Here is a 48,510-nt window from a genome sequence, read left to right on the forward strand (position 1 = left end):
GAATGGGCCGAAGGACGGCGCTACCTCGGCCTCGACGTCCTGGCCCGCTGCCGCATCACCATCGTCACCGACATCAACCCCGAGATCGGAGACCACACCCTGCCAGCACTGACCACCTAACCCCTAGCCAAGGAGAACACGCCGCTACACCACCACCCGGGACTTGACCTGAGCACACATTCGACCACCGTAAAAGTGGTGTGAAATGTCGTCTTGGTCTGGGCCGAGACGTCGTGGTCAGGACGTTAATCACGGGGGTTTTTGGGCTTCCTCGTGGCCTTTATTCGGGATAGAATAATCCTAGAAGCCAGGGGGGGAATGGCTTCGTCACCCATCTTTTTGAGAGGCTCTTCATGAGTTCTATCTGGTTTGTCGATTTCAACCTCGATGAGGGATTCCACGTCACCAAGGAAGATGCTCTCCGGCGTGCCGGCGAGCTGGAGTCCCAGGCAGGGGAGGCGCGGAGCCGGCCCGCCTCGATCGTCGAGGTCGAGGACGTGAAGTACGAGATCCATCGGGATGGGAGTGTCCCGGACAGCGTGTGGCTCCTGCTCGAGGACGGCAGCATCGTCGACGACTGGGGCTACAGCGTGACGCGCGCCAGCGCGCGCGGCGACCTCGAGGACCGGGACACTGCAGGCTTCGAGGCTTGGGAGTGCTCCGACGAGCGGGAGCAGGGAATGCGCCTGGCGGACTATCTGCACAACGTATGGGGGACATGCGAGATCGTGAGAGTCCGGCGTCACGACACCACGGGGGAGCAGGGGCAGCCCAGCGGCGCAGCTGTCCGGGCGAAGGACCTCATCCGGCACGACACCGACTTGCCTGAACCGATGACGAGCGTTCGAGGTGACCTGACGACATACACGTGGGTGCCCAGTGATGACACCGTCGTCGAGGTCCGCGTCAACGGTGGGACCTGGGACTCGTTGGTCGTGCACAAGCCCGACGCCCGGCCCATGGTGTGGACTCACTCAGAGGACATCATTCACGCCGCGCGAGAGCAGCTGGGTGTGAACTCGCGAGTGGACCTGCGCCTCTACGCGGGTCCCGAATGGACTTCCTTCTAACCTCGATCAAGACCTCTGAACGACGCCACGACGGCGATGGTGCAAGTGCCATTTGCATGATTTGAAGTCCTTTTAGCTATGCATGTTTTCTACCATTCGACAAGGCAGGGGTTGCTTTGTAGAATTCAGAAGGTCTTGGTCAGGGCGTCCAAGGAATCGACGCTGACTTCGTCAAGTTGATTGTGCGGTTCACCGACGAGGTGCCGGTGGGCTCGGAATCCCTGTGGGCCAAGCCTGCCGGCGAGGGCGAGGACACCTTCGTCCTGCACAACGTCTCGATGTTCTGTGCTCTCGCTCCGGACGACGTCGTGCGAGTGACTCGCGGCGGCGACTCGCGGTTGCAGATCACCGAGGTGGTCAAGGTGGCTAACCGTTGTGTCGCGGGTCTTGACCTGAGCGGTGTCGGCGGTCGGTCGTTGAGCAAGCCTCAGCAGGTGGCTCCATCGCGCGAGGTGTTGGACCACGCCAGCGTGGCCTTCGCCCGTCGACTGGAGGCGCGCGGTGCGCACGTCGAAGGCCCAGCCGGAAGCCTCACCACGTCGTGGCCGCTCAACATGTCCGTGCCGCAGGTCCGCCAGCGCATCGCTGAGGCGATGCAGGGACACGAGGACTGGATGGTGGCGGGTGTGTGGTCACCCGACGAGCGGGCCGACGGGTTCGCCGACTTCATCGACTTCGGTCCCCGTCAGGGCTGATCGGGCGCGAAGCACGTCCAGCCACCCTGGCGAGGAGTGTTCGGCGGGCAGGTCTGGGCCGGCTCGCGCCCACCCGCCACCACGTGTGCCATGTTGGTCAGGTGACCTCCTGTCGATGTTTCCGCTGGGGGCAGCCCTGCTCCCCGGGAGCCCGCTGCTCCTGCAGGTCTTCGAGCCCCGGTACCTGGCGATGATGCGGGACGTCGTGGGCGGCGACAGGCAGTTCGGTGTGGTCCTCATCGAGCGCGGCGTCGAGGTCGGCGGGGGAGACCAGCGCTTCTCCATCGGCACCGTCGCCACCATCGACCAGCTGCGCCCTATGCCCGGCGGTCGGATGGGCCTGCTGGCACGCGGCGGCGACCGACTCGAGGTCGTCCAGTGGCTCCCCGACGACCCCTATCCGCGGGCCGAGGTACGCCTCGTGCCGGCTCTGGAGTGGAGCAGCGAGCACGCCCCGCGTCTGACAGACACCGAGCACCTCGTCCGGCGGGCCCTGGCGGTGATGAGCGAGTACCACGAGCACCTCTGGCCGTCCGACGTCGAGCTGTCCGACGACCCCGTCAGCCGCAGCTGGCAGCTGGCGGGGATCGCCCCTCTCGGGGCCCTGGACCATCAGACGCTCCTGCGCTCGGCCACCGTCGACGAGCTGCTCGAGAGCACCGCGCGGTTGACCACCGAGGCGCTGGACCTGCTGCCGATGCAGTTCCCCGATGACCCGGTGTGAGGCCGTAGCTCGGGGACCCTTCGAGACGGTCGCTGCGCAACCTCCTCAGGGATCGTTGGGGGCATCATGACCCCATGACGACGCTGCCGGACACCCCCTTCGCCCGTGTGGACCGAGCCAAGGTGGCGCGCAACGTCGCTCGCCTGCGCGCCCACCTCGACGACCTGGGTGTGACCTGGCGCCCGCACGTCAAGACGAGCAAGGCGCTCGAGCCGACGGCGATGATCTTCGACGGCGGGACCGGGCCGATCACGGTCTCGACGTTGGCCGAGGCGGAGTTCTTCGCCGACGCGGGCTACACCGACATCCTCTACGCCGTCGGTATCGCGCCCGGCAAGCTCGAGCGGGTCGCGCGGCTGCGCCGGCGCGGAGTCGACATGGTGATCCTCCTCGACACGGTGGCGCAGGCGGGGGCGGTCGCGGACTTCGTCGCCGGGCACGGGGAGGCGCTGCCGGCCCTCATAGAGATCGACACCGACGGGCACCGCGGCGGGGTACGCCCCGACGACCCGCACCTCCTCGAGATCCCGCGCGTCCTCGCCGACGGCGGGGCCGAGGTGCGCGGGGTCATGGCCCACGCGGGTGGGTCGTACTTCGCGACCACGCCCCAGGCCCAGCGTGACGCGGCAGAAGAGGAGCGGCGGGCCACCGTCGAGGCCGCGGAGCGGTTGCGGGCTGCCGGCCACGCCGCCCCCGTCGTGAGCGTCGGCTCGACCCCGACCGCCCACGCCGCGACCGACCTCGCCGGGGTGACCGAGGTGCGCGCGGGCAATGTCGTCTTCTTCGACCTCGTCATGGCCGGCATCGGCGTCTGCACGCTCGACGACCTCGCCCTGTCGGTCGTCGCGACCGTCATCGGCCGCGGGCCGGACGACGCGTCGATCCTCACCGACGCCGGGTGGATGGCCACCTCGAGCGACCGCGGCACCGCCGCGCAGGCCGTCGACCAGCACCTCGGTCTCGTCACCACGGACGAAGGGGAGGTCCTGCCCGACCTGCTCATGGTCGGCGCGAGCCAGGAGCACGGCGTGCTCGCGATCCGACCCGGCGTCGAGCGCGAGCTGCCCGACCTGCCCGTCGGCACGCGCGTGCGGATCCTGCCGATCCACGCCTGTGCCACCGCCTCCCAGCACGACCACTACGAGGTCGTCGCCGGCGAAGGGGAACCCTGCAGCGAGCGGTGGGAGCGGTGCCGCGGGTGGTGACGTCCGTTCGCTGAGGAGGTTGCGTCCCTTCGAGACGGTTGCTGCGCAACCTCCTCAGGGAGCGTGGGGGCGGGCCGCCTGCGCGCTCCTCAAGCGGGGCCGGGTCAGGAGCCGTCCGCGAGCGGGAGCCGGCGGGACGCCTCGCCGGAGGCGAGCAGGTCGCCCATCGTGCGCGTGGGGTCGGCGTCCGCGAGGGCGGCCATCTTCGCGTCGTCGACGAGGTGGGCGTCGACGAGCTCACCGACGGCGAACCGCAGCATCGTGCCGTGGGGCAGGCAGTAGTACTTCGCGAAGGTCGGGTCGCTGGCCTGCAGCTCACCGGCGTCGATGTTGCGGATCGCCACCTCCTCCTCGCTACGCGCCCGGGGCGCCGTGATCCACCAGCCCGAGCGGCGGGTGCCGTCGGCCAGCACCTCGCGGCCCGCAGAGTGGCCCACCCGCTCCATGACGAGCGGGGAGGCGACGCCGAGCACGATGTCCTCGAGCGCCGCGGCCTGGATGGCGACCGACTCGTCCGCGCGCGTCATCTCGCCGGGCACCCCGGACTCCTTGACCGTGAAGGCCTGCAGCACCTGCGTCGCCAGCGGGACGGACAAGTCCGCGGTCGTGCCGCTGCGGTAGTCCTCCGGCGAGGAGAAGTCCGCGCACACGACACGGAGGGTGCCCCCTTCGCCCTGCTCCACGACGAAGGGGGTGTACCCGGACTCGACGCGCGAGCCCACGGCCACCGTCCCCTGCGCGGCGAACTCGTCGAGGACACCCTGCACGAGCGGGGCGAGGTGGGCTGCGGCCTGTGCGGTGAGCGTCACGCCGCCGAGCGCGGTCGTCAGCGTCTGCAGCGGCTCGGCCGCGCCCGGCACCTCCATCGCGAGGTGACGACCGTCGGCCACCCGCACGACCGAGCCGGTGGGGAGTGCGAGGTAGGGCAGCAGGTGGGGCGCGGTGCCGGCCACGACGCCGGCGATGATCTCGACCTCCTTGTTGCGCAGGAAGGAGCGCTCGGCCGTGCGCACGAGCCAGCCCGAGTCCGTGTCGTCCGCCGGCGTGCGGCGCTCGAGGACGAGCTCGTCGGCGCGGCCCTTGTCGACCACCGTCAGCGCGGCCTTGGTGAACATGACCCGGGAGCTGAGGTCGAGGTCATCACCCCGCACACCCGCACGCTCGGTGGTGTCGGTCTGCGCTGCCTCGATCCACAGCGCGAAGGTCAGGTCATCGGTCGCGACGTCGACGATGTCGTCGCTGGCGTAGTCGGCCGCGGTGAGCCAGTACTCGTTCGGAGCCGATTGCCGCAGTCGCCACATCGTGAAGCCGACCATCGTGCGCAACCCGTCGAGCGGTTCGCCGGCCGCGTGGTACTGCCGGTAGCGCTCGATGACCGGGCGGGCGAAGGGAGCGACGTCGTCGGCGCACCGGTACCGCAGGACCGCCCCGCCGAGGTCGGCCGCGGGTTGCTCCCCGCGGATGGCGTCGGTCGCGGGCAGCGGCAGGGGGGCGCTCGTCATGGGGAGAGTCAAGCGGGGCGAAGGGGGCAGCGCCATGGGGAGCGCTGCCCCTTCGCCGTGTCCGGCGGTCGGCTCAGCCGATGGTGACCCGGCCGACGCCCGCCGTCGTGTATCACGCGTGATACGCTGATCGCATGGAAGGGGTCAGCGTGAGGGATCTGCGCAACCGCGGCGGCGATGTCCTGCGTCGCGTGGAGCGGGGTGAGTCGCTCACGGTCACGCGGGACGGCGAGCCAGTTGCTCGGGTCGTCCCGCTACCTCGACGCGCCTCGCGGGTCGAGGAGCTGATCGAGAGACGACGGCACCTGCCGGCCGTGGATGCGCAGCGGCTGCGTGCCGACATCGATGAGCTGCTGGACCCCTCCCTGTGAGCCACCCCAGCGACTACGGAGTCCTCGACACCTCCGCGCTCATCGATCTCGCGGTGTGTGATCCCTCGTCCCTGCCCGCGGAGCCGAGCATCACCTCCATCACGCTCGCCGAGCTCTCCGTGGGCCCGCACGTCGCGACGTCCGACCACGACCGAGCCGCCCGCCAGGCGCACCTGCAGCAGGCGGAGGCAGACTTCGAGCCCCTTCCCTTCGACGCGGCTGCGGCACGCGCCTTCGGCCGGGTGGCCGCATCGCTGCGATCGGCTGGGCGCAAGCCGGCGGCTCGAGCCTATGACGCACTGATCGCCGCCACCGCACTGGCCAACGACCTGCCGCTGTACACCGGCAATCCCCGGGACTTCACCGGGATCGACGAGCTCGTCGTGCACGAGGTGCGACGCCACTGACAGCGGGTCTGCAAGCGCTGTCGGGTCCGGCTGTCAGGATGGCCAACGTGACCACGACCTCCACGGCGCTCGCCCTGCAGCGCACGGTTGCCGACAACGCGGCCCTGCGGATGCTCAGGGCCGACCACGTCGCGGTGATCGCCGGCCTCCTGTCCACGCACCTCGGGCGGGCCGGCACGCGGGTGGCCACCGACGACCTGTACGAGGTCATGGACGCCGACCTCGAGCTCCTGCGTGACCACTTCGACCTGCCGAAGACGGCCCGGGCCTACTGCGACGACTGGCGTGGGGCCGGCTACCTCGTGCGACGTCCCGCGGTCGGCGCCAGGGGCGAGACCCTGGAGCTTTCCCCCGACGCCTTCCAGGCACTGCGCGTGCTCGAGCAGCTGGACGAACCCCGGTCCACGGTGACGCAGTCGCGGCTCATCAGCCTGGCGCAGTCCATCCGGCAGCTCGCCATCGACACCGATCCCGACGTGCACCGGCGTCTCGAGGCGCTCCAGGACGAGCGAGACCGGATCGACGCCGAGATCACGCGTGTCCGCACGGGTGAGGTGACCGTCCTCGACGAGCGCACCGCGCTCGAGCGGGCCACCGACATCCTCCTGCAGGCGCAGGACCTCCCCGCCGACTTCGCGGGCGTGCGCGCGCGCTTCGAGACCCTCAACCACGACCTGCGTGAGCGCATCCTCAAGGCCGACGAGAGCGACCGGCGGGTGCTCGACGACGTCTTCCGCGGTGTCGACCTCATCGAGGCCTCCGACGAGGGCCAGACCTTCTCCGGCTTCGCCGCTCTCGTCCGCGACCCCGAGCGCTCGTCGGCGCTGGAGGGCGACCTCGCCGCGGTGCTCGAGCGCGGCTTCGCCGACACCCTCCCGGTCGCTGACCGACGCACCCTGCGTTCCCTCGTCCGCGACCTCAAGACGAGCAGCCGCGACGTGCACCTCGTCCTCACCGAGTTCGCTCGCGGCCTGCGCCGGTACGTCTACTCGCAGGACTTCCAGCGCGACCGGGTGCTGCGTGACTCCTTGCAGGCCACGCTCGCCGCTGCCGGGCCGGCCGCTCGCGAGGTGCGCCCCACGACCTCGCTCGGACGAGATCTGGAGCTGTCCTCCCTTCGTCTCTCGACGGTCGGGGAGCTCGCCCTGCACGACCCGAGCGACTTCGACACCGGCGAGGTGCTGGTGGACGCCGCGGGCGCGCCCCTCGACCTCGAGGCCCTCAAGTCCGTCGCCAGGGAGAGCGAGATCGACTTCGCCGAGCTCATCGACAACGTCAACGCGGAGCTCGCCGCCACCTCACCCGTGACGGTGGGGGAGATCCTCCGACGACGACCCGCCACCCAGGGCCTCGGCAGCGTCATCGGGCTGCTGTCCCTCGCGGCCACCCAGGGCGAGGTCGACCCCGACGCGCGCGAGCGTCTGTGCTGGCGTGGGGTCGACGACGTCCACCGAGCCGCCGAGGTCGGCCGGCACCTCTTCCGGGAGCCCATCGCATGAACGACGACGACCTGGCCCCCGACGACGCCCCCACCACAGCCCGGCTGTGGGACGGCGACCTCGGCGGGCTCCGCGACGCCTCCCGCCGCGCCCTGCTCGAGGTCCTCAAGGGCCCCTACCTCTCCGGGCGGCGACGTCCCCAGCTGTGGGCGGCGCTCGTCGCCGACGAGCGGCAGATCCGATCGCGCCTGCACGACCTCTTCCTCGACCTGGTCATCGATCGCGAGGACGAATTCGCCTTCACCCGCAAGGTCCGCGTTGCGGAGATCGATGCACCCAGCGCCTTGCGCGCCGAGAGCCTGACCCTCGTCGACTCGATCATGCTGCTCACCCTGCGCCAGCTGCTGCTCGCCGCCGTGGGCGAGCCACGCGTGATCGTGGGCAAGGACGAGGTCTTCGAGCGCCTGCTCGTCTATCGCACCGGCGACGCCCAGACCTACCAACGCACCCTCAACGCGGCATGGGGTCGGATGATGAACCGCTTCCGCGTCATCCACCCGGTCGACGAGGACCGCGCCGAGATCTCCCCGGTCGTGAAGTTCATCGTCGACCACGACCTCGCCGTGACGCTGCAGGAGGAGTACCGCAAGCTGGCGACGGCGGACCCGGCTCCGTCCGCGGAGCCGGCACACGACGAAGGGAGCGCCCGTGACGGCTCCTGAGGGGACCGGAACCCTCTTCGCGGGGCAGTGGCGTCTCGCCGAGGTGCAGCTGGCGAACTGGGGCACCTTCGACGGTGCGATCTACCGTGTCCCGATCGCCCGACGAGGGCACCTCATCACCGGCCCCTCCGGGTCCGGCAAGTCCTCGCTGCTCGACGCCATCGCGGCAGTCCTCACCCCGGACAAGTGGCTCCGACTCAACCAGGCAGCCCAGGGCGCCGGACGGCGAGCCGACCAGCGGACCATGCTCACCTACGTGCGCGGCGCCTGGTCGCGCACGATCGACGAGACCGAGGACCGGGTGGTCAGCTCCTACCTGCGCCGCACGGCGACATGGAGCGGCATCGTGCTGCACTTCGACGATGGCCAGGGCAACCTGCTGTCGCTCGCGCGGCTGTTCTTCGTGAGGGCGTCCGGCACGACCGCGTCGGACCTCAGCGACATCTGCCTCATCGAGCGCTCCGAGGTCGACCTCGCCGACCTGCAGGAGCACGCGGCCAGCGGCCTCGAGGCGCGCAAGCTGCAGCAGCGCTGGCCCGATGCCCTCATCACGAGCAATCACGCCCACGGCCGGTTCTACGCTCGGCTGCGATCGATCTTCGGCATGGGTGACGAGACCGCGCTCCAGCTGCTGCACAAGACCCAGGCCGCCAAGAACCTCGACAGCCTCGACCAGCTCTTCCGCGACTACATGCTGGAGCGACCCACGACCTTCGACCTCGCGGAGACAGCCGTCACGCAGTTCGCCGAGCTGCGGGCGGCGCACGAGCGGATCGTCCAGCTGCGCGAGCAGCGTGACCACCTGCTGCAGCTGCGCGCTCAGGCGGAGATCTACGAGGCCGCGGACGCGGCCGCCCGGCAGGCCCACGCGCTCATCGAGGCCGAGGAGCCCTACCGTCGTCGTCGCACGCTGCGCCTCGCCGCCGAGGAGAGCACGCAGCTGCGTGCCGAGCTCATCGGACTCGAGACCGACGAGCAGGAGGCGCGTGACCGTGCCGCACGGGCTGACGAGAGCGTCCGTGCCGCCGAGTTGCGCGCCAACGAGCTCGGCGGCGGGCAGGCCGAGGTGCTCCAGGACCGGCGACGAGCGGCCGAGCAGCGAGAGAGCGCCGTCCACGATAGGTGGCAGCAGCTCGACGCGGACCTGCGGAGGGTGGGGGTCCGGGGCGCACCGACGTCCCGGGAGGACCATGCGGAGCTGATGGCGTCGATCGAGCAGCTGCTCGCACAAGCGTCCACTGCCTCAGGTCCGAGCCATGACCAGCTGGCGGAGCTGGCTGCCGCACGTGGTGACCTCCGCGCGGCGGACGAGGCGATCGCGGCCGCTCGCAGCTCTCGCAGCGGCGTGCCCGGCGACCTGCTCGGCATCCGGCGTCAGCTCGCGGAGCAGCTGTCCGTCCCGGAGTCCTCCCTGCCCTTCGCCGCGGAGCTGGTCGACGTGCGGCCAGAGCACGAGGACTGGCGAGGCGCGATCGAGCGGGTGCTGCGACCCTTCGCGCTCACCCTGCTCGTGCGCTCGCCGCACCTGCCCGCCGCGCGCAGGTGGATCGACGCGACGCGCCTGGGCACGCGGGTCGTCTTCGAGGAGGTGGCCGCCGACGGCGCGAGCCCGCGCCCCGCCGGCAGTCCGCTGTCACTGGTCAACCGGGTGACCGTGCGCGAGGGTGCCTTCCGGACGTGGGTGCTCAGCCGGCTGTCGGAGCGGTACGACTACGCCTGCGTCGAGCGTCCCGACGACATGGACGACCACGCTCGGGCGGTGACGATCAACGGTCAGGTACGGGCCTCGCAGACCCGGTACGAGAAGGACGACCGCTGGGCGATCGACGACCGTCGACGGTGGGTCCTCGGCGACCCGGCGCACCTCCTCGACGCGCTCCTCGAGCACCGTGCGGCGGCCCAGGAACGCGTGGACGGGATCCAGGAGATCATCGAGCGGCTCGAGGCCGGCCGCAATGCCGAGTCGGAGCGTCGCGGGGTCCTCGGCGTCGTCCGCAACCAGTCATGGGCCGACGTCGACCGGGACGGCGCGACTGCCGCCGTACGTGCCTTCGACGAGCAGCTCGCCGAGCTCACCTCCCGCGACGCCGGTCTCGACGCCGCCCTCGCCGCGGTCCGGCGTGCCGACCAGGAGCGCGTCGCTGCCCGGCAGCGGGCGCTCGACGTGGGGGTGCGGCTCAAGAGCGCGCGGGTGGCCGCCGACGAGGTCGCGCACGTGGTCACCGAGACCCGAGCAGCGATCGACGCCGGGCGGATCGCCGAGGTGGACGACGCGACGGCGGCCGAGCTCGACCAACGCTTCCGCATCCGTCGCAACATCACCCGTCAGCAGCTGCCCGAGGTGGGCCTCGCCGTGCTCCGCACGCTCCAGGGCGAGCGGGACCAGGCGCAGGACACGGCACGGCAGGCATCCGAGGGACTCATCAGGTCAGCGGTGAGGTTCAACGGCCGGTGGCCGGAGGCCTCGACCGAGCTGACCCCGACCGTGGCCGACCGGTCCGGCTACCTCACGCTCCTGGACTCGATCGTCGCGCGAGGACTGCCCGAGCACGAAGCAGACTTCCTACGACTCCTGCGCGAGCGCTCGCGTGACCTCATCGGCGAGCTGGTCAGCGACATCCTCGGTGCGCCGCACGAGATCGACGAGCGGGTCACCCCCATCAACGCCAGCCTGCGGCGGTCTCCCTTCGACGTCGGGGTGTACCTGCGGCTACGGGTGAAGACGCGGCGTTCCGAGACGGTCAACCGCTTCCTGCAGATCTCCGCTCGATCTCCGAGGGCAGCTGGACCGACGACGAGCTGACGACCGCCGAGGAGCGCTTCGCGACGCTCGCCGAGATCATGCGACGGCTCGAGTCGAGCGACCACGTCGACCGCACGTGGCGGCAGGCGTGCCTGGACACGCGGCAGCACGTCACCTTCCTCGCGGAGGAGATCGACGAAGGGGGGCGCGTCCTGGCGACCTACGACTCCGGAGCCGCGATGTCCGGGGGGCAACAGCAAAAGCTCGTCATCTTCTGCCTCGCTGCCGCGCTGCGGTACCAGCTCGCGGACACCGACGACCCCTTCCCGCGGTACGGCACCATCGTGCTCGACGAGGCCTTCGACAAGGCGGACACCCGATACACGCGGATGGCGCTCGACATCTTCGTGGAGTTCGGGTTCCAGATGGTCCTCGCCACCCCGCAGAAGCTGCTCCAGACGATCGAGCCGTACGTCGACGGCGCGACGTCCATCGAGAACCCGAGCCGCCGGCGGTCAGACGTGGCCCAGGTGCAGTGGGACAGGGAAGCATCAGGGGCGACATGATCACGCTGCGGGAAGCTCGGGAGCTGGCGGGGCAGAGGTTGCACCGCCGTCTCTCGGCCTGGGCCACCGAGGCCGTGGACGTCCCGGCGATGAGCATCGCCCTGCGACCGCCGACCGAGCGCGAGGTGCGATCCGACGAGCTCGCTGCCGAGTCGTGGGTGCGGGAATGGGATGCGGCCCGGCTGCCGCCCGGTGCCGAGCTCGACTGGGAGACGCGCAGCTGGCGCAGCATCGGCCGGCAAGCGGTGCCGGTGCGGTTGCGTCTGCGCGACCCGGACGCCGTGGCCGCTCTGGCGAAGGGGGAACCGGCCCGGCGCTGGCGGACGTTGAGCGAGCGCCTGGCCCGCATCCACGACGTGGTCGGTGACTCGGAAGGGGTCCGGGCGGCTGCGCGTCGCCACTCGGCGACCCTGGTCGAGCTGACGCCGGAGCGCTTCGACCAGATCGTCGCCGCAGCCGACTGGTTGTGCCACAACGATGTCGACGGCATGCGTCCGCGGCAGCTGCCCATCCGGGGGGTGGACAGCAAGTGGTTCGGCGCCCATCGCGGCGTCCTCAGTGCGTTGGTGCTGGCGGCCAGCGGCCGTGCAGACCTGGGCATCGTCGCCGCAGACCCGCTCGTGCGGGTGCGCGTGCTCGACCGGGAGCTGGCACGCGGGGGCGTCGATGACTTCGCGGCGAGCCGCGCACAGCTGCGGTCGCTGGAGCTCGATCAGCGGGTGACCTTCGTCTTCGAGAATCTCGAGTCCGTGCTTGCCATGCCACCCTGGCCGGGTGCCGTCGTCGTGCACGGCTCGGGCTACGCCGTCGACGTCATCGCGGAGCTGCCGTGGGTGCGGCGTGCGCCCGTCGTCTACTGGGGGGACCTCGACTCGCACGGCTTCGCCATCCTCCACCGGCTGCGGACGCACCTGCCCGAGGTGGTCTCGGTGCTCATGGATGTCGAGACCCTGCTCGCCCACCGAGACCTGTGGGTACCCGACCCACAGCCCGTCACGGCTCGGCTGCCCTCGTTGACGGATGTCGAGCAGGTGGCACGTGCGCGGCTCGCCGAAGAGGGGCATGTGCGGTTGGAGCAGGAGCGGATCCCGTGGGCGACGGCGATCACGAAGCTGGGGCGGGCGACGCAGGTCTGAGTATCACCCGGTCCGGCGAAGGGAGCACCGCCATGGAGAGCGCTGCCCCCTTCGCCATGTCCCGCCTCGGCTCAGCCGCGCCGACGACCACGGGCCGGAAGGGAGAACCGGTCCAGGTCCCAGCCGACGGTCACCTGACCGCTGTAACCACGCTGCGCGTCACGGCGCCACTTGCGGATGTCGACCTTGGCGGCGCCGAGGTCGGCGTAGTGCGAGACGACGAGGTGCTTGGCCTCGGCCTCCTGGGCGATCGGGCCGAGCTTGGTGATCTCGACGTGCGACTGGAGCATGTGGTCGAGCGAGGCCTCGCCGATCCCGGCGCCCTCGACGCCGATGGCCTCGTGCACGAGCAGGTCGGTGCCGTGGGCCATCTCGATGAGGTTGTCCGAGTGGCGGGTGTCGCCGCTGAAGGTGACCGAGCCGTACTCGGTGTCGAAGCGGTACGCGTACGCCGGGAAGACCGGGCCGTGGGGCACGAGCGTCGCGTACACCTCGACCTTGTCGTCCGCGAAGATCCGGAAGGGACGCATCCGCGGCGCGGTGTCCTCGTACGTCGCGCCCGTCCCTGCCGGCAGGCCGATCTCGTGCACGTCCATGAGCGTGCGGATGTCCGCGACGTTCATGTCCCGCAGGAAGACGTTCATGCTGTACGCGTACGCGTCGTGCAGCGACTGGGTCATCGCCGCGGTGCCCGGGGTCGGGTTCGCCGGGTTGAGGGTCGGGGCCTCGCCGCCACCGAACTTCGGCTGCAGGCCGCCGGCCGGGCCGGGACCGTAGATCGGGACGGGGCGCTCGATGTGGTCACCCGCCTGGTTCTTGATGTGCCCGCCGAGCATGAAGAAGTTGTAGTAGTCGGCGACGTGGTCCGCGTGCAGGTGGGTGAGGAAGACCCCGGCGATCGAGTGGAACTTCAGGCCGGCGGCGGCGAACTGCGTGACCGACGCGCGGCCGCAGTCGACGACGTAGGTGCGGCCGTCGACGACGAGGGCGCTGGAGGCGCCGACCTGGTGCAGGTCGACCGGGGGACCGGCGCGGGTGCCGAGGAGGACGAGCTCGACGCCCTTCCCGCGGGGCGGGCGTCCCCCCTTCGCCGTCGTGGCGGGTGCGGCCGCGGCGAGACCGGGGGTGAGGGCGAGCCCGGAGGCCGCCCCGATGCCGGCCATGATCGAGCGGCGCGAGATCCCGAGACCGCGGCGGGCCTCGTCGACGGCTTCCTCGCGCTCGGAGGTGACCGGCTCATGGGGGAGGTGGTCGCACAGGCAGTGGGGACCGTGCTCGGGCAGGTGGGACATGTGGAACTCCTTTGTTCGACGACGTCGCGCGTCAATTAGGGAGGGCGCGGCGGGCCTGCCGGGGCGTTCGTGAGTGGGGAACGGTTGGGAGGGCTCCGCCGCCGCCGGCACGGGGGCCACCGGCTCCCAGTCGGTCCTGACAGACTCGACGGGATGAGGACCGCACCCGAGCCCGAAGACCTGATGAGCGCCATCCGACAGGGACGTGTCCGGGTGACCGCACGCACCCGGGCGCTCGCGCTGATCCTCCACGGGGGCCGCGCCGTGACGCCCCAGCCGCAGCGGCGGCGCGACGTCTCCTACCTGCGGATGCTGCCCTTCGCGCCGACGGTCTGGCGCGTCTCCCGGGGGCGGGTGGCTCCGGTGCTCGTCCACAACAGCGACGGCGGGTGGATCGCGGCGTCCGGCAGCGGCGTGGAGCAGACCCGCCTGCTCGCGCGTCGGCTGGCCGAGCGGTACGACCGCCCCGTCGTCCTGCTCGGGCACTCCAGCGGCGGCTGGGCGGCGCTGCGCGCCGGGGGAGAGGACGCGGTCATCGGCAGCGTCGCCCTCGCGCCCTGGGTGGGCGAGCGCGAGCCCGTCGAGCACCTGCGCGACAAGGTCGTGCGCGTCATCCACGGCGAGGCCGATGCCGTCTGCTCCCCGCAGCGGTCGCGCCAGCTCGTCGAGAGCCTGCACGCCCTCGGCGGTGACGCGACCTACCTCGGGATCGAAGGGGGCGGGCACGCGCTGCTGGACCGGCCGTGGCGGTGGCACCAGCTCGCTGCCGGTGCCGTGCTGGAGGTCGTCGAGCGGGCGGAGGGGCTCGGCTGAGCCGGTCGCGCACCGGCACCGGGCCGTGCTCCAGCGTCTGAGCTCGTTGACCGGGTGCCGGAGCAGGAGGACGCTGGTCGGGTGGGCACCATCACGGCCGACTACGTCGTCGTCGGCGCGGGGGCGATCGGCATGGCCTTCACCGACGCGCTCATCGCCGACGCCGACGTCTCGGTGGCCCTGGTCGACCGGCGCCACGCGCCCGGCGGGCACTGGTTGGAGGCCTACCCCTTCGTGCGGCTGCACCAGGCCTCGGCCTTCTACGGGGTGGCCTCCACGCTCCTCGGCGGGGGGCGGGTGCAGCTGCACGGTCCCGAGCGCGGGCTGCACGAGCGGGCAACCGCCGCCGAGATCCTGGCCTACTACGAGACCGTCCTCACCGAGCGCCTGCTCGCCAGCGGACGGGTCACCTACCTGCCGGGGTGCGAGTGGACGGGTGAGGGGCGGTGCGTCTCCCGCATCTCGGGGGAGTGGCACGAGGTGAGTGGCCTCGCCCGCATCGTCGACGCCCACTACCTCTCGCCCCGGATCCCGGCCGAGTCGATGCCCCCCTTCGCCGTGGACGTGGGCGCCAGGGTCATCCCCGTGGGTGAGCTCGTGCGGGTGGCGGATGCGCCGTCCGAGTACGTCGTCGTCGGATCGGGCAAGACCGCGACCGATGCGTGCATCTGGCTGCTCCAGCGCGGCGTCGATCCGGACCGGATCTGCTGGGTGCGGCCCCGTGACCCGTGGATGCTCGACCGCGCCAGGATCCAGCCCGATCCGCAGGTCTTCATCGGGGCCGCCGCCGACGTCATGGAGGTCGCGGCCACCGCGGAGACCGTCGACGACGTCTTCCTCGGACTCGAGGAGCGCGGGGTCCTGCTGCGGATCGACACCAGGGTGATGCCGACGATGGCCAAGACACCGACCCTGGCCCGGTGGGAGCTGGAGCTGCTGCGCTCCGTCGAGCACGTGGTCCGGCTCGGGCACGTCCTCGCCGTCGAGCGGGGCCGCCTGGTGTGCACGGAGGGGAAGGTGCCCATCGCCCCCGACGCGGTGGTCGTGCACTGCGCCGGAGCGGGACTCCCGCAGCGGCCGCTGGTACCCATATGGCGGCCCGAGGTGATCACCCTGCAGCCGATCCGCACCGGCTTCCCGTGCTTCGGTGCCGCGCTCGCAGGTCACGCCGAGGCGACGATCACCGGGGATGCGGACAAGAACCGGCTGTGCCCCCCTTCGCCGTACTCCGACGACCCGACCGACTGGTTGGCGATGCAGGTCATCGGCGCACGGGCCGGGGCCGCCTTCACCAGCGACCCCGACCTGAAGGCGTGGGCGGACACCGTCGCGCTCAACCCGGCCCGCTCTCCCGCGGACCTGGCCGGCACCCCGGCGATGCAGGAGGTGCTGGGGCGGCTCCGCGCGCACGTCGGACCGGCCCTGACCCGGATGGCCGCGCTCTCCGGGGTGACCTGACGGGACCCTCGGGCCAGCGACGGCTGGTGGATCGCGTCGTCGTGCTGCTCAGCTGTAGCGCCACACCCCGTCGACCGCGCTCTCCCGCACGCGCCCCTGGGCCGCCAGCACCTGCAGGTGCGCGAGGGTCTCGGTCGTCGCGAGCATCTGGTTGAAGGGGTCGAGGTCGTCCAGGTGCCGCTCGTGGCGGGTCCAGCGCAGCGCCCGGGCCGCGTCGAAGCCGGTCGAGGCGCCGGCACGCACGACGGCCTCGGTCTGCGCCAGCCGCGTCTCGTGGTGGGACAGCAGCTCCTCGACCCGGCGGTGCAGGCTCCCGCCGGCGGGGCCGTGGGCGGGCAGGAGGACCCGGTCCGGCTCGGCGAGCATCGCTGCGAGCGAGTCGAGGTAGTCCGCGAGCGGCGTGGCCGCCGGCTTGGCCTGGAAGCCGATCGACGGCGTGATGTGGGGCAGCACGTGGTCGCCGGCGAAGACGAGGCCGGCGTCGTCGTCGAAGAAGACGACGTGCCCGCTCGTGTGCCCGGGGGTCGCCTTGACGCGCAGCGAGCGGCCCGCTGCAGCAACGGACTCGTCGTCGACGAGCCACCGATCGGGGTCGGTCCACAGGTCGAGGTCCACGGGCTCGTGCGGGGCCCGCTCGATCTCCTCGAGCACCGAGTCCGCGCCGGCGGCGACCAGCAGCGTGCGAGCCCCCTCCAGGCCGGGGGCCTGGCGGATCGCCTCCAGCTGCGGGGCCTCCCCTTCGCCCAGCGCGACGAGGACGCCCGCGCGCTGGCGCAGGCCCATCGCCATCGTCAGGTGGTCGCGGTGGTGGTGCGTCACGAGGCACTGCTCGACGTCCTGGGTGCTCAGACCCAGGGCGCCCAGGGCCTCGTCCAGCGCACGCTGCGCCACCTCGATCTCCCAGCCGCCGTCGACGAGGGTGGGCCGGTCGTCCCCGATGACCGCGTAGACGTTGACGGCCTTGAGCCCGTCCATGGGGAGGGGAAGGGGGATCCGGTGCACCCCGGGGGCGACCTCCTCGGGTCCCGCGATGGTCCAGTCCTGCTGCGTGGCGCGCTGACTCATGTGCCCCAGTCAAGCACGTCGACCTGAGTCCAGATTCACCTATGGTGGAGGCATGATCAACGTCATCGCCCGCATCCGCGTCCGGCCCGAGTCCACCGACGAGTTCGAGACGGCCGTCGCGACAGCCCGTGCCTCCTTCCTCGCCGACGAGGGGTGCCTGCGCTACGACCTCCAGCGCGTCGCCCGCAGCGAGGGGGACTACGTGCTCCTCGAGGCGTACGACTCCAAGGACGCCCTGCGCCGGCACGGCGCGATGGACGAGTTCGCCGCCTTCGGCGAGGCCATCGGCACCCTCGTCCAGAGCCCGCCCGAGGTCACCGTGCTCTCGCCCGTGGGCGACCAGGTGGGCCTGGCGCTCTGAGCGCGCCCCACAGTGGACTCCGGCGGGCACGCCTTCGGCCCTGACTCGTACTGCGAGTCAGGGCCGAAGGGACCAGCAGAGCTGTGTCAGCTGGTGCGCAGGAAGTGCAGCACCTGGTCGGTGAACTCCTGGGCGTGCTCGGTCTGCAGCCAGTGGCCGCAGCCGTTGATGAGGTAGAGCCGGGAGTTGGGCACGAGCGAGGTCAGGCGCAGCGAGTGCTCGAAGTGCACGACGCGGTCGTCGCGGCCGTGGAAGAGCAGGGTCGGCACGCTGATCTCGCGCAGGCGGGCGTGGTCGAGCTCGACGACGGCCTTCTTGCCGGTGCCGTCGATGAAGTTCTGCGCGTGCTCAGGGTGCGCGAGCACGGTGTCGGCGCGGCCCTGGATGAGCTCGTCGGTCGCGTTGGCCGAGTCGAAGGTCATGACCTGCACGAGCTCCTTCATCGTCTCGAAGGAGGGCTGGCGGTAACCCTTCTGCAGGACCTTCAGCCCCTCGGTCAGGCCGGCCGCCCCCATGAGCGTCGGGGCGCCGGAGGAGGAGCCCATGGTGATGAGGCGGTGGACCCGCTCGGGGTGCTCGTAGCCGAAGCGCAGCGTCGTGCCGCCACCCATCGAGTTGCCGATGATCGTCGCCCGCTCGATCTCCAGGGCGTCCATGAGGTCGAGCAGCGCGGTCGAGTGGTCGCGCTCCTGCCAGGTCACGGGGTCCGACTCGCCCCAGCCGGGCATGTCGACGGCGATGACCCGGTAGTGCTCGGCGAGCGCGGGGATGTTCTGCGAGAAGTTGCTCCAGCCGGTCGCGCCCGGGCCGGAGCCGTGCAGCAGGAAGATCGCCTCGTCGTGCTGCGTGCCGGCCTCGTTGATGTGGATCGTCCAGCGGCGGGTGCTGACCATGCGGCTGGTCGACTCGTAGGTCAGCTCGGTGGTCTCGGTGGTGGCGGTCATGCGGTGATCTCCTTGGTGCGTGCGGTCATGACGCCGAAGCCGGCGATGAACTCGCGGATCGGTCGGTAGTACTCGAGCTCGACGGCGTAGTCGCCGACGGCGGACAGGGCGCTGAAGGCGGTGACCCAGGAGCGCACCTCGTGCGAGGAGTTGCCCGCGGTCGCGGCCATCTCGTCGGTGTCGTAGTCGTCGAAGGCGGCGACCTCCCCTTCGCGGCAGACTCGCAGGAACTGCGCGTCCCACTCCGGGTTGAGGTCGAGGATCGTCGCGGTCCCCGCGGCGAAGGCATGCGCCGTGTCGACGACGCGCTGCTCCCGGGCGGCGCGCGCCTGCGGGGTCGGGTTGCGCCCGTCGAGCAGGCCCGCGCGCACCTCGGGGGTGGCCGTGGCCCACTGCGGCACCGGCGGGTCGTGGCTCAGGCCGCCGGAGGCGATGACGAGGATCCGCTCGGGACGACCCGCGGCCCAGCGGCCGATCGACTCGCCGAGCGCGCGGATCCGGCGCATCGGGACGAAGGGGGCGGCCACGCCGTTGACGAAGACGGGGATCGTCGGGACGGTGTCGATCTGCCCGAAGATCACCTCGAGCGGCTGCACCGCACCGTGGTCGACGCCCATGGCGCGCGAGATCGTCAGGTCGATGTCCTCGCCCTGGACGTGCCGGGCGAGGTCCTCGGCGATGTCGGTCGGCACGTCGAGCGCGCCCGACGCAGTGCCGTAGTCACCCAGGCCGTACGCGCCGAGCCCCAGGCAGAAGGGCGGCATCGTGTCGTAGAAGAAGCCGTTGTAGTGGTCCGGCCCGATCGTGATGACCAGCTCCGGGTCGACCTCGGCGACGAAGGCGCGCACGGCCTCGAAGGCACCGTCGACCTCGGCCCGCACCTGCGGGTCCACCTCGACCCGGTGCAGCAGGGGTGTGTGCGACATCGCGACGAGGGAGAGGCTCATGCCGCGACCTCCGCCAGCTGCACCGCCGGGACCGCCGTCGCGCTCATCGCCGTGCGCAGCGCAGCGAGCGCCCGACCCGACTCCTGCGCCAGGCAGGTCGCGCCGACGAAGCGGTCGGGCCGCAGGAAGACGACACCGACGGCGTGCTTGTCGAACCAGCCCTTGAGCGCGCCGTCGACGTCACCGACGACGAGCGTGCCGGACCCCGCGTACTCGGCCTCGGCCCACGGCCGCTGCGTCTCGGACATGAAGGAGACGAAGCGGGCGCCCATGTGCCGCAGCTGTGCCCGCTCCTCGTCGGTGAACAGGCGCGCCGGGTCGTTGCCCCACGCGGCGACCGTCCACCACGTGCCGGTGACGTCGTCGAGACGGGCGCCGGTGTGCTCGGCCGTGTTGACCCGCGGCTGGGGGAACTGCTTGCCGACGGGCGTGGACTTCTCGACCGCGTTCTTCACGGTCATGAAGCCGGAGGTGCGCTTGCGGGGCTGCTCGCCCGCGACCAGCGTGTCCGGGGCGACGACGACCCCCTTCGCGTAGAACGGCATGGGCTTGAAGCGCATGTCGGCGAAGTAGTCCTTGACCCGCGGGCTGAGGTTGAGCGCACGGGACGCGAGGTCACGCGCCCCGCAGACCACGCGGTTGGTCGGCTTGATGATGTTGCCGAAGGTCATCGACAGGTCGATCATCGCCTTGGCGTGGTCGTGCCGCTCGGTCTCGAAGGTGTCGAGGAGCGAGTCCTGCGCCTGGCCGGCGAGGACGGTCGCGAGCTTCCACGAGAGGTTGGTGGCGTCGCGCATGCCGGAGTTCCACCCCTGGCCCATCCACACGGGCATGAGGTGGGCGGCGTCGCCGGCGATGAGGACGCGGCCCTGGCGGAACCGGCTCGCGATCCGGCCGTGGTGGGTGAAGACGCGGCGGCGGATGACGTCGAGCGTCGAGGAGTCCGGGACGTGGTCCTCGAGCAGCGCGGCGACGAACTCGTCGTCCTCGACGCGCTCGCTCGGCTCGTCGTCGAAGAGCATGAACTCCCACCGGCGGATGCCGTGCGGCAGGCCGATCGAGACGTACGGCCGGGCCGGGTCGGCGCCGAGGTAGACGTTGGGCAGGCCGAGCGGGTCGTTGCGCACGTCGATGACGACCCAGCGGGTCGACGGGGAGTGGCCGACGAACTCGACGTCCATGCGCTTGCGGGTCGGCGAGGAACCGCCCTCGCACCCGACGACGTACTGCGCGGTGATCGTCTCCTCGCGCGTCGTGCCGTCGGCGTCGGTGACGGTCGCGACGACCTCGACGTGGTCGCCGAGGTCGCGGGTGTCGGTGACCTGGTGACCGAAGCGCACGTCGATGTCGTCGAAGCGGGCCAGGCCCTCGAAGAGCTGGCGGTCGACGAGCGGCTGGATGAAGCCGAACTTGCGCGGCCAGCCGAAGGGCTCACCCTGCGGCGCGTTGGTGATCATCGTCTCGCCCTTGCCGTTGACGAGGCGCATCACGTGGTGCGGGATCGTGTACGGGCGGACGCTCTCGACGAGGTCCATCGTCTGGATCGAACGCATCGACTCGTCGTCCAGGCCCACGCCGCGCGGGTAGTCGATGAGGTCGCTGCGGGTCTCCAGCACGATCGCGCTGCGGCCGTAGCGGCCCAGCAGGTTGGCCAGGGCCAGGCCGGTCGGGCCGGCCCCGACGATCACTACTTCGGTCTGCATGTCACCACTCCTTCGGGGTCAATCGGCACACCGTCGCAGCGCGACGCGACCCGCCCCACCCGATGTGCCACCGAGTGGCACGTGCCCGCGGCTACCGACGCATGGCGGCGCTCGCCCGGGCGCAGACGTCGAGCAGCAGCGGCTCGTAGCCGGCGCGGGCCACGCTCGTGGGCCCGGTGAGGGCGAGGGACGCGACGGCCCGACCGTCCGCGTCGGTGACGACGGAGGCGACGCTGCTCACCCCTTCGACGTACTCGTTGTCGTCCACGCCGATCCGTGAGTGGGCCACGCGGGCGAGCTCCACCCGCAGCTCGTCGCCGTCGGTGATCGTGCGGTCGGTGAAGGCGGTGAGCTCCGAAGCGCACACCAGGTCCGCCGCCTCGCGGTCGAAGGCCAGCAGGACTTTGCCGAGCGAGGTCGCGTGCGCGGGGGCGCGCCCGCCGATCCGCGAGGGGGAGTGGGCGCGGTGCACGCCGTGCAGCTTGTTGAGGAAGACCAGCTCGCCGTCCCGCAGCACGCCGAGCTGGCAGGTCTCGCGCGTCTGCTCGTAGAGGACGGAGAGGAAAGGGGTGAGCCGCTCCTGGACCTTGGCGACCAGGGGTTCGTCCGGGAGGACCAGGTGAGAGCCGAAGAGCGGTCCGGTGCGGTAGTGCTCCCCGCGCCGCTCGATCGCGCCGCTCGCCTCGAGGGTGTGGAGCAGGCGGAAGACCGTCGACTTCGGGATGCCGGTGCGGCGCGCCAGCTCGCTGACGCCGAGCCCCTCGGCGCCGAAGTGGTCGACCATCGCCAGGAGTTGGACCGCGCGCTCCACCGAGCTGACCTGCTTGGGCATGCCCCCCATCGTGCCACCACGTGGCACGGCTGTTCGCCGGCGGCCGGCGCCGTCCCGCCAATGTACCGAGTACCCCTGACTTGGAGGCTCCCTCGTGATCAACGATGATCTGACCGCACCCGCGACGCCCGCGGCCCTCGTGACGACGACCCCGCGCGAGCGGCGCCGCGCGCAGGGTTCGAGCTTCATCGGCTCGGCCGTCGAGTACTACGACTTCCTGCTCTACGCGGCCGCGGCCGGTCTCGTCTTCCCGGAGCTCTTCTTCTCCGACCTGGACCACGGCACCGGGGTCCTGCTCAGCTACCTGACGCTCTTCACGGGCTACGTCTCCCGGCCCATCGGTGGCCTGCTGTTCGGCCACTTCGGCGACAAGATCGGCCGCAAGCGGATGCTCGTCATCACGCTGCTCGTCATGGGCATCGTCTCGATGGCCATCGGTGTCATGCCGACCGCCGCGAGCATCGGCCTGGCCGCCCCGATCCTCCTCGCCGTGCTGCGCCTCGTGCAGGGCCTGGCCGTCGGTGGTGAGTGGGCCGGCGCGATGCTCATGTCCGGCGAGCACAGCTCCTCGAGCACCAAGGGCTTCGGTGCCTCGCTCGCGATGGCCGGCGCCCCCTTCGGCGCCGTCATGGCCACCCTTGTCCTCGCGGTGACCTCCGGGGTGGCCGGCCCGGCCTTCACCGAGTGGGCTTGGCGCATCCCCTTCCTCCTGTCCGCCGTCGTCGTCGCGGTCGGCCTCTACATGCGCACCCGCGTCTCGGAGAGCCCGGAGTTCGAGGCGGCGCGCAAGCGCGGCGAGGTCCACACCGGCCTGCCGATGGCCGTGCTCTTCACGCAGTACCGCTCGACGATCGTGCTCGGCAGCCTCGCGGTCATGGCGCCGCTCTTCATGCAGGGTCTGCTCGCGGTCTTCATGGTCCCTTACGTCGTCGAGGGCGGCGCGATCTCGCGCGAGGCCGCGCTCTACATGCTGACGCTGAGCAACTTCGTGCACATCTTCACCATCCCGGCCTTCGCCGCGCTGAGCGACCGCCTCGGCCGCAAGCAGGTCATGGTCGGCGGTGCCGTCTTCTCCGCGGTCGCCGTGTGGCCGATGTTCATGCTCTTCAGCAGCGGCGACGCCACGCTCATCACCATCGCCTTCCTCGTCGGCAACCCGTTGATCCAGGCCACGATGTACGGCCCGGTCGGCGCGTACCTCTCCGAGCTCTTCGAGCCCACCGCCCGGTACTCCGGTGTGTCGCTGACCTACCAGCTCGGCTCGCTCCTCGGCGCCGGCCTCGCGCCGCTCGTGGCGCAGCGCCTCGTGGGCGGGCACGGTGACACGGCCGGCCTGGCGTGGTACATCGGCGCGGCCTACGTCATCAGCGGGATCGCGGTCGTCCTGTCGCGCTCTGCGGCCCGACGCAGCGGGCGAAGGGTGGAGGTCCGGGAGGACGCGCTCGTCGGCTGATCCGCTCAGCCGAGCACGACGACCAGGCACAACGAGGTCCCGGCCGCGAGGAGCGTCGAGATCGTCGCGAGGACCAGCGCCTGCGCCGGCAACGGCCACAGCTCGCGCACCCGGATGCCCAGGCCCAGGCCGTACATCCCACCAGCGAGCAGCAGGGTCGTCACGAGGCTGCCGGCACCGAGCACCGGTGCCGGCAGCCAGCCCGTGGAGCGCACCGCCACGGCCGCGGCGAAGGCCAGGACGAACCACGGGACGAGCGGGGCGGGGGTGCCCGTCGCCCCCTTCGCCAGCAGCGCGGAGATCGGTGCGAGGAGCGCGACGCGACCGAGCTTGACGGTCGTCGCGAGGGCCACGGCGGGCGCCCCGATGAGCGACCCGGCGGCCACCACCTGCGCCACCTCGTGGATGCTGGCGCCGGCCCAGATCGCGGCCTGGTGATCGGTCAGGCCGATGACCCCGGACGCCCACGGGACGAGGACGATCATGCCGGAGCCGAAGATCGTCACGAGGGCCACGGCCAGCGCGACGTAGCGCTCCCGGGCGCGCACGGTGTCCTCGATCGCGGCGATGGCGGCCGCGCCGCAGATCGAGAACCCCGCCGAGAGCAGCACGACGAACCCCTCGTCGAGACCCAGCCGGCGGCCCGCGGCGAGCGTCCCGCGGAAGGTCACCGCGACCGTGACCGCGATGACCGTCAGCCCGGCCGGCCCGATCGCGAGGACCTCGCCGACGGGCAGCCCCAGCCCGAGCCCGGCCACGCCCAGCCGGAGGAGCAGCCGCGTCGCCCGCGCGTGCTGGGCGACGACGGGCACCTCGGCGAGGCGGGAGTTGGCGACGAGCATCCCCGCCGCGAGCGCGAGCAGCAGCGGGCTGAGCAGGGGTACGAAGGGGGAGACCAGCATCGCCAGCGCAGCCGCCACGAGGGGCGGGATGGTGGTCGGGGTCGTCGTCACCCTCGCAGCGTGCCGCGCGACGGCGCCTGCCGGTAGACCCCGATCCGGTCCCGGGTCATAGGCTGGGTCTATGACTGATCCTCCCGACGTCGACATCGAGACCCTTCGGCTCGTCGTGGCCGTCGACGACACCGGCAGCCTGAGCGCGGCGGCCCGCCGGCGAGCTCTCAGCCAGCCGTCGGCGAGCGCGCGCGTGCGGGCCTTCGAGGCGCGGTGGCAGCTGACCCTCCTCGAGCGCACGCCGCGCGGCTCGACCCTGACCACGGACGGCCGGGCCGTCGTCGCCTGGGCGCGGCAGGTGCTCCACGAGGTGGACACGATGCGCGCGGGCCTGGCCTCGCTCACCGGCAGCAGGCGCGGCGAGGTGCGGGTCGCGGCGAGCCTCACGGTCGCCGAGCACGTCCTGCCGCGGTGGCTCGGCGAGCTGCGGGAGCGCATGGAGGTCCACCCGCAGCTGCACGTCGTCAACAGCGACCGGGTCGTCGACATGGTCCGCACCCGGCTCGCCGACATCGGGTTCATCGAGACCGCCGACCGCGCCCCGGGCCTCGACCACCTGGTCGTCGGTGCCGACCGGCTCGTCGTCGTGGTCCACCCCGACCACCCGTGGGCCCGGCGGCGGACCCCCCTTCGTCCGGAGGTGCTTGCGCGGGCGGAGTGGGTCCTGCGGGAGGAGGGGAGCGGGAGCCGCAGCACCTTCGAGCGGGCCCTCGGGGTGACGCCGACGATCGCCCTCCAGGCCGGCTCGACCGCCGCACTCCTCGGGGCGGTCCGTGCCGATCTCGGTCCCGCGGTCGTCTCGGAGCGGGCGGTCGCCACCGAGGTGGACGCCGGCCACCTCGTCATCGTCCCGACGACCCTCGATCTGGCGCGACCGCTGACCGCGGTGTGGCGCAAGGGCGCCCGGATGAGCGCGGCGACGTCCGCGCTGCTCCAGGTGGCGCAGGTCAGCCCCGCCGGGCCCGCTCCGCGAAGGAGTCGAGCGCAGCCGTGACCTCCGTGGCCGCCCAGGTCACGTAGCGCTGACGGCCCGTGGCCCGGGTGACGATCCCGGCCTCGCGCAGCCGCACGATGACCTGGTCGGCAGCGGGTTGCGAAAGGCCGAGCTCGTGCTGGAGGAGCGCGGACGTGATGACGGGGTGCCCCAGCAGAAGAGGAAGTGCCCGCCAGATGGCGGCGTCGCGTCGCGCGCGGATGCGCTCGGTCCACCCGACGTGGATCTCGAGGAGCTCGCGCACGAGCGCGCGACCGTTGCCGATCGCGGCGAACGTCGCCTCGGTGAAGCGGTCGATGATCGGGTCCACGTCGCCCTCCCGGTAGGAGGAGAGCGCGTCGAAGTAGGCCCGCGTGTCGGCGAGCAGGCCGGCGGAGACGGGCACGGTCGCCCGCGTCGTGGCCCCCCCGCGCTGCAGCATCGCGTGCACCAGGGCGCGACCCACGCGGCCGTTGCCGTCGTTGAAGGGGTGGATGGTCTCGAACTGCGCGTGGGCGATCGCGCACTGGGGCAGCAAGGGGATGTCCGGACGGACGACGAAGTCGCACAGGTCCTCGAGCGCCTGCTCGACCCGGGTGTGGGCGGGCGCGACGAAGGAGGCGCCGTGGGGAGAGGCGCTGGATCCGCCGATCCACACCTGCTCGGTGCGCCAACGACCGGGAGCGGCATGGGGCTGGTCGTGCATCAGGGCATCGTGGATGGTCAGCAGGGACTGCGGTGTGATGTCCTCGGCGAGCCGGACCGCGCGCCTCATCGCCTTGACGTTGGCGGCCACGAGCTGGGCATTGCTCCCGGCGGGCGCCAGGTCGAGCTCGGCCATGGCCAGTGCGCGCGCGCCCGCGGTCACGTGCTCGATCTGCGACGACGAGGCCGACTCGGTGCGCAGCAGGACGGCGGGCAGCGCCGCCAGCTCCGTGCCCGGCAGCATGGACGAGAGCTCGGCGTCGAAGCGAGAGATCTCCCCACGGGCGTCGTCAGCGGCCGCGAGGGTCGCTGGGGAGATGGTCGGCTCGAGCCGGGCGATGCGGGCCGGGACGGCAGCCTCGTAGGTGGAGGAGATCCGGGCGCGCTGACCGCGGGAGAGGGGCCGCCCGGTGTCACGCTCCCACGGCAGTGTCTCCCACGAGACCTGTGTCGTCGCGCGCTGATCCATGCTGCATCCTTACATAAGTCAACGTAGCTGAGCCTATGTCAGATGGGGCGCCGCAACATCCTCAGGGGTCGTGGTGGACGTCCACGCTATGGTGCACCTACTCAACAAGTTGACCAACGGAGTTCGTGATGACCCAGCCCTACCCGCACCTCCTCGAGCCGATCACGATCGGCTCCACGACCCTGCGCAACCGCGTCATCATGGGCTCGATGCACGTCGGTCTCGAGGAGGCGCCGGACGGCTTCGAGCGGATGGCCGCCTTCTACGCCGAGCGGGCGAAGGGGGGCGCCGGCCTCATCGTCACCGGCGGCATCGCCCCCAACGAGGAGGGCCGGCCGGCGAAGGGGGGCGCGGTCATGACGAGCGCGCGGGACGTCGCCGACCACCGGGTCGTCACCGACGCCGTCCACGCCGAGGGTGGTCGGATCGCCATGCAGATCCTGCACTTCGGGCGCTACGCGTACCACGCCGACCTCGTCGCGCCCTCGCCGCTCCAGGCGCCGATCAGCCCCCACGTGCCGCACGAGCTCACCGACGCCGAGGTCGAGCAGACGATCGAGGACTACGTCCGCTGCGCGCTCCTCGCGCAGGAGGCTGGCTACGACGGCGTCGAGATCATGGGCTCCGAGGGGTACCTCATCAACGAGTTCATCGTGACGCGCACCAACCAGCGCACCGATCGCTGGGGCGGCCCGTACGAGCAGCGGATCCGCTTCCCCCTCGAGATCGTCCGGCGCGTCCGCGCGGCCGTGGGCGAGGACTTCCTCCTGGTCTACCGGCTGTCGATGCTCGACCTCGTGCCGGACGGCTCGACGCTCGAGGAAGTCGTCCACCTCGCCAGGGAGGTGGAGGCGGCCGGCGCCGACGTCATCAACACCGGCATCGGGTGGCACGAGGCGCGCGTCCCCACGATCGCCACGCAGGTGCCGCGTGCTGCGTGGGCCGGGGTGACCCGGCGGGTCATGGGCGAGGTCTCGATCCCGCTCGTCGCCACCAACCGGATCAACACCCCCGAGGTCGCCGAGCAGCTCCTCGCCGACGGCTTCGCCGACATGGTCTCCATGGCGCGCCCCTTCCTCGCGGACCCCGACTTCGTCACCAAGGCGGCGAAGGGGGAGCCGGAGTCGATCAACACGTGCATCGGCTGCAACCAGGCCTGCCTCGACCACACCTTCAGCGGCAGGATCACCTCCTGCCTGGTCAACCCGCGCGCCTGCCACGAGACCGAGCTCGTCATCGGCCCCACGCGACTGGCCAAGCGCCTCGCCGTCGTCGGTGCCGGGCCGGCGGGGCTGGCCTTCGCGACGACCGCGGCCGAGCGCGGACACCACGTCACCCTCTTCGACGCCGCCGACGACATCGGCGGCCAGCTCGACGTCGCCCGGCGCGTCCCGGGCAAGGAGGAGTTCGAGGAGACCCTGCGCTACTTCCGCCACCGCCTCGCCGAGACCGGCGTCGACGTCAAGCTCGGGGCCCGCGTCGAGGCCGACGACCTCACCGGGTACGACGAGGTCGCCATCGCCACCGGCGTCACCCCGCGCATTCCCGAGCTGCCGGGCGTGGACCACCCGAGCGTCGTCGGCTACCTCGACGTGCTGCGCGGCGTGGCCCCGGTGGGGGAGCGGGTCGCGATCCTCGGCGCCGGTGGCATCGGATTCGACGTCGCGGCCTTCGTCACCGACCCGGGTGACGACGCGAGCCTCGACATCGCGGCCTTCCAGCGGACCTGGGGCATCGACGGTGACCTCGCCGCTCGAGGTGGGCTCGTGCCCCCTTCGCACCGGGCGGCGCCTCGTGAGGTGACGCTGCTGCAGCGCAAGGCGAGCAAGGTCGGCGCCGGGCTCGGCAAGACCACCGGCTGGATCCACCGGGCCGAGCTCGCGCAGCGCGGCGTGACGATGCTGCCCGGCGTGGGTTACGAGCGCATCGACGACGACGGTCTGCACATCACGGTCGACGGACGGGCGCAGGTCCTCGCCGTCGACACGGTCGTCCTGTGCACCGGGCAGGAGCCCAACCGCGGCCTGCACGACGATCTGAGCGCGCGAGGGGTCAGCGTCCACCTCATCGGCGGTGCCGACGTCGCCGCCGAGCTCGACGCCAAGCGCGCCATCGACCAGGGCACCCGGTTGGCGTCGGTGGTGTGATGCTGCGCTACGTCGCGATCGGCGACAGCCTCTCCGAGGGGGTCGGCGACGACCCGTGGCCCGACGGCGCCCTCCGCGGGTGGGCCGACCGCCTCGCGGAGCTGCTCGTCGACCACCACGGCGAGGTGGGCTACGCCAACCTCGCCGTGCGCGGGCTGCGGGCCCAGGAGGTGCTCGACACACAGGTCGAGGCGGCGCTGGCGATGGAACCGGACGTGCTGACGCTCACCGCCGGCATGAACGACCTGCTGCGCCCCCGTCTCGACGTCCCGGGCCTGCGGCGCGCCCTGGTGGGGATCGTGGCGCCCTTCACCGCGAAGGGGGTCCGGGTCACCGTCGTCCCCATCCCCGACATCCGCGCGGTGAGCCCCGCCGGTCGGCTGATCGCTCGGCGGCGGGTGCAGCTCAACGCGATCTACCAGCACCTCGCCGACGAGCACGGGATGCAGCCGCCGGCGAGGACGGCGGGCACGATCTTCGAGGACCGGCGGGCGTGGGCCGACGACCGGCTGCACCTGTCGGCGCTCGGTCACGAGCGGCTCGCCCTGGGCGCCGCCCACGCGCTCGGGCTGCCGGTGGGGGAGACCTGGAGCCAGGTGCCCGACGGGGCACCACCGCGACGGAGCCTGCGCACCGAGACCGACTGGGCTCGGCGGCACGTCGGCCCGTGGCTCGGTCGGCGGCTCACCGGTCGCTCCTCGGGGGACGGGCGGCTGGCCAAGCGGCCGACGCTCACTCCCTTCGAGACGGTCGCTGAGCGACCTCCTCAGGGAGCGGAGCAGCTCGCCGAGCGACCTCCTCAGGGAGCGGAGTAGCTCGCTGCCGCCTGCTGGATCTGCGGGAACCGCTCGGCCATCCGCGCCGCGAGAGCCTGCGAGGCCTTGAGCGGGCGGGTCATGACCATGAACTCCACGACCTTGCCCTCCTCGTCGAAGGTGAGGAAGTCGCAGCCGGTGATCTCCAGGCCGTCGACCTTCGCCTCGAAGAGGTAGGCCTCCTCGCGACCGTCCTGCAGCTGGCGCACGTAGCGGAAGTCCTCGAAGACCTCGACGACCGAGCGCAGGATGGCGCTGGTGATCGCCTTGCCCGGGTACGGGGTGTGCGCCACGGGGCTGCGGAAGACGACGTCGTCGGCGAGCAGCGCCTCGACGGCGTCCATGTCATGGGCTTCGATCGCGGTACGGAACATGGGTCGAACCTACTCAACTAGATGAGTATTCACCAGAGGCGAACTACGATCGGTGCATGGCCCTCCAGGACGCGATCCTCACCGCCCTCGCCCACGACGAGTCGTCCGGGTACGACCTGGCCAAGGCCTTCGACGTCTCGGTGGCCAACTACTGGACCGCCAGCCCGCAGCAGCTCTACCGGGAGCTGGACAAGCTCGAGCAGGCCGGTCTCGTCCGCGCGCGGACGGTCGCCCAGTCCAAGCGCCCGGACAAGCGGGTCTTCCGCCTGACCGCCGCCGGACGCGAGGCGTTGCGGGCCCACACCGTGCGCTCACCCAAGCCACTCGCCGTGCGCGACGAGCTGCTCGTCCAGGTCGCGGCCCTGGAGTCCGGCGACCCGGCGGCGATCCGCGAGCACGTGCTCGAGCGGCTGGCGGCCTTCGAGGCCAAGCTCGCCACCTATCGGCTCGTGCAGCAGCGCACGCTCGCTGGCCGGAGCGAGGAGGACTACCTCGCGACGAGCGAGCGGGTGGGGCAGTACCTGACGCTGCTGCGGGGGATCAGCTTCGAGGAGGAGAACATCGCCTGGGCCCGACGGGTCCTGCGAGTGCTCGACGCACGGGCCACCGACGGGTCGTGACGGGATCGGTCAGCGGTGTCGGTCAGCCCTGCGTCTGCTCCCGCAGCGCCCGGGCGGCGCGCTCGGCGACCTCGTCGAGCTGGGCGGGCTGGGACGCCCGGCGCGACCCGCGGCGCGGGGCGGTGTCACCGGACTGGATCTGCGGCAGCAGCTGCGCCATGAGCAGCGTCGACAGCGCGGAGGAGTCGCCGGCGCCGGCGTCGGTGTGCACGATGACCGGCCGCGGGGCGTCCTCGGCAAGGGTCGCGCCCACGTCGAGACGGCGCCGTGCGAGCTCGTAGCCGAGCACCGCACGGTTGTCGCGGTAGGCCGTGGCCAGCTGCTCCTGCGCCTTGGCCTCACCCTGCGCGGCGACGAGGTTGGTGCGGGCACGGGTCTCGATCTCGTAGCGGATCTTCTGCGCCTCGGTCTCGCGCTCCTCGAGCATCTGGGCGACGTCCTTGCGCGCCTCGTTGAGCGAGGCCTGGACCTCGACGACCTTGGCGTCACGCACCTTCTTCGACCGCTCGATCTCGAGCAGGAGGGTGTCGATGCGACGCTTGCGCGTCAACTCCCACTCCTTCTCGTACGCGACGAGCTCCTTGGCGACCCGCTCGCGGGTGGCGAGGTGCTCGCGGTACTGGTCGGGCAGCTGCACGTCGGGGATGTTGCAGCCCATGATCTGCACGCCGTAGCGGGTCAGCTGACGGTTGAGCAGGTCCTGCATGTCCTTGACGTCGCTGCCGCGCAGGTCGTACGCCTGCTCGGTGCGCACCTGGCGGCTGCGCTGACGGATGGCGTCCTGCACCGAGTTGGACAGCACGAGGTCGAAGTTGCCCGCGCCGATCGTCTGCACGAAGCGGATGGCGTCGACGATGCGGAAGCGCAGGAAGAACTCGATCGACTTCAGCGGCACGTTCTCGTGCGTCGGCGAGCTGAGCACCGGCGCGGTGTAGGGGATCTCGGTGGTCACGTCGACGACGTAGGCGACCCGCGCCCACGGGTGCCAGAGATAGTGCCGGCCGGGTGAGAGGCCGGGGCCGGAGATGGCGCCGAACTTCGTCAGCACCCCGACCGTGCCCTCCTCGATCTCGACGATCGAGCTGCGCCACCACCACAGCGCCGAGAGCAGGAAGGAGATGATCGCGACGAAGATCGCCAGCCCGCCGAGTGCCCCGTGGTCGGAGGCGGCGAGGAAGACCCCGCTGAGGAGCGCCCACAGGCCGAACCAGATGAGCGCGGTCCAGCGCATGCCGCGCCTGTCCTTGGGGATGACGACGGGGACGAGCGAGCCGGAGTCGCCGCCACGCAGGTAGCGCGCGACATCGCCCCACCCGGAGACGACCTCCTTGATCGAGCTCATGCCCTGACCGCGCGCGGCACGGACCGCCTGCTCCATCATCTGGTCACTCATCGCTGCTCACCCTCGGTCACGTCGGTCTGGATCATCGTCTCGGTCACCGGTGGCGGCGGGGTGGAGGGGCGGATGCCGGCGCTGCTCACCTCGCCGAGCGTCTCGGTGACGCTCTCGTCGGTGACGGACTGGCGGATCTCGTCGAGCCGTTGCTCGCCCTCGGGATCGGTCTCCGCCTCCGCGGCCGGCAGGATCTCGACGTCCGTCTTCTCGGGGGCCTGCAGCAGGTCGACGATGTCGGCCTCGCGTGCGCTGATGCGGGCGGCGATGTCGCCCTGCCGCGCCCGGATGTCCTCCATGTCCTGGGCGGAGAAGAGCTGCGCGTCCTGGCCGCCCACGAGCTGGCGGGCGATCTGCAGGTAGTCCACGCCCTCGGACTCCTCGCCGATGCGCACGAGCTGCGGGAGGGAGCCGGAGACGCCCTCCATCTTGTCGAGCATGTCCTGCTGGTAGCGGTAGTCGAGGATCTCCGGCGCCAGCGCCGCGCTCAGCGCACGGATGTCGAGGGCCTGGGCCTCGAGCAGGGCCGCGTTGGCGTTGGCATCGGACTCCGACTCGACGAAGCGCTGGCGGGCGACCGCCTCGGCGCGGTTGGTCTCCCGCTCCAGCGCCGTGTCCATCTGCGCCTGGTAGCGGGCGATGTCGGCCTGGATGCCGGAGAGGTTCTCCTTGAGCGAGGCGAGGTCCTTGTTGAGGTCGCCCTCGTTCTGCTCCTTCTTCAGCCCCAGCTCGTAGTCGTACGTGTAGGCCTCCTTGGCGACGCGGATCATCTCCGGGGCCGCGAGGTCCATCCGGTACTCCTGCGCGGACGGCTCGGCGTGCGTGATGTTGGCCGTCGTCAGCTCGACCGCCGGGGCGAACTGCGCGTTGAGCTGGTCGAGCAGCCGCGCGGTGCTCTCACCGACGAGGTCGTAGATGCCGGAGGCCTCCTGCTCGTAGATGAGCGAGCGCGTCGTCTCGGAGATCGCGTTGTTGAGCTTGTCCTGGAAGCCCTGCACCGCGCCGAGGACGAAGACGAACTCGCGGGCGCTGACGATGCGGAACTGGAGGAAGAGGTCGACCGACGCCTGCACGCCGGACTTCGTCGGTGCCGAGCGGATCGGCGCGTTGAAGGGGTACTCGCGCGTGGTGTTGACGATGTAGGAGACGCGCTTCCACGGGTTCCACAGCGTCACCCGGCCGGGGCCGACCTCGGCCTCGACCTTGCCGAAGCGGCTGATGAGGGCGGTGCAGCCCTCCGGGACCATGACCATGCCCTGCCGCCACCACATGAAGGCGGCGACGGCGACCACGAGGACCCAGTAGTGCGGCCCGAAGACCGCCAGGCTCATCCCGTCGAAGGGCAGCAGGAAGATCGATCCGACGACGCCGACGATGACGAGCAGGATGACCGGCAGCATCGCCCGCAGGCGGCGGCCCTTGGGCATGACCATCGGGGTGATGACGTGCACGGGGCCGCTCACGCCCATCTCGTAGCGGCTGCGGCTGAGGGCCTCCGCAGCGTCGTCGAGCGGGACGTGGTCGGCGTTGATCCGCGTGCCGGCGGACCCCCCTTCGCCCCGGGCTGCGGGGAAGTCCCGCGCGTTGAGGTCGAAGCCGGCCCCCTGCGCCTGCTGCATCACCTGGTCGACCGCCCCGCCCATGCCGGTCGCGTCCGCGACCTGCCTGGCCCTGTCCATGAACTGCTGCGCTGGGTTGCTCACCCGTGCCCCTTCGTTCGTTCCCTGAGTTGGCCGCAGTCTCCCACAGGGGAGTTCGGCCGGACACGGGGAGAACTCCCCGTCAGCGCTGCACTCTCGTCCACCGCTGGCTGAGGAGGTCGCTCAGCGACCGTCTCGACGCCGCACCCGCACCAGGGCCAGCGGCAGGGTCAGCACGGCGAAGGCGGCGGTCACGAGGAGGGCCGCCGGGAAGCCGTACCCGACCGCGATCGCGCCGACGACGACGGACCCGAGGGCCGAGCCGAGGTCGAAGCCGACATTCCAGATCGAGCTGGCGAGGCCGATGTGCCGGCGCGTCACGGCGGCGAAGGAGATGACGAGCGTGAGGTTCTGCAGGGCCCCGTAGGCGCTGCCGAGCAGGAGGGCACCGACGAGCAGCAAGGGCACGGACTGGTCGTGGACCGCCCAGGCGATGCCGCCCATGCCGAGCACGGTCAGGAGGACGAAGGGGGCGAGGAACCGCTCGGCGCCGTGACGGTCGGCGAGGTCGCCGATGCGCCACCGGAAGATCGCGGCCATGAGCTCCATGAGGGCGAGCGCAGGGATGACGACCGCGGGATCGCGGACCATCTGCGGGCCGAAGGTGAGCACCGCGCCGCCGGCGATGGTCACGCCGATGAGCAGGATCATCGGCCGCAGCAGGGTGAGCGCCACCCGCGGCGTGCTGGGGCCGGCCTCGCTGCCGGCCGGCGCCTCGTGCGCGGGGAAGGCCTCGAGCACCCGCCCCAGGGCCAGCGCGGCGGGCACGCCGAGCAGCGGCACGGCCCCGACGGCGAAGACGACGCCGAAGTCGAGCGTCTCGGCCACCCAGGAGCCCAGGGGGAGGAGCACCACCTGGGGACCGGCGATGGACAGGCCGTACGCGCCGACCGCCTTTCCGCGGGTCTCGGGCGTGGAGAGCTCGGCGACGGCCGCGCTCCCGGCGACGGTGAGGATGCCGAACCCGACGCCGCGCACCGCGGACAGCGCGAGGACGGCGGCGAGCGCGTCACTGGCGATGAACCCCAGCGACGGCGCGCCGAGCAGCACGAGTCCGGCGGCGAGCGCGGGACCCCAGCCGAAGCGCCGCAGCAGCGCGGGGACGGTGAACTGGGTGAGGACGGTGACGGTGAGGAGGACCCCGTTGACGAGACCGGCGCCCCCTTCGTCCGCGCCACCGTGCACGGCCCAGAGCGGGGCGACCGGCATGAGGACCGCGAAGCCGCTGAAGCCCAGGAAGGTCGCCATCAGCAGCGCGGGCATCCCCCGCGCGGTCCACACACTGCTCACTGGCAGCAGTGTCTCACCGCTCACATGCTCCCTGTCTCCAGGTACCGCTCGTGCCAGCTGAGCGCCTCACCGAGGAGGTGCGGGGTGTGGACGGCATCGGGCCGGGCCGCCTGGGCCCGCTCGAAGTAGTCGAGCAGCGCGGGCCGGAAGGCCGGGTCGGCGCAGTTGTTGATGATCCGCCCCGCCCGGTGCCGGGGGGAGAGCCCACGCAGGTCGGCCAGCCCGTGCTCGCTGACGATGACCTGGACGTCGTGCTCGGTGTGGTCGACGTGGCTGGCCATCGGGACGAACGCCGAGACCGTGCCCCCCTTCGCCGTGGACGGGGTGAGGAAGAAGTTGAGGAAGGCGTTGCGGGTGAAGTCGCCGCTGCCGCCGATGCCGTTCATGATCTTGCTGCCGGCGATGTGGGTGGAGTTGACGTTGCCGTAGATGTCGGCCTCGATCATCCCGTTCATCGCGATGACGCCGAGCCGCCGGACCAGCTCGGGGTGGTTGGAGATCTCCTCGCTGCGCAGCAGGATCCGCCCCTTGTAGCTGCTGATGTTGTCGAGGAACCGCTCCACCCCGACGTCCGAGAGCCCGAAGGACGTCGCCGACGCCGCGCGCACCGTGCCGCTGTCGAGCAGGTCGAGCAGCCCGTCCTGGAGCACCTCGGTGAAGGCGACGAGGTCGGTGAACTCGCTGCCGTCCAGCCCCGCGAGGACGGCGTTGGCGACATTGCCGACCCCCGACTGCAGCGGCAGGAGCGAAGGGGGCATCCGCCCGGCCTTCACCTCGGCACGCAGGAAGTCCACGACGTGGCCGGCGATGGCCTGCGAGGTCGCGTCCGGGGGGCTGAAGGGGGAGTTGCGGTCCGGACGGTCGGTCTCGACGACGGCGACGACCTTCGCCGGGTCGACCCGCAGGTAGGGGTCGCCGATGCGCTGCATCGGGTCGGTGAGCTGGATCGGGCGGCGGTCCGGCGGCAGGGCGGCCCCGTAGTAGACGTCGTGGAAGCCCTCGAACTCGCGCGGCTGCCAGTGGTTGACCTCGAGGATGACCCGGTCGGCCTGCTCCAGCCAGGTCTTGTTGTTGCCCACGGAGCTGCCCGGCACGAGCAGGCCGTTGGGCAGGATCGCGGTGACCTCGACGATGGCCACGTCGAGGTTGCCGTAGAACCCGAACCACATGTGCGGCGCGGAGTGGCTCAGGTGGGCATCGACGTAGTCGACCTCGCCGGAGTTGATCAGCTGGCGCATCGTCGGGTCGGAGTTGTACGGCAGCCGGCTCGCCACGCCCCGCGCCTCCGCGAGCACGCCGTCCGCGTCGGGTGCCGTCGAGGCCCCGGTCCACAGACCGACGCGGAAGTCCTCCCCGCGGGCGTGCGCCGCGACCATCCGGTCGTGCAGGGCCGTGGGCAGCGCCTTGGGGTACCCGGCCCCGGTGAAGCCGCTCATCCCGATGTTGTCCCCGGGGCGGACGTGCTCCGCCGCGGCCTCGGCGGTGGTGACGCGGGTGCTCAGGACGGGGCAGGTGATGCGGCTCATGCGCTCATGATCTCAGCCGCGCTCACGACCCCTTCGGCCAGTCGTCGGCGACCGTCTGCCCGCCCTCGACCACCGGTTCGTCGGCAGGTGCCTCGTCGGACCACGAGTCCTGCGGTCGGTAGCCCAGGTCGAGCATCGTGTTGGTCATCGACCAGCGGCGGTTGGGGTTGTCCGAGATGGCGTAGTAGACACCGTGCTCGACCTTCGCCTCGATCGCGCAGCGCACGACCTGCGCGGCGTCGTCCTCGCTGAGCCACATGGCGTGCAGGACGTCCTCGTCGACGAGGGTCGGGTCACCGGAGACCCAGCCGATGCGCAGCGCGATGAAGGACAGGCCGTGCTCGTCGAAGTAGTACCGGCCGAGCGTCTCGCCGAAGATCTTGGACACGCCGTACAGCGAGTCGGCGCGGGGGAGCGTGTCGGGGTAGACCGGCCACTGCTCCAGGCGGTCGTACATGCCCATCGCGTGGTTGGACGAGGCGAAGACGACCCGCCGCACCCCGGCGACGCGGGCGGCTTCCAGGACATTGCGGGTGCCGATGATGTTGGCCTCGAGCACCGCGTCCCACGCGGAGTCGGGCGAGGCGGCGCCGGCCAGGTGGACGACCGTGTCGATCCCGTCCATGAGGGCGAGGACGGCGTCGTAGTCGGCGAGGTCACCGCCGAGGACGACCGGGTCCGCCGACGGGTCGGCCTCATGCCCGTGCCCGATGATCTCGAACCCGTCGCCGAGGCGCTGCGTGAGGACGGTGCCCACGTTGCCCGTCGAGCCGGTGATGAGGATCCTTCGCTTCGTCATGCTCCCCACTCTGCCTCTCGCGCGCGGTCGTGTCAGGTCCGGTGGGGGGCATGCCCGGCGCACAACGCCTCCTGCCACGCGCCTCGTACCACCGCGAATGCATCCAGGTCGGGGGGGTAGTGCCTACCTGAGGCGACGTGGCACCGAGAGACGCTGCCCGTGCGCTCCCTGCGTCGCACGAGGAGGACTGAGTCCCATGGCACACACGCAGATGCTCGAGGCCTACCCGAAGGACCTGGGCGGCATCGACAAGGACACGTGGGCGGACTGCATCGCCGCGTGCTTCGAGTGCGCACAGGTCTGCACGGCGTGCGCCGACGCCTGCCTGGGCGAGGACATGGTCGCGGACCTGACGAAGTGCATCCGCACCGATCTCGACTGCGCGGATGTATGCGCCGCCACCGGCAATGTGCTGTCGCGCCATACGGGGTACGACGCGAACCTCACCCGCGCCGTCCTCGAGGCGTGTGCAGCCGCGTGCAAGGCCTGCGGCGACGAGTGCGCTCAGCACGCGCAGATGCACGAGCACTGCAGGATCTGCGCTGAGGCGTGCCGTCGGTGCGAAGCAGCCTGCCGTGCTGTGATCGCCTCTCTCTGACCTGTACTGCCCGTCTCGTGCAGTGGCCGAGCAGGCACGTCGAACCACCGTGCAACGAGGAGGAAGGAAGATCCATGGCGCCGCACATCGATCGGATCGCACAGCCCTGGGGCACAAGGACACCGTACGGACCGGGCACGCACTGGCCGGTCCGCGTCGACAGCCATCTGGAGGGGGGACTCGACCCGGCAGGGGTGGACCGATGGGTCCAGTCCGCCTCGATCCTGCACTCCAACGGGGACGCGCTGGACATCGCAATGAAGGACGACCGCATCGTCGGCGTGCGAGGTCGCGCCGTCGACCGCGTCAACCACGGCCGTCTCGGCCCCAAGGACCTCTACGGCTGGCAGGCCAACCACTCCCCGGACCGGCTCACCACGCCCCTCATCCGCCGTGATGGCGAGCTCGTGGAGACCGACTGGGACACGGCCATGGCTGCGGTGGCTGACCGCACGAAGGAGCTCTTGGCCGAGCGCGGCCCGAGCTCCATCGCCTTCTACACCTCGGGCCAGCTCTTCCTGGAGGAGTACTACACCCTCGGGCTGATCGCCCACGGTGGCATCGGGACCAGCCACGTCGACGGCAACACCCGGCTGTGCACGGCAACCGCCGCGGCGGCGCTCAAGGAGTCCTTCGCCTGCGACGGCCAGCCGGGCTCCTACACGGACATCGACCACGCCGACGTCATCGCCCTCTACGGGCACAACATGGCCGAGACCCAGACCGTCCTGTGGACCCGGGTGCTGGACCGGCTGGCCGGCCCCAACCCCCCGGCTGTCATCTGCGTCGACCCACGTCCCACACCGGTCGCGCAGCATGCGACGGTGCACCTCGCCCCCAGGCCGGGCACCAACGTGATGCTCATGAATGCCCTACTGCACGAGATGCTCGAGCACGACTGGGTCGACCACGAGTACGTCGACGCCCATGCCGTCGGCTTCGCGGAGCTGACGAAGATGCTCGACGGCTACTCGGTCGAGCGGGCCGCGCACGTGTGCGACGAACCCGTCGAGGACCTGCGCGAGGCGGCGCGGCTGATCGGCACCTCCGAGCGCCTGATGTCGACGGTGCTGCAGGGCTTCTACCAGTCCCACCAGGCGACTGCGGCGGCGGTGCAGGTCAACAACATCCACATCCTGCGTGGCATGCTCGGCAAGCCGGGCTGCGGGATCCTGCAGATGAACGGCCAGCCCACGGCCCAGAACACCCGGGAGGCGGGCGCGGACGGCGACCTGCCGGCGTTCCGCAACTGGTCCAACGACGCCCACATCGAGGACCTGGCGAAGGTGTGGAACATCGATCCGATGGACATCCCGCACTACACCGCGCCCACGCACGCGATGCAGATCATGCGCTACATCGAGGACGGCTCGATCCGCTTCCTCTACGTCACGGCGACCAACCCGGCGGTGTCGCTGCCGGAGCTGGGCCGGATGCGCAGCATCCTGTCGCAGGAGCCGCTCTTCCTCGTGGTGCAGGACATCTTCCTGTCCGAGACCGCCCAGCTGGCCGACGTCGTGCTGCCGGCCGCGACCTGGGGTGAGAAGACCGGCACCTTCACCAATGTCGATCGGACGGTGCACCTCTCCGACAAGGCGGTGGCCCCGCCCGGCGACGCCCGCAGCGACCTCGACATCCTCTTGGACTACGCCCGCCGGCTCGACCTGCGCGACAAGGACGGGGCGCCGCTGGTCAAGTGGACCACCCCGGAGGAGGCCTTCGAGGGGTGGAAGGAGTGCACCCGTGGTCGTCCATGCGACTACACCGGCCTCACCTACGACAAGCTCCGCGGCGGGAGCGGCATCCAGTGGCCGTGCAACGACGAGCACCCGGACGGCGTCGAGCGCATCTACGCCGACGGGCAGTTCTGGTCCGACCCGTCGTACTGCGAGAGCTATGGACGTGACCTGGTGACAGGCGCGCCGGTCTCGCCGACGGAGTACAAGGCCCTCAACCCCGAGGGCAAGGCGGTGATCAAGGCAGCCGAGTACCTCCCACCCCGCGAGCTGCCCTCCGAGGACTTCCCCTTCCAGCTGATCACCGGGCGCACCCTGTACCACTTCCACACCCGGACCAAGACTGCTCGCGCGCCACAGCTGCAGGCCGCAGCACCCGAGGTGTGGGTGGAGGCCTCCGCCGGCGACGCGCGGGCGCAGGGCTGGGCCGAGGGCGACGTCCTGGAGATCACGACGCCGCGGGGCGGGGTGACCGCTCGGCTGCGGATCACCGGCATCCGGGCTGGCGTGCTGTTCCTGCCCTTCCACTACGGCTACTGGGACACCCCCGGTGGCGACCACCCCGACGGCCACGGCCGCGCAGCCAACGAGCTGACGCTCACCGACTGGGACCCGGCCTCGAAGCAGCCGATCTTCAAGACCGCCGCTGCGGCCGCCAACCGTGTCCGGGCCGCCGACGGCAGGCGAGCGCCCGCCCCGACGACGACGGCGTCCCGTCCGGTCGACTCGTCGTCGATCTCGCCGACGACTGGCGGTGCCGACGCCCTCGCCGACGAAGGGCTGCTGGACGAGGAGGTCGGACGATGAACATCACCGCCACGCTCCGCTCCCTGAACGGCAACAAGGTCGCCGCGGCCATCCAGGAGCTGCACCGGTCCGAGAACCATGTGGCGGCCGCGCTGCTGGGGCTGTCCGACCAGCAAAGGGTCGACCACGAGGTGTTCTACGTCGCGCGCGACATCGCTCGATGGTCCCAGGAGCACGTTCGCCGGCTGGCCGAGGTCGGGCGGGACTACGGCATCGACCTCGATCCGGAGCCCGAGGACGAGGCCACGCTCACCGCCCGGCTGAAGCAGAAGACCTCAGAGCTGACCGGTCGCTTCCACGAGCCGGGACTCCTCCTCCTGGCCGACCTGCGCCGCCTGCACCAGATGGCGGCGGGCGTCTCCCTGGACTGGGAGGTCCTCGCGCAGACCGCGCAGGCGATGCGTGATCGCGAGCTGCTGTCGCTGGCGCAGGACTGCCACCCCGAGACCCTCCGCCAGCTGCGGTGGGCCAATGCAAAGGTCAAGGAGGCTGCGGCCCAGATCATGGTGACGGGGTGAGCCAGCCCCACGCTGCGTGACGCGTGCACAACAGGTCGTCTCGGTGCGCCACATGGCGGATTCCGCCACGAGATGCACCAGGACGACCTTGTGTGTACACACCGACGAAGGGCGGGACCCCCGTGATCGGGGGTCCCGCCCTTCATGTGCCGATTGCCTTCGAGACGGTTGCTGCGCAACCTCCTCAGCCGGCGTGGGCTCTAGATGTCACTGAGTTCATGGTTCGACATCTGACCCGGACCTCGCTGACGCTCGGTTGGGCTCAGATGTCGAAGTACATCTCGAACACCGTAGGGCGTGTTGGCCGGTGATGGTCACCTCCCGAAAATGCCGTTTGACCTGCAGAAACGCCGATCCGGCGCGATGGTCACCGTTGGCTGATTTCGGCCTCGAACGGATCTCCTGCGGAATCCCTGCGGAATTTGACGGAGTCGCGACGAACGCAGTACGCCGCCCTACGCCTGGTTGCCGCCTCCGTACTTCCTCCCCAGGCCGACTGCGGTTGCTGCCAAGGCGGCTGTGCCCACGACGGCCGGCCCCTTGTCCTTACTCTGCTGGAGCGCCTTCGACCCGAACTCCACAACGGGCGCCAAGGGGCGCGGCTCCCATGCTCGGCGGTCCGCATCGACCCCCAGCAGCCCGAGGAATTCGTGGACATCGGCGCCGACGCTGTTCCCGGCGTTGATGATGAACAGCGACTTGTCGCGGGTCAACGGCAGCCGCTTGTTGGCACGGCCGACGGCTGTATCCATCCGCCCCAGCAGTTCGGCGGTGTGCCCAGTGATGAGCTCGAGACGATCGGCTCGATCGGCTTCGAGGCCCTGCCGCCGCGCGTTGAGCACCTCCGACGACTCGTCCATCGCCTTGTCGAGTGCCAGCACGTCGAAAGCCTCCTGGAGTTGGAAGGTGTCAGCCAGGACCGCCAACCACTTCAGGACCTCAGGCTTGACGTCCTCGGCGGCCGCGGCGATCCCGTGAACGTTCTTGCTGCTCTCCATCTTTGTGGCGATGGCTTCAAGCTGGAGGAGTGCGTAGCCCTGCACATCTGCCAGCTTCCCCGACGCGTTCTGCACCTCTGACCAGGCGTCGGCCGTGACGCGCCCCTCCCGGTCACGCATCGTCATCGCCCGCCTGATCTGAAGGCGTGCGCCACGCATGTCCTTCAGGACAGTGTCGTCAACCTTGCCGAGGACCTCATCGACCTTGGTATCGATCCTGTCGAGGTAGGCCACGATCTCGGCCATCGTCTGCTGGCCAGCGACCTGTGCCATGACCCCCGCCACGCCAGAGAGCGCCGCGGGATTGGTGAGCAGCGACCCCATGTTTTGCTCAGTCTGGAGCCAGCTCTTCACTCTGCCGGACACCCCGATCATGAGGTGACTGACGCCGTCCGTGTCAGTCTCCATGAGACCGTGCTCCTTGACGAGTCGGGCGGACTCCTCCGTCAGCTTGATCCAGCGCCCGGAAATGGCGGAAAACTCAGATGCTGCCTGTGCGATATCGGCGCCGAGACCCAAGAGAGCCTTGACCCGCCGCAGGTCAAAGCTCTGGGACATGGCCCAGACACCTTCGTCGCGCAAGAACTTCTCGACAGCCTTCGGCTCGCCGATGACCGCAAGGCCATCGCCATCGCTGACGAGCTGAATCTCGTTGTCCATCGCCACTTCCTCGGGCTTCTCGGGTCAGGCCAACGGTAGTGGGCACATCCGACGAATCAGGTTGTTTGGCTGCGCTGGTCAGGAGTTGGCGTGCTTGATGACGTCGAACGCCGTGCGCCTGGTGTCCTCGTCGCGACGGACCAGCTCGTGCTCAGCTGGGATCGGCGCATGAACCGTGGCCTCGACGACCGCGGCCCAGTGGGTACGCATCGGCTCAGGCACCTCCATCTCGTTCCACAGGTCGATGAGCAGCGCGCCGTCGAGGTAGTGGATCAGGCTGGGCTCGTCCCCGTAGGTGAGGAGCCGTTCGTACACGAGCTTGCGGTCCGCGCGGTCGGAGAGGTCCCACCAGAACTTGTCGTCGTCGTCGATGAGGTCGAAGAACTTGATCGTGCGGAAGCATGCGGGGGCCTCCAGGCGCCACAGCCGGTCGGGGACGGTGAACGGGAATCGGAATCCGGGCGGCGCTGGGTGCTCGGTGAAGCTCACCCGCGGCTGGAGCGCGATTTTCCAGCCGGCGGCGTTCACGATTCGCTCCGCGACGGCGAGCCCCGGGCTCTTCTTGCCCCGCTCGTAGGCCGACAGCGTTGGTTGCGAGGTGCCAGCGAGGGCCGCGAGCTCGGACTGGCCAAGCCCGCTTGCGAGACGCGCTTCCTCGATCACCGTCCCCGGCTGAGGTCTCCAGTTCGTCACACCGGCATCATACATATCCAGCCAGATCTTTATTCGGCGATCTGGGGACGCCTGCACACCTACCTGTTGCCCAACCCCGGGCTGACAGGAAGGAGCAGCGTGATGAGCGTTGCCAAGCGCCTGGGCGTCGACGACCTCGACGCTCCGAACATGCGAGAACTACGAGCCCAGTGGTCGCGGTGGCGGCAGATGTCATCTGATCTGCCGGACGTGGATGACCTGAAGGACCTGCTGCGCTGGATGCAGGACGCCGAGCCGACCCAACGCGACCAAGTGCTAACGGCTCTCCGGAGGATTGCCGCGGGCGACCGACGGGCGTACGTCGCGCTCGCGTGGCTCCTGATGCCAGGTGCCGCGCGAGTCGCCGGCCGCATCAGCCGTCTGGCCGACGAGATCGATGAGGTCGTGGCCGGCCAGCTCTGGGTCCAGATCTGCGAACACGACCCTGCAGACGACAGGTACGTCGCCAAGAGGATCCTCGACCGCGTCTACCGGGAGTCGATGGCCGAGCTCGGCGTCGGCGATCTTGCCAAGCGTCGTGATGAGGCGTGGGCGATGACGGTGCTGGTCGACGCATTCGATGAGTCCATCCCGGCCGGACCCGCGGACGACGAGGTGGCGCGCAGGGAGGTCCTCGCCGATCTCCTCCAGCGCGGGATCGACTCGGGCAAGCTGGCGGAGGGCGATCGCGACCTTCTGCTCGACCTGGCGCACGCAGCTGAGCAGATCGACGCTCCGGGGCGTCGCGGCCGGGGTGGGCTGATGACGCCGTCGGTCACGCAACTGGTGGAGGAAGCCCACTTGATGTCTTCCCGCTCGATCCGTCGTCACGCAGCGGGTGCGATCAAGGCGATTCGGGAGGAGGCGGAGCGCGGGCATTTGGCGATGTAAGCCGTCAGCCCTCCGGCGGCAGGAGGCTCTTCATGCGCTCGACGGCGTCGGCCAATGGCGCGAGGCGCTTGTCGAGGGTGACCTGGATTATCTCGGGATTCGTCGCGAAGTAGTGGTGAGCAAGGAAGTCGCGCATGCCCGCGATGTCGCTCCATGGGATATCGGGCTCCGTCGCTGTCAGCTCGGGACTGATTCCCTTCACCGCTTCACCGATCTCCAGGAGTCGCATGGCGACGGCGTCCATGACGATCTCAACCGTGATCGGGCCATGTTGGAGATGGGAGCGGATCGATGTGATGGCCGTGGCGATGTCGTCGAGGCGGTCGGCGTCGGGGCGGCTCACAGTGGCAGCAAGTCCTTCGCGGCGCGCGAGCGCACGCGCTCCTTGAGGCCGTTGCGCGGCACCAAGTCGACGGGCACGCCGAGCACGTCTTCCAGTTCCCGCTTGATGCCGATGATGTCGATGATGTCGGTCCCGGCCGGGAAGTCGACAAGGAGGTCGACGTCGCTGTCTTCGCGATCGTCGCCCCGTGCGGCGCTGCCGAAGATCTCCGGGTTGGTGACGCCATGGCGGTGCAGCACCTCCAGCAGCTCACCACGACGGGCGGCCACACGCTGGCCCGTGGGGCCGCTGAGCGGCTTCCGGGCAGGCGCTGCTGTCTCGGACATGTCTCTATCGTATCTGCCGCGCTGACGCTGTCGCCCATCTACAGCCCCAGCGACGGGCCGCTCTGCTGCTGGCTCGGTCTGGGGAACGGGTCGATGGACGGGGCTGGACGGCGTTTCCTCTGGGTGGCGAGGTCCTTGACCCGGTAACCGAGTGCGGCGGTGGGGTGGTCAATGGGCAGCGGCTTCCTTGTGGCGGCGAGGTCGAGGAGGCGCTCGGCGTCGATGCCCTTGCGGGCGAGCTGGTCGAGGTACTTCGCGAGCTCTCCGGTCTGCTCGTCGCGCTTGCCGACGTACTCAACGATGCGGTCGGCCCAAGTCTTCACGGCCTCGCCGTAGCGGGCGTTGATCCGGATGGTGAGCTTGCGGTGGTACGCCGCCTCCCGGTCGTCGTGCGGCACGGGCCCGGCCAGCGTCCGCTCGTCGACGGGTAGGCCCGTGGCTGCTCGCCAGACCGCCAGTTCGCGCCTGAGCGCCGGGGTGAGGACGTCGTCGTACTTCGCCGTCCACTCCGGCAGCACGGGACCCTCGGCGACCTCGGCTGCGAGCGAAGAGACTCGGCGGAACCGGGCGGCCAGGTACGGGCCCCATGCCGAGTGCGACGCCGCCTCGGAAGGGATGCCGGCGAGCCAGGGGAGCGGACCAGGCTCGCCGAAGTCGGGATTGGCTCGCATCTGGGACGTTGCGAGCGCAACTGCGTCCGCGTACCGAGCGACGGCGTCCTGCAACTGCCCAGCGGGCGACGTGGCACGGGCCTGCGTCGACGTTGCGGAGACCGCGGCGCCGTCGCGGGCAAGGATGCTTTCGAGGACCTCGGTCGCCGTCATTGCTCGCTCGACCGTCGGTGAGGGCAGCGCGTGCGACGAATCGTTGTCGAGCACGATGTGGGCATGGTTCTCGACCCGGCCGCGGGTGAGCATCGTGTAGAGCATCTGGCGGTCCTCGATGCCCGTGATGATTCCGTGGACGACGTCGGTGGTAATGCCCTGGGCGGTGTGGACGGTCGAGGCGTAGCCGAGCTCGACATGCTGGCTCACGTACTCCGCGGGGAGCGTTGCATGCAGCCGCGAGGTGGCGTGCCGCACCGACAGGGCACCGTCGGGCCGCACGTCGGTGACGATCCAGCGGTCGCCGTTCTTGACCCAGTCGGTGCCGCTGACCCCGAGGTGTCGGTCGTTGCGGCGAGTGATCACCACATCGCCGCGATGCGCCGAGCAGCCATCGGCCAGGCCGACCGACGCACCAGTGACATCCCGTGACGCCTGCGCCCGCAGGTTGAGGTCACGCACCAGTTCGCGGGTCGGCGCGAGCATCAGGCAGTCGCGCCCACCGGCACGTTCCCGCGACCAAGCGTCGAACACGTCGTCGAGGCACGACGCGACGTCGCCGACGTGGACGCGGTCGTTGTCCAGGTAGAACCCCAGCGCGGCCCGGTCGCCGTCTCGCAACACCAGCGATGCCTCGGCTTCGGCGGAGTCGGTGAACCGGACCAGTTCGTCGAGCCGGATCGCGCCGTGGGTGGAAGCGATGTCGCGCAGCAGTCCGCCGGCGCCGATGGCGGCGAGCTGACGGTCGTCGCCGATCAGCCGCACCGACGCACCCCGCGCCACCGCGAGCTCGATGACGGACGCGAGGGTGAGGGTGTCGGCCATGCCGGCCTCGTCGATCACGACGAGCGTGCCCGGTCCGATCGAGCTGACCAGGTCGGAGTCGGGGACGTGGGCCAGGTCGTGGGTGAGCTTGGCCAGCGTCTCGCACGGCGTCCCGGTTGTCTCGGCGAGCGCGGCAGCTGCCGCCGCAGACGGCGCCAGCCCGAGCACGTTGCGGCCGCCCTCGGTCCACACGTTCGCCAGCACCTGCATCGCGGTGGTCTTGCCCGATCCGGCCGGAGCCAGCGCGAGCTGCACCCGCGCCCCGCTGGTGGCCATCGCGGTCACCAAGGCCTGCTGGCCACGGTTGAGCCGTACGTCGTCCAGCGCGGCGGCAAGCACAGACAGCTCGACCTCGTCGGGCGACCACGCCAGCCCGTCGTACCGTCCAGCAAGTGCGACGATGCGTTGCTCGGCCTCCAGCACGCGGCGGCTGGTGTAGTGGTCGCGGCCGGTGTGCCGGTAGACGCTGATGCCGTCCGAGCGCCGCAGCCCGGCGGGCTCGGGGATCGGGTCGACGTCGGGGGTGAGGTTGACCGACAACCGGCCGATGGCGTCGTCGACGATCCACTCGACGACCTCGGCCACCCGGTCAGCGGGTACGGCGACGTCGCGCACCTGCCGCTGCGCCTCGGCCCGCAGGTGCCAGACCTGCCACGTCGCTCGCCGCGACTCCACCTCCGAGATGACTCGCTCCGCTGCCTCACGAATCCAGGACGCCGTCACGGACGGTTGAGCCGCAGCGCGGGGGAGCGAGGACACCATGTTGTCGAGCGACCTCGCCGAGCCCAGCACCTCAACCGCCTCGGCCCGCCACGTCGCCCGCTGCTCGGCGTACGACCTCGGCTCGTGCTTGGCCTCCCGGGTCTCCAGGTTCGCCTGCTGTGCCAGCGCCACCGCCTCCACTGGCGTCGGCGGGCGCCCGTGCGTCCGCTTGAACTCCCGCGCCAGCTCCCGCTGTCGTGCCGTGATCGCCTGGCGCCGCGCCGACCACCGCTCACACAGGTCGGCAGGAACCCCGCCGATCTCGCGCACCGGCCGCTTGTCGCGAGCGTCACTCGGCCGCTCGACGAACACCACCCCGAGCGCCTCGACCAGCCGCCGCTCCAGCGCGGTGTTGTAGATCTCCGACGCGGCGACGACGTGCTCGTGCAGCACCCTGCCGTAGATCGACAGCCACTTGCCCGAGCGCGACTGCACCTTGTTGGCGACGGCGATGTGGGTGTGCAGATCGGGGTCGCCGGCCCGGGAGTCGCGGTGCGCGAACGCGGTCGCGACCAGCCCGCGGGTCTCGACCTGCCGGGCACCGTTGCGCCCCTCCCGGGTGAAGAGCACCTCGCGCTCGATGAAGGCAAGCGCATCGCGGACGGCGGCATCGTGCGCCTCCTCGATCGCCCGGGTGACGTCGGCGGGCGCAACCGCCCACAGCGCGGACACCGACTTCACCGGCGAGAACGTCAGGTCGAACCCAGCCACCGCCGTCTGTCGGGGCCGGGAGTAGCGAGCCAGCGCATCCGACAGCTCCCGTGCAGTCTTCGGCTCTCGCCCGTGGTCGGTGACGAACCGCTCACGCGCGACCTCCGAGCGCACCCGGGCGAGCACGTCGTACGGTGGGCTTCCCGTTGGTTGAGCCTGTCGAAACCACGCGCGCCCGCCGGGCGACCTCTGCGTTGAACCCGTCGACGCCGGTGTTGTCGTAGACCCTGTACGCCGCCCCCAGCGGCTCGCCCGTGAGCGGGTGCGAACCGGAGCCGAACAGGTGCTTCATCTGCTCGGCCGTCACCACGTCGCCGGCCTCCAGACCGTCGATCCCACTGAGCCCGGAGCCGACCCAACGCCCCGGCGACTCGCCCTTCGCCGAGTAGTAGTCGGCCAGGGGAGTGGCGCCCTTCTCCGTCGAGTCGAGCGCGGCGACCTGCCGGGTCAGGTACTCGTACCCCGACCCAGCCGACAGCTTGTGAAGCGTCATGGTCACATCCCAAACGGCCGGCGAACGATTGCCAGTGGCCACGGGCAGACCTGTGGATGAAAGAGGTGTGAACCGCACTGGGTCTGATGGAGGCTCGGGCTATTGGATTCCGA

44 protein-coding genes are annotated in these 48,510 nt (G+C 70.8%); 23 read left to right on the forward strand and 21 right to left on the reverse strand.

Annotated features, from left to right (window positions below):
- Positions 1–353 precede the first annotated feature (353 nt).
- The 4 genes from ABC138_RS15955 (at position 354) to ABC138_RS15970 (ending at position 3,694) form a co-directional block, all read left to right on the forward strand.
- Positions 354–1,070: a hypothetical protein gene (locus ABC138_RS15955; protein ID WP_345914297.1), complete on the forward strand. Its 717-nt coding sequence runs from the start codon at positions 354–356 to the stop codon at positions 1,068–1,070.
- Between the two features lie 206 nt (positions 1,071–1,276).
- Complete coding sequence (locus ABC138_RS15960) at positions 1,277–1,765, forward strand: hypothetical protein (protein ID WP_345914298.1); 489 nt, start codon at positions 1,277–1,279, stop codon at positions 1,763–1,765.
- A gap of 115 nt (positions 1,766–1,880) precedes the next feature.
- Positions 1,881–2,489 (forward strand): LON peptidase substrate-binding domain-containing protein, encoded by a 609-nt coding sequence (locus ABC138_RS15965; RefSeq protein ID WP_345914299.1) that lies wholly within the window; start codon positions 1,881–1,883, stop codon positions 2,487–2,489.
- A gap of 74 nt (positions 2,490–2,563) precedes the next feature.
- Entirely contained in the window at positions 2,564–3,694 is a 1,131-nt protein-coding gene (locus ABC138_RS15970) for an alanine racemase (RefSeq protein ID WP_345914300.1), read from the forward strand.
- Between the two features lie 104 nt (positions 3,695–3,798).
- Here ABC138_RS15970 and ABC138_RS15975 read toward each other — a convergent pair whose 3' ends face one another.
- On the reverse strand, positions 3,799–5,196 hold the full coding sequence (locus ABC138_RS15975; protein ID WP_345914301.1) for a hypothetical protein: 1,398 nt from the start codon (positions 5,194–5,196) through the stop codon (positions 3,799–3,801).
- A 134-nt stretch (positions 5,197–5,330) separates the two neighbouring features.
- Here ABC138_RS15975 and ABC138_RS15980 point away from each other — a divergent pair, with 134 nt between their 5' ends.
- The 7 genes from ABC138_RS15980 to ABC138_RS16010 are packed head-to-tail and all read left to right on the forward strand — an operon-like array spanning position 5,331 to position 12,580.
- On the forward strand, positions 5,331–5,567 hold the full coding sequence (locus ABC138_RS15980) for a type II toxin-antitoxin system prevent-host-death family antitoxin (RefSeq protein WP_169701892.1): 237 nt from the start codon (positions 5,331–5,333) through the stop codon (positions 5,565–5,567).
- A complete protein-coding gene (locus ABC138_RS15985) occupies positions 5,564–5,974 on the forward strand; it encodes a type II toxin-antitoxin system VapC family toxin (RefSeq protein WP_068324888.1) in 411 nt (136 codons plus the stop codon). Before ABC138_RS15980 ends, ABC138_RS15985 begins: the two co-directional genes overlap by 4 nt.
- A gap of 47 nt (positions 5,975–6,021) precedes the next feature.
- Positions 6,022–7,473, forward strand: a complete 1,452-nt coding sequence (locus ABC138_RS15990; RefSeq protein ID WP_068324887.1) for a DUF3375 domain-containing protein — start codon at positions 6,022–6,024, stop codon at positions 7,471–7,473.
- Positions 7,470–8,135 (forward strand): DUF4194 domain-containing protein, encoded by a 666-nt coding sequence (locus ABC138_RS15995; protein ID WP_082807520.1) that lies wholly within the window; start codon positions 7,470–7,472, stop codon positions 8,133–8,135. Before ABC138_RS15990 ends, ABC138_RS15995 begins: the two co-directional genes overlap by 4 nt.
- A complete protein-coding gene (locus ABC138_RS16000) occupies positions 8,122–10,938 on the forward strand; it encodes an ATP-binding protein (RefSeq protein WP_345914302.1) in 2,817 nt (938 codons plus the stop codon). The genes ABC138_RS15995 and ABC138_RS16000 overlap by 14 nt, the downstream gene beginning before the upstream one ends.
- 38 nt (positions 10,939–10,976) lie before the next feature.
- Positions 10,977–11,444: an SbcC/MukB-like Walker B domain-containing protein gene (locus ABC138_RS16005; RefSeq protein ID WP_345914303.1), complete on the forward strand. Its 468-nt coding sequence runs from the start codon at positions 10,977–10,979 to the stop codon at positions 11,442–11,444.
- The gene (locus tag ABC138_RS16010; RefSeq protein ID WP_068324885.1) at positions 11,441–12,580 is read left to right on the forward strand and encodes a DUF3322 and DUF2220 domain-containing protein; all 1,140 of its coding nucleotides are present in this window, start codon (positions 11,441–11,443) and stop codon (positions 12,578–12,580) included. Before ABC138_RS16005 ends, ABC138_RS16010 begins: the two co-directional genes overlap by 4 nt.
- Before the next feature lie 71 nt (positions 12,581–12,651).
- On the opposite strand, the gene ABC138_RS16015 is transcribed toward ABC138_RS16010, so the two are convergent.
- Positions 12,652–13,872 (reverse strand): MBL fold metallo-hydrolase, encoded by a 1,221-nt coding sequence (locus ABC138_RS16015; protein ID WP_211596770.1) that lies wholly within the window; start codon positions 13,870–13,872, stop codon positions 12,652–12,654.
- 213 nt (positions 13,873–14,085) lie between these two features.
- On the opposite strand from ABC138_RS16015, the gene ABC138_RS16020 reads away from it, so the two are divergent.
- Together ABC138_RS16020 and ABC138_RS16025 are read left to right on the forward strand one after the other, a co-directional pair.
- Positions 14,086–14,685, forward strand: coding sequence for an alpha/beta hydrolase (locus tag ABC138_RS16020; protein ID WP_068422011.1), 600 nt, complete (start codon positions 14,086–14,088; stop codon positions 14,683–14,685).
- An 81-nt stretch (positions 14,686–14,766) separates the two neighbouring features.
- A complete protein-coding gene (locus ABC138_RS16025; protein WP_170307479.1) occupies positions 14,767–16,143 on the forward strand; it encodes an FAD/NAD(P)-binding protein in 1,377 nt (458 codons plus the stop codon).
- Positions 16,144–16,191: 48 nt separating this feature from the next.
- Here ABC138_RS16025 and ABC138_RS16030 read toward each other — a convergent pair whose 3' ends face one another.
- Positions 16,192–17,208, reverse strand: a complete 1,017-nt coding sequence (locus ABC138_RS16030) for an MBL fold metallo-hydrolase (RefSeq protein WP_068324883.1) — start codon at positions 17,206–17,208, stop codon at positions 16,192–16,194.
- Between the two features lie 52 nt (positions 17,209–17,260).
- Between ABC138_RS16030 and ABC138_RS16035 the strand changes: the two genes are divergently transcribed.
- Positions 17,261–17,569 (forward strand): putative quinol monooxygenase, encoded by a 309-nt coding sequence (locus ABC138_RS16035; protein WP_068324882.1) that lies wholly within the window; start codon positions 17,261–17,263, stop codon positions 17,567–17,569.
- An 86-nt stretch (positions 17,570–17,655) separates the two neighbouring features.
- On the opposite strand, the gene ABC138_RS16040 is transcribed toward ABC138_RS16035, so the two are convergent.
- The 4 genes from ABC138_RS16040 to ABC138_RS16055 all read right to left on the reverse strand — a co-directional run bounded on the left by ABC138_RS16040 (position 17,656) and on the right by ABC138_RS16055 (position 21,995).
- Positions 17,656–18,513: an alpha/beta hydrolase gene (locus ABC138_RS16040; RefSeq protein WP_068324881.1), complete on the reverse strand. Its 858-nt coding sequence runs from the start codon at positions 18,511–18,513 to the stop codon at positions 17,656–17,658.
- A complete protein-coding gene (locus tag ABC138_RS16045) occupies positions 18,510–19,460 on the reverse strand; it encodes a 3-carboxyethylcatechol 2,3-dioxygenase (RefSeq protein ID WP_345914304.1) in 951 nt (316 codons plus the stop codon). The genes ABC138_RS16040 and ABC138_RS16045 overlap by 4 nt, the downstream gene beginning before the upstream one ends.
- Positions 19,457–21,163, reverse strand: a complete 1,707-nt coding sequence (locus ABC138_RS16050; protein WP_068324879.1) for a bifunctional 3-(3-hydroxy-phenyl)propionate/3-hydroxycinnamic acid hydroxylase — start codon at positions 21,161–21,163, stop codon at positions 19,457–19,459. The genes ABC138_RS16045 and ABC138_RS16050 overlap by 4 nt, the downstream gene beginning before the upstream one ends.
- A gap of 91 nt (positions 21,164–21,254) precedes the next feature.
- Positions 21,255–21,995 carry an IclR family transcriptional regulator gene (locus tag ABC138_RS16055; RefSeq protein WP_345914305.1) on the reverse strand — a complete coding sequence of 247 codons (741 nt, stop codon included), beginning with the start codon at positions 21,993–21,995 and terminating at the stop codon, positions 21,255–21,257.
- Between the two features lie 94 nt (positions 21,996–22,089).
- Between ABC138_RS16055 and ABC138_RS16060 the strand changes: the two genes are divergently transcribed.
- A complete protein-coding gene (locus tag ABC138_RS16060) occupies positions 22,090–23,448 on the forward strand; it encodes an MFS transporter (RefSeq protein WP_211596769.1) in 1,359 nt (452 codons plus the stop codon).
- A gap of 5 nt (positions 23,449–23,453) precedes the next feature.
- On the opposite strand, the gene ABC138_RS16065 is transcribed toward ABC138_RS16060, so the two are convergent.
- A complete protein-coding gene (locus ABC138_RS16065; protein WP_345914306.1) occupies positions 23,454–24,401 on the reverse strand; it encodes a putative sulfate exporter family transporter in 948 nt (315 codons plus the stop codon).
- Positions 24,402–24,471: 70 nt separating this feature from the next.
- On the opposite strand from ABC138_RS16065, the gene ABC138_RS16070 reads away from it, so the two are divergent.
- A complete protein-coding gene (locus ABC138_RS16070) occupies positions 24,472–25,395 on the forward strand; it encodes a LysR family transcriptional regulator (RefSeq protein ID WP_068421995.1) in 924 nt (307 codons plus the stop codon).
- Here ABC138_RS16070 and ABC138_RS16075 read toward each other — a convergent pair.
- A complete protein-coding gene (locus ABC138_RS16075; protein WP_345914307.1) occupies positions 25,349–26,548 on the reverse strand; it encodes a Fic family protein in 1,200 nt (399 codons plus the stop codon). The two genes, ABC138_RS16070 and ABC138_RS16075, sit on opposite strands and share 47 nt — an antisense overlap.
- Positions 26,549–26,676: 128 nt before the next feature.
- On the opposite strand from ABC138_RS16075, the gene ABC138_RS16080 reads away from it, so the two are divergent.
- Both ABC138_RS16080 and ABC138_RS16085 read left to right on the forward strand, forming a co-directional pair.
- On the forward strand, positions 26,677–28,695 hold the full coding sequence (locus ABC138_RS16080; RefSeq protein ID WP_345914308.1) for an NADPH-dependent 2,4-dienoyl-CoA reductase: 2,019 nt from the start codon (positions 26,677–26,679) through the stop codon (positions 28,693–28,695).
- Positions 28,695–29,510 carry an SGNH/GDSL hydrolase family protein gene (locus ABC138_RS16085; RefSeq protein WP_345914309.1) on the forward strand — a complete coding sequence of 272 codons (816 nt, stop codon included), beginning with the start codon at positions 28,695–28,697 and terminating at the stop codon, positions 29,508–29,510. Before ABC138_RS16080 ends, ABC138_RS16085 begins: the two co-directional genes overlap by 1 nt.
- Here the strand turns inward: ABC138_RS16085 and ABC138_RS16090 are convergent.
- A complete protein-coding gene (locus tag ABC138_RS16090) occupies positions 29,495–29,884 on the reverse strand; it encodes a nuclear transport factor 2 family protein (RefSeq protein ID WP_345914310.1) in 390 nt (129 codons plus the stop codon). The genes ABC138_RS16085 and ABC138_RS16090 overlap by 16 nt on opposite strands.
- 56 nt (positions 29,885–29,940) lie before the next feature.
- Between ABC138_RS16090 and ABC138_RS16095 the strand changes: the two genes are divergently transcribed.
- Positions 29,941–30,504 carry a PadR family transcriptional regulator gene (locus ABC138_RS16095; protein ID WP_345914311.1) on the forward strand — a complete coding sequence of 188 codons (564 nt, stop codon included), beginning with the start codon at positions 29,941–29,943 and terminating at the stop codon, positions 30,502–30,504.
- Between the two features lie 22 nt (positions 30,505–30,526).
- Here ABC138_RS16095 and ABC138_RS16100 read toward each other — a convergent pair whose 3' ends face one another.
- The 5 genes from ABC138_RS16100 to ABC138_RS16120 form a co-directional block, all read right to left on the reverse strand.
- Complete coding sequence (locus ABC138_RS16100) at positions 30,527–31,897, reverse strand: SPFH domain-containing protein (protein WP_345914312.1); 1,371 nt, start codon at positions 31,895–31,897, stop codon at positions 30,527–30,529.
- Positions 31,894–33,600 carry an SPFH domain-containing protein gene (locus ABC138_RS16105; protein ID WP_345914313.1) on the reverse strand — a complete coding sequence of 569 codons (1,707 nt, stop codon included), beginning with the start codon at positions 33,598–33,600 and terminating at the stop codon, positions 31,894–31,896. Before ABC138_RS16105 ends, ABC138_RS16100 begins: the two co-directional genes overlap by 4 nt.
- 120 nt (positions 33,601–33,720) lie before the next feature.
- Positions 33,721–34,887 (reverse strand): MFS transporter, encoded by a 1,167-nt coding sequence (locus ABC138_RS16110; RefSeq protein ID WP_338538264.1) that lies wholly within the window; start codon positions 34,885–34,887, stop codon positions 33,721–33,723.
- Between the two features lie 20 nt (positions 34,888–34,907).
- A complete protein-coding gene (locus ABC138_RS16115) occupies positions 34,908–36,413 on the reverse strand; it encodes an acetyl-CoA hydrolase/transferase family protein (RefSeq protein ID WP_345914314.1) in 1,506 nt (501 codons plus the stop codon).
- A 22-nt stretch (positions 36,414–36,435) separates the two neighbouring features.
- Positions 36,436–37,212: an NAD(P)-dependent oxidoreductase gene (locus ABC138_RS16120; RefSeq protein WP_345914315.1), complete on the reverse strand. Its 777-nt coding sequence runs from the start codon at positions 37,210–37,212 to the stop codon at positions 36,436–36,438.
- Positions 37,213–37,408: 196 nt separating this feature from the next.
- On the opposite strand from ABC138_RS16120, the gene ABC138_RS16125 reads away from it, so the two are divergent.
- The 3 genes from ABC138_RS16125 (at position 37,409) to ABC138_RS16135 (ending at position 40,871) form a co-directional block, all read left to right on the forward strand.
- On the forward strand, positions 37,409–37,810 hold the full coding sequence (locus tag ABC138_RS16125) for a four-helix bundle copper-binding protein (RefSeq protein WP_345914316.1): 402 nt from the start codon (positions 37,409–37,411) through the stop codon (positions 37,808–37,810).
- A gap of 74 nt (positions 37,811–37,884) precedes the next feature.
- A complete protein-coding gene (locus ABC138_RS16130; RefSeq protein WP_345914317.1) occupies positions 37,885–40,353 on the forward strand; it encodes a molybdopterin-dependent oxidoreductase in 2,469 nt (822 codons plus the stop codon).
- Positions 40,350–40,871, forward strand: coding sequence for a hypothetical protein (locus ABC138_RS16135; RefSeq protein WP_345914318.1), 522 nt, complete (start codon positions 40,350–40,352; stop codon positions 40,869–40,871). The genes ABC138_RS16130 and ABC138_RS16135 overlap by 4 nt, the downstream gene beginning before the upstream one ends.
- Positions 40,872–41,326: 455 nt before the next feature.
- On the opposite strand, the gene ABC138_RS16140 is transcribed toward ABC138_RS16135, so the two are convergent.
- Both ABC138_RS16140 and ABC138_RS16145 read right to left on the reverse strand, forming a co-directional pair.
- Entirely contained in the window at positions 41,327–42,529 is a 1,203-nt protein-coding gene (locus ABC138_RS16140) for a hypothetical protein (protein ID WP_345914319.1), read from the reverse strand.
- 78 nt (positions 42,530–42,607) lie between these two features.
- Positions 42,608–43,222, reverse strand: coding sequence for a helix-turn-helix domain-containing protein (locus ABC138_RS16145; protein ID WP_345914320.1), 615 nt, complete (start codon positions 43,220–43,222; stop codon positions 42,608–42,610).
- Positions 43,223–43,324: 102 nt separating this feature from the next.
- Here ABC138_RS16145 and ABC138_RS16150 point away from each other — a divergent pair, with 102 nt between their 5' ends.
- On the forward strand, positions 43,325–44,113 hold the full coding sequence (locus ABC138_RS16150; RefSeq protein WP_345914321.1) for a hypothetical protein: 789 nt from the start codon (positions 43,325–43,327) through the stop codon (positions 44,111–44,113).
- 4 nt (positions 44,114–44,117) lie between these two features.
- Here ABC138_RS16150 and ABC138_RS16155 read toward each other — a convergent pair whose 3' ends face one another.
- From ABC138_RS16155 to ABC138_RS16170, 4 genes are read right to left on the reverse strand one after another with little or no spacing between them, the layout of a single operon-like run.
- Positions 44,118–44,456: a HepT-like ribonuclease domain-containing protein gene (locus ABC138_RS16155; protein ID WP_345914322.1), complete on the reverse strand. Its 339-nt coding sequence runs from the start codon at positions 44,454–44,456 to the stop codon at positions 44,118–44,120.
- Complete coding sequence (locus ABC138_RS16160; RefSeq protein ID WP_345914323.1) at positions 44,453–44,782, reverse strand: nucleotidyltransferase domain-containing protein; 330 nt, start codon at positions 44,780–44,782, stop codon at positions 44,453–44,455. The genes ABC138_RS16155 and ABC138_RS16160 overlap by 4 nt, the downstream gene beginning before the upstream one ends.
- Before the next feature lie 38 nt (positions 44,783–44,820).
- Positions 44,821–48,030, reverse strand: a complete 3,210-nt coding sequence (mobF, locus tag ABC138_RS16165; protein WP_345914324.1) for a MobF family relaxase — start codon at positions 48,028–48,030, stop codon at positions 44,821–44,823.
- Complete coding sequence (locus ABC138_RS16170) at positions 47,996–48,397, reverse strand: relaxase domain-containing protein (protein WP_345914325.1); 402 nt, start codon at positions 48,395–48,397, stop codon at positions 47,996–47,998. The genes mobF and ABC138_RS16170 overlap by 35 nt, the downstream gene beginning before the upstream one ends.
- Between the last annotated feature and the right edge of the window lie 113 nt (positions 48,398–48,510).

The organism is Janibacter sp. LM, assembly GCF_039631275.1.
Lineage (GTDB): Bacteria > Actinomycetota > Actinomycetes > Actinomycetales > Dermatophilaceae > Janibacter > Janibacter terrae.

Bases quoted from the DNA above. Each gene is read 5' to 3' on its own strand.
- ABC138_RS15955 (WP_345914297.1), top strand. From the start codon at position 354: ATGAGTTCTATCTGGTTTGTCGATTTCAACCTCGATGAGGGATTCCAC.
- ABC138_RS15965 (WP_345914299.1), top strand. From the start codon at position 1,881: ATGTTTCCGCTGGGGGCAGCCCTGCTCCCCGGGAGCCCGCTGCTCCTG.
- ABC138_RS15970 (WP_345914300.1), top strand. From the start codon at position 2,564: ATGACGACGCTGCCGGACACCCCCTTCGCCCGTGTGGACCGAGCCAAG.
- ABC138_RS15975 (WP_345914301.1), bottom strand. From the start codon at position 5,196: ATGACGAGCGCCCCCCTGCCGCTGCCCGCGACCGACGCCATCCGCGGG.
- ABC138_RS15980 (WP_169701892.1), top strand. From the start codon at position 5,331: ATGGAAGGGGTCAGCGTGAGGGATCTGCGCAACCGCGGCGGCGATGTC.
- ABC138_RS15995 (WP_082807520.1), top strand. From the start codon at position 7,470: ATGAACGACGACGACCTGGCCCCCGACGACGCCCCCACCACAGCCCGG.
- ABC138_RS16005 (WP_345914303.1), top strand. From the start codon at position 10,977: ATGCGACGGCTCGAGTCGAGCGACCACGTCGACCGCACGTGGCGGCAG.
- ABC138_RS16010 (WP_068324885.1), top strand. From the start codon at position 11,441: ATGATCACGCTGCGGGAAGCTCGGGAGCTGGCGGGGCAGAGGTTGCAC.
- ABC138_RS16015 (WP_211596770.1), bottom strand. From the start codon at position 13,872: ATGTCCCACCTGCCCGAGCACGGTCCCCACTGCCTGTGCGACCACCTC.
- ABC138_RS16030 (WP_068324883.1), bottom strand. From the start codon at position 17,208: ATGAGTCAGCGCGCCACGCAGCAGGACTGGACCATCGCGGGACCCGAG.
- ABC138_RS16035 (WP_068324882.1), top strand. From the start codon at position 17,261: ATGATCAACGTCATCGCCCGCATCCGCGTCCGGCCCGAGTCCACCGAC.
- ABC138_RS16040 (WP_068324881.1), bottom strand. From the start codon at position 18,513: ATGACCGCCACCACCGAGACCACCGAGCTGACCTACGAGTCGACCAGC.
- ABC138_RS16045 (WP_345914304.1), bottom strand. From the start codon at position 19,460: ATGAGCCTCTCCCTCGTCGCGATGTCGCACACACCCCTGCTGCACCGG.
- ABC138_RS16050 (WP_068324879.1), bottom strand. From the start codon at position 21,163: ATGCAGACCGAAGTAGTGATCGTCGGGGCCGGCCCGACCGGCCTGGCC.
- ABC138_RS16055 (WP_345914305.1), bottom strand. From the start codon at position 21,995: ATGCCCAAGCAGGTCAGCTCGGTGGAGCGCGCGGTCCAACTCCTGGCG.
- ABC138_RS16070 (WP_068421995.1), top strand. From the start codon at position 24,472: ATGACTGATCCTCCCGACGTCGACATCGAGACCCTTCGGCTCGTCGTG.
- ABC138_RS16075 (WP_345914307.1), bottom strand. From the start codon at position 26,548: ATGGATCAGCGCGCGACGACACAGGTCTCGTGGGAGACACTGCCGTGG.
- ABC138_RS16080 (WP_345914308.1), top strand. From the start codon at position 26,677: ATGACCCAGCCCTACCCGCACCTCCTCGAGCCGATCACGATCGGCTCC.
- ABC138_RS16085 (WP_345914309.1), top strand. From the start codon at position 28,695: ATGCTGCGCTACGTCGCGATCGGCGACAGCCTCTCCGAGGGGGTCGGC.
- ABC138_RS16090 (WP_345914310.1), bottom strand. From the start codon at position 29,884: ATGTTCCGTACCGCGATCGAAGCCCATGACATGGACGCCGTCGAGGCG.
- ABC138_RS16095 (WP_345914311.1), top strand. From the start codon at position 29,941: ATGGCCCTCCAGGACGCGATCCTCACCGCCCTCGCCCACGACGAGTCG.
- ABC138_RS16100 (WP_345914312.1), bottom strand. From the start codon at position 31,897: ATGAGTGACCAGATGATGGAGCAGGCGGTCCGTGCCGCGCGCGGTCAG.
- ABC138_RS16115 (WP_345914314.1), bottom strand. From the start codon at position 36,413: ATGAGCCGCATCACCTGCCCCGTCCTGAGCACCCGCGTCACCACCGCC.
- ABC138_RS16120 (WP_345914315.1), bottom strand. From the start codon at position 37,212: ATGACGAAGCGAAGGATCCTCATCACCGGCTCGACGGGCAACGTGGGC.
- ABC138_RS16125 (WP_345914316.1), top strand. From the start codon at position 37,409: ATGGCACACACGCAGATGCTCGAGGCCTACCCGAAGGACCTGGGCGGC.
- ABC138_RS16130 (WP_345914317.1), top strand. From the start codon at position 37,885: ATGGCGCCGCACATCGATCGGATCGCACAGCCCTGGGGCACAAGGACA.
- ABC138_RS16135 (WP_345914318.1), top strand. From the start codon at position 40,350: ATGAACATCACCGCCACGCTCCGCTCCCTGAACGGCAACAAGGTCGCC.
- ABC138_RS16140 (WP_345914319.1), bottom strand. From the start codon at position 42,529: ATGGACAACGAGATTCAGCTCGTCAGCGATGGCGATGGCCTTGCGGTC.
- ABC138_RS16150 (WP_345914321.1), top strand. From the start codon at position 43,325: ATGAGCGTTGCCAAGCGCCTGGGCGTCGACGACCTCGACGCTCCGAAC.
- ABC138_RS16160 (WP_345914323.1), bottom strand. From the start codon at position 44,782: ATGTCCGAGACAGCAGCGCCTGCCCGGAAGCCGCTCAGCGGCCCCACG.
- ABC138_RS16170 (WP_345914325.1), bottom strand. From the start codon at position 48,397: ATGACGCTTCACAAGCTGTCGGCTGGGTCGGGGTACGAGTACCTGACC.